The sequence below is a fragment of the Cutibacterium sp. LaCa_255 genome (assembly GCF_057458005.1).
This window is the reverse complement of the sequence record NZ_CP190956.1, coordinates 1666993-1724663: the sequence shown is the minus strand read 5'-3', so window position 1 is coordinate 1724663 and position 57671 is coordinate 1666993. Positions and strand designations below refer to the sequence as shown.

Sequence of the window (57671 nt, the reverse complement as noted above, 5' to 3'; positions counted from 1 at the left end):
CGTGGGCGCGGCTCTCTCGCCTGCCAAGGTGGCGTCGGTGACGGTCATTGATCCCAAGGCCAAGGCTGCCAGGGCCATCGTCCCGGACTACCAGCTCTCCCTGGCCATTGGACGTGAAGGTCAGAACGCCCGTCTGGCAGCTCGCCTCACGGGGTGGCGTATTGACATCCGTCCTGACAACCAGGTCTGAGACCGCTTGAAGTAGCCGACGACGCCCGACCTTCCCCGTGAAGGTTGGGTGTCGTGCTTTTGTTTCTCCATCTGGCCTAGGGTTGACGGGTGACCAGACGACCCCAACGCACCTGCGTCGGATGCCGACGCGTCGACGATCTAGCCCACATGAGGCGTTATGTGCTGATTGACGGGGTCGTCGTGGCAGACCTGACTGGCAGTGCAGCTGGAAGGGGAGCTCACGTCCATCCTGACGATGAGTGCTGGAAGCGCGCCGTGTCCGGGGGATTCGCGCGATCCTTTCGTCGGCGGGTGACCGTCGACGAGATTGATGGGGGCAAGTGACCAACGCGGTGAATTGGGCTCAACAGGACAGTTTCGGTAAAGTTGTTCCTGCATGTCCGCCGGGAGGTCCGGCGGCCTCACCGAATCGTGTCCCTGGACGGTCGGTCATTCTGGCTCGAAGGGACTGAATAGGAAGTGGGCACAAGCTCATGAACACTCGATGAGTTCGCACCAATGAGGATTCACAACAACTAGGCCCAGGTCCACCGCGGCCGGGCCCGAAGGAGAGTAGTGGCCAAGGTCCGCGTCTATGAGCTCGCGAAGGAGCTCGGACTGTCAAGCAAGCAGCTTCTGGGGAAGCTCAACGACATGGGCGAGTTCGTCCGTTCGGCTTCCTCAACCATTGAGGCACCAGTTGTGCGGCGACTGCGTGACCAGATCGGTTCGGCTGAACCGACTGGCGATGCCAAGCCCGCGAAGCCTGCGGCTCGCAAGTCGCAGGCAGCATCCAAGGGGAAGTCCAAGGAGACTCCGTCGGCCAAGCCGACTCCCGGTCCCAAGCCGGGCCCCGCGCCGAAGCCGGCGCCTGGTCCCCGTCCCGGTTCCAGTGGAGGCCCGAAGCCTGGGCGCAGCTCTGCAGCTCGCACCAGTGCGACTCCGCGTCCGGGTCTCATGAAGTCTTCCGGTGGCTCCAAGAAGCAGGAGACCCCGGCACCGAAGAGCGACGCGAAGCCGGCTCCCAAGCCTGGTCAGAACGCCGCCAAGCCCCATGCACCGACCCCCGGCCCCAAGCCTGGTGGGTCGGCCAAGCCTGCCACCCCGAAGCCGGGTGCCCGTCCGGGCCCGCGCCCGGGGGGATCCGGCGGGCTGCCGTCGGGTGCTCGCCCCGGTCCGCGTCCGGGTGCTGGTCGTCGTACCGGAACCCCGCGTCCCGGGAACAACCCGTTCGCCTCCAGCCAGGGAATGGGCCAGTCCCGTCATCGCCCTGAGGGTGGACGGCGCTCCGGTGGAGCTCCTCGTCCAGGTCAGGGTGAGCGTATGCCGCGTCCGGGCGGCAGCCAGGGATCGCGTGGCGGTGCCGGTATGCCTCGTCCGAACCCGGCCATGATGCCGAAGCACCAGTCCTCTCAGATTGGTCAGGCAAGTACTGGTCGTGGTGGACGCGGCGGTGGCCGCGGCCGCGGTGGATCCCGTGGCGGCGGTTTCGGTGGTGGCTTCGGCGGAGGACCTCGCGGTCCCGTCGGCGGTGGTCGCGGTGGTCGCGGTGGTCGCGGCACCCAGGGTGCCTTTGGCCGTGGTGGTTCCCGTCGTGGTCGCAAGTCCCGCAAGCAGCGCAGGCAAGAGTTCGACGAGATGCAGGCACCGCTGGTCGGCGGTGTGCGCGTCCGCAAGGGCAATGGTGAGACCATCCGACTGCGTCGTGGTGCCTCGCTGACCGATCTCGCCGAGAAGGTCAATGCCGAGCCGGCGCAGCTCGTGCAGGTGCTGTTCAACCTTGGCGAGATGGTGACTGCCACCCAGTCGGTGTCCGACGACACCCTGGAGATCCTGGGCGGCGAGCTCAACTATGACATTCAGGTCGTGTCCCCGGAGGACGAGGATCGCGAGCTGCTGGAGTCCTTCGACCTTGAGTTCGGCGAGAACGAGGGCGATGAGGAGGATCTCGTCGCACGTCCACCGGTCGTCACCGTCATGGGCCACGTCGACCACGGCAAGACGAAGCTGCTGGACGCCCTGCGTCACACTCATGTGGTGGAGGGCGAGGCCGGTGGAATCACCCAGGCCATCGGTGCTTACCAGGTCGAAACCGAGGTCGACGACGTCGAGCGCGCCATCACCTTCATCGACACCCCGGGTCACGAGGCCTTCACGGCCATGCGTGCTCGTGGCGCCAAGTCCACCGACATCGCGGTGTTGGTTGTCGCTGCTGATGACGGCGTCATGCCGCAGACCGTCGAGGCGTTGAACCACGCCAAAGCTGCCGATGTGCCGATCGTCGTGGCCGTCAACAAGATCGACAAGCCGGAATCCGATCCGGACAAGGTGCGCGGACAGCTCACCGAGTACGGTCTGATTCCTGAGGAGTACGGCGGTGACACGATGTTCGTCAACGTCTCCGCTCGTACCCACGAGGGTCTTGACGACCTCCTCGAGGCCATCGTCCTGACCGCTGACGCGGCGCTGGACCTGCGTGCTAACCCGGACATGGCTGCTCAGGGTGTTGCCATCGAGGCCCACCTTGACAAGGGTCGTGGCCCGGTGGCCACCGCCCTCATCCAGCGCGGAACCTTGCACATCGGCGATTCCATCGTCGCCGGGTCTGCCTACGGACGTGTGCGCGCCATGATCAATGATCAGGGCGAGAGCGTCGACGAGGCTGCGCCGGCCGCCCCGGTGCAGGTGCTCGGCCTCACCTCGGTGCCGGGCGCCGGCGATAACTTCCTGGTCGTCGACGATGACCGGATGGCTCGCCAGATCGCCGAGAAGCGCGAGGCCCGGATGCGTGCTGCCCAGCAGGCCAAGTCGTCGCGTCGCAAGACCCTCGATCAGCTGTTTGAGCAGCTCGAGAAGGGCGAGGCCGAGGAGCTGCTGCTCATCCTCAAGGGTGACGGCGCCGGCTCGGTCGAGGCCTTGGAGGACGCCCTGGCCAAGATCGACGTGGGCGACGAGGTCGACCTGCGCGTCATCGACCGTGGTGTCGGTGCCATCACCGAGACCAACGTCTCGCTGGCTGCCGCCTCCAACGCCGTCATCGTGGGCTTCAACGTTCGCCCGACCGCTCATGCCCAGCGCATGGCCGACGAGGAGAACGTCGACATTCGGTACTACTCGGTCATCTACGACGCCATCGATGAGATCGAGGCCGCCCTGCGAGGCATGCTCAAGCCGATCTACGAGGAGAAGGCAATGGGCACCGCGGAGATCCGCCAGATCTTCCGCTCCTCGAAGGTTGGAACGATTGCGGGCTGCATGATCACCGACGGCATCATCCGTCGTCATGCCAAGGCCCGTCTCGTCCGCGACGGCGTGGTGATCCAGGAGACCGAGATCAACACGCTGCAGCGCGAGAAGGACGCCGTCACCGAGGTGCGCGAGGGTTACGAGTGTGGTCTGACTCTGACCAACTACTCCGACATTCGTGTCGGCGACGAGGTCCAGTGTTACGAGATGGTGGAGAAGCCTCGCGACTGAGGCCAGTGACCACGACGGGGCCGTCCGATCCGAGGATCGGACGGCCCCGTTGGTGCGCTTATCTCAGGCGGGGGATTGTGGTGAATTGGGCCCGATAGTCCGCATGTGCAACCGTCCGTATCAGGAATTTGGCTAGGTACGAGCTTGACGGGGCGGTCGCATGGTTCGAGGTCGGTAGCTTCTCGGAATACCCACGCTTGTCTTCACGGGCGACGCGCTTGCGCTGAGTGGCACCCTAACCCGGGGCCGCTCTCCTCCGGCGGTGATCGGTGGCGGCGAATGGAAGGCGACACGGCTCGCGTCGGCGTACAGGTCCAGTCGTGATCCGTATCATCTCTTTCTCGGAGGGCAGCCCGCGACGGTTACGTCTCGTTTTGGCATTGCCACATGACCACGAGATGTCCGGCTGTTGGGGGTCCAATTCCCAGAGTCGGAGGTGTGTTGGGATAGGTAGAGGAGGCCATGTAGCGGGACCGTCGGCATCTCGTCTGCTTGCCAGCGCATAAACCCCTACGAGGACGCTCGCGCCGCTATTGATGAGGTGGGATGGTGTACCTAGGTGACGCCGTTGGACGCTGGGCAGATACCGTCGCTGACTCTGCCACCTGTATTGGTGCGGCTACGGTCGAATATCATCGGTCCCACGTATGGCTTCTCTCAGCAGTGTCGGCGGGGGCACCGCAACGTCAACTTGACTAGGTGTTTGGTGGCTTTGGGGCCGGGATTGGAACTATGACGGCGGCTTCCGTTTAGCGGGATGGAATGACAACGTTGCTGCGCCAGCATACTGTGAACCTCTCTCGCATATCGTGTGAACCACGGGGCAGTGGAATTGGCCCGTAAGAGTATCGATACGAAACGTGTTGATGATCGGAAGGGGTTGACACCATGTCTTCTGCGAAGATTGCACAGAGCGTCGGCGTAGCGGCACTCGCAGGTCTCGCCATCGGTGTTGGGGTCGCTGTGCCAGGCGTCGCCGACACGGTACGGCCCACTCCCATGACAGGCTGGAGTAATGTCAGCGTGTCATGGGAGGGTATTGCTGGTGGTGCTGGTAAGACTCAAGGTCAAAAGAAAGCATACATGACATCCGATGAGAATTGGCATTCAAAGGCTAATTATAATTACCGCGTGACTAAGCATGCCGACGGTAAGGATCGCGGTATTTATGGAAGGATCGATGCGAGTTCTTTGATCTATAAGTGTCAGCCGATGCCCGGAGGTAACTGTGTTCCGGGCGTGGCACGGGCTAGCGCAAAAGGCGAGACGAGCAGGATGGTTCATGGGTCTGATAGGAAGAGTGCTGACGCGGTAATTTCAAATATGGGTCGTAATGAGAGGGGTGGATGGAAGAGGTCTTCTTCGTTGTGTGTTGATAAGCGATTTCGGCCGGATTCGTGTGGCAATAAGGTAAATTGGTAATCTGAGGAGATCCGCTGTGGGCACCGATTCAATGTATTTGGATAAGGTAACCGCGGGTTACCGAAGCGGGTGGCGCCTCGGGCCGGTGACGACGGCCTTTAATCGTGGTGTAACCGCCCTTATCGGTCCCAACGGTGCCGGTAAGACGACGTTGATGCGTGTGCTCACCGGAACCCTTCGCCCCAGGTCAGGCGTTGTCATGCGTGACGGCGATGCCCTCCACCGGCGGTCGCAGTGGTCCCGTCACCGCGCCACACTGGGATACGTGCCCCAGGAGTGCAGGTGGACACAATCCTGGCGGGTGGGGGAATTCGTCGAGTTCTGCGCAGCCATGTACCGCGTCCCCAGGGCCGAGATCACCGCGCGGAGCGAGAAGGCCCTGGCCGCCGTTGGCGCTGACGAACTGCTCGGCTCCCGGCTCGGTGCCCTCTCGGGTGGTCAACGCCAGCGCGTCTTCCTGGCAGCGGCCCTGGTGCACGATCCCGAGGTGCTCGTCCTCGACGAGCCGACGGTCGGTCTGGATCCGGGGGAGCGTATCTCCTTTCGAGAGCATCTGGTCGGGCAGTCGGAGTCCCGAGCGGTCATCCTGTCGACCCATCTCATGGACGACGTCGCCCTGGCTGCCGACGAGGTCAAGCTGCTCGCGACGGGCCGGATCGTCTGGCACGGATCGGTTGACGAACTCGTCGCCGCGGGGGAGGGCAGCGGGTCTCGCAACCATCTGTCGGCAGCCGAGCGGGGGTACCTCAACCTGACTGGCTACACCATCGGGGGCGATCGGTCATGAGGGCGATGCGACCGGTCCTTAGGCAGTCCTTGGTGTGGAGTGCGGTGCTTGTCGTCGCGTGGATCGTGGCGACCTGCGACACCTTCGTCGAGGTCGATCAGTCGTGGAGATCCTTCGCGCTGAGCGCCGGGAACATGTCGTCGGTGATCATCATCCTGACGCCGCTGGCGTGCGCGGCCGGATGCGCGTTTGGGGCTCACCTCAAGCGCTCCGGCGCGATCCGGATGTCGTCGGCCTGGCCCCACCGGACAGCGGCAACGATCGTCACGTGGTGGATTGTTGGAGCCGGTGTGGTCCTGCTGGCAACCGCCTTGCTGGCCGACGCGATCCTTGCCTGGACGTGCCTGGCCGGGGGTTGTCACCCCGATCCGCGGTTAGCTGCCGGGCCGGTGGTGACGGCCATGGCGACGACGGCGAGTCTTGCGGTGGGTGCCCTCGTCGGTGTGGCCACCGGTTCGTACCTGTGCGCGGCCGTCGCGGGGATCGGGCTCTACGTCGTGGCGTGCGAGTGGCCGCCCTTCGAGACCGTAATGATGGGGTGGTACGGCCCGGTGGCCCTCGACGGATCCGCCAACCACCCGAGCTTGCAGACGTACCTGGTGTACGGAGTTCTTCAGCTGGTCGTCATCGCGGCGGTTCTCGTGGTCATTGCCCTGCTGACCGCGACCAGGGGCGACCGACCGTGGTGGATGTGGGCGACCGCAGCCCTCCTGGTCGGAGCCATCGTCGGTGGGGTCACGGCCACCCTCCGACTGGACCCGGCGTGGGAACCGACCGACAGGTGGGACTGCCGAACGGTCGGAGATCGCGGCTCCATGGCATGCGTGCCGCTGGACGTCGAGTGGCGGGCCGACGAGTACGTCGAGGCCACCGACCGGGCCGACAGGTTCCTGGAGGACATGGGGGTTCAGGAACCGATCCTCTACTCGGGGCCCGACGCCCCTGGGTATGCGTCAGCTCATCGTCATTACGTGTTCGTCGGAGCAGTCTCGACCGACGCTCCCAGGAGCCAGTGGGCGGATTCCCTTGCTGGTGCATTGCTCAATGGCGAGGTTGTTCTCCCGAAGGATCCGCACCATCAGAAGCCCACCGAACAGTGGTGTGTCGATAATTTCCTGACCTCCCATCATCTCTTCGAGGCAGTGATGGACGGGACTCCTCCCGACCCCGCGGAGACCCTCACCTTCCTCACCATGGACAAGCAGTGCCTGCAATGACGACATGGCGATTCCTCCGCAGTCGCGGGCCGGTTGCCGTGGTGATCTACGTCGTCTGCGGCATCGTGTGCGCGAAGTTCACCAGCACGGACCTCATGATGGTGCCGCTGGCGGTCGACCGCGCCGTCGTCGGTCTGCTGGGGCCTTCGTGTCTGTGCGGAATCATGGCGTCGGTACTATTCGGTTCGCCCGACCCAGACCGAGAAGGGGCCTGGCCCGACCATCCGATCCGAGACCTGCGACTGGGCTGGGCGGTGGTGGTGACCCTCTGGCCGGTGCTGTGGGCTGTCATCCTCACCCAGGGATCTCCCGACGCGATCCTGTCGGTGCTGTGGTTTGCGCGCAATCACCTGTTGCTCACCGGGATGTCCATGATCGCGGCGGTGCTATGGTCCGCGTCGTGGGCATGGCTCCCCGGGACGGTGCTGGCCCTGTTGTGCTGGTTCATCGGCACGGCCGATGGTGTCGCGACCCCACGTTGGTGGGCGCTGCTGGACTACAGCCCGCTTGCTCCCGGCGCCGCTTTGGTGACGCTCGTCCTCGTGGTGGTCGGGTTGGTCATGCAGTGGAAGGCACCGGGGGAGTCGCGGTGATGATGGCCTATCATGACGGGGCAGTCCCGACCGATCCGCATGATAGGAACCAACCATGAGACTGACGATCAACCCATGGCCCGTCCGAGAACCGGATGCGCACGAGGTTCCGGCTGCCTTCCTGCCCGCTGCTGCTCTGGTCATGGAGGGGACGGAGTCGATCCTGGCGCCTGCCCACCGGGGACCGATGACGATTTCCCAGCATCTGTGGTGGTGTGGGGGGACGCGACACCTTGCGGCTCGGCTATCGCTGGCGTGCCGTTGATGCGCCTGACGTTACGGTGAACCTCTGGATGGAGGGTGACGCACGGATGGTGTCGGTCATCGTGGACCACTGGGTCGACGGCGATTGTGACACCGAGTTAATGGCCGAGGCACGGATCACTCGCGACGGCACCATGGCATGGATAAAGCGGGCCGATCCCGGACAGCCCATCGGCCAGTTCTCCGATGAGCTCATGGATGCGCTGGCCCGGCCGGCGACGTCGCCGGGATTCGACGGGAGCAACGCCGTCGTCGTCGGAGGGGAGTTCCCGTCACTGCATCTCGATCTCGGCGAGACGGTGCTGCGGATGTGGGAGATGACTCCCTCCGTGGATGAGGACGGACAGTTGGTGTGTCGCCAGGCGTGGGTCTGCAGCGACGAGAATTGGATCCCGATCGTTTCCCCACGGAATCATGGGGAAGGTGTGCTGGTCCGGGGACCTCGGGGACCGGATCCTCTTCACTCCGTGGCACAACACGAGGGAGTGCCTACGGTTCGCCATGGACTTCGAGAAGTACCGGGACATTCCGCGCTTCCTGTCATCGTTGTGAGGAGTGTCGGCCGGAGACAGGCGATGCCGGGTCGTCGGGTGGTGCCTCTTGATGGTTGGCATTCGCCGCATGTGTGGCAGGATGGACAGGCCGTTCGTCCCGATGCGGTTGTTGAGGAGAGATCATGAACACACCGAATCCACGTGTCGCCAAGCTGGCTGATCAGATCCGGGTTGTCGTTGCCGAGACCCTCGAGCGCCGCGTCAAGGACCCCCGGCTGGGCTTCGTGACGATCACTGATGCGCGTCTGACCGGGGACTCCCGCGACGCCACCCTGTTCTGGACCGCGATGGGCACCGACAAGGAGATCGCCGGCACGGCTGCCGCTCTCGAGTCGGCCAAGGGCATGCTGCGCACCACCGTCGGCAAGAGACTCAAGCTGCGCTACGCTCCGACGCTGACCTTCGTACGCGACGCCACCCCCGAGACCGCCAAGTCGATCGAGGATGCCTTGGCACGAGCTGCCGCTTCTGATGCCGAGATCGCGCGTCGTTCCCAAGGAGTCACGCCTGCCGGTGAGGCTGACCCCTACCGTCGTCGCGACGAGGACGAGGCCGAGTGACGACCGTGCTTTCGGCGCGTCTTGAGGTTGGCCGATGAAGGGAAATCCTGACGTTCCCTCTGGCGTCCTCGTCGTTGACAAACCCGCCGGCGTCACCTCGCACCAGGTCGTCGGCCGGGTGCGTCGACTCATGGGCACCCGTAAGGTCGGGCATGCCGGAACCCTGGACCCCATGGCCACCGGGGTTCTCGTGGTCGGCGTCAACCGGGCGACGAGGCTGCTCGGCCATCTGTCCCTGCACGACAAGGACTACACCGCCACGATGAGGTTGGGGGTGAGCACCGTCACCGACGACGCCGAGGGCGATGTCACTGCCATCACCGACGCATCTGGGATCGATGACGACGCCATCCTCGCCGCGACGGCACGCCAGACCGGTGAGATCCTGCAGGTTCCCACCGCAGTCAGCGCGATCAAGATCAACGGTCAGCGCGCCTACGCCAAGGTGCGAGCCGGGGAGGACGTCGTCCTCCAGCCACGCGCGGTGACCGTCTCTCGATTCGACATCACCGACATTCGTCGCCATGACGAGGTGATCGACGTCGACGTCGAGGTCACCTGTTCTTCTGGAACCTACGTGAGGGCCCTGGCACGAGATGTCGGCGCGGGCCTCGGAGTGGGCGGCCACCTCACGGCACTCCGGCGTACCCGAATCGGACCCTTCGACCTCAACGCTGCTGGCCCTGACATTTTCGCCGATGACGCCGTCGCTCCGACCCCGATGACGATGGCGGAGGCTGCCAGACTGAGCTTCCCCGTCGTCGAGGTCACCGAAGACCAGGAAGTTGCCATCCGAGTCGGACGGCGTCTGAGCGTGACCGGCCCCTCAGACGTGACCGCGATGGTTTCAAGAAGTGGCGAATTGTTGGCCCTCTATCGGCCAGATGACGAAAAAGAGGGGCAGAGTCGCGCAATCTGCGTGCTGGTCTGACCACAGCTCAGGCGGAGGCGTTTGAGCGCTTCAGGCTGCGGTGAAGCTGTCAGTGTCGTGCGACGTGACGTAACCCACATGGGTTTACATTATCTTAGCAGTCTGCTTACCACGCGCCTCAATTCCGAGTATTCATAGAAATTGATTTGGTGACGGTGATAATGCCTGCTATTTGCAGACGTAAATATGACGTGATAGTTTCGGGTGGTTGTTTTGCGCTGGTCTAGGCGTGATCTTTCGGCGGTTCGCTGCCCCGTGACGCGAAGTCGTGGCGCGCTCGCGATCCGCATGATGTGTATCCAAACTGCCCATTCGAAAGGTGCCGTACGACGTGGATTTGGTTCGAGCATCCCATCTGTACAAGGTTTTCGGTAAACACGAACGAGAAGTGATCGAAAGACTCAAAGCAGGGGAGTCTCGAGAAGATCTTGCCTCTCTCGGTACGGCGGCTGTCATCGACGTCAGCTTGGAGGTCGCCAAGGGAGAGACTTTCGTCGTCATGGGCCTCTCAGGGTCCGGAAAGTCCACCCTCATCCGGATGATCAACGGGTTGTGGGCGCCCTCCGAGGGTACCGTCGAGGTGGCCGGAAAAGTTGTCTCTGACATGAACGACTCCCAATTGCGGGAGCTTCGTCGCGACCATGTGTCGATGGTGTTCCAGCATTTCGCCCTTCTTCCTCACCTGACTGTTCGCGAGAACGCGGCCTACGGGCTGAAGTTGCAGGGCAAGCTCAAGCCGAAGGACCGTTTGGAGAAAGCCAACGAGTGGCTGCACACCGTGGGGCTCAAGGGATGGGGAGACAAGTATCCCCACCAGCTGTCCGGCGGTATGCAGCAGCGCGTCGGTTTGGCTCGGGCTCTCGCTGCGGAGACTGACATCCTGCTCATGGACGAGGCCTTCTCCGCTCTTGACCCACTGATCCGTCGTGAGATGCAGGACCAGCTCCTCGAGCTGCAGGGCACCCTCAACAAGACGATCATCTTCATCACCCACGACCTCAACGAGGCCATGTACCTCGGCGATCACATCGCGGTCATGCGCAATGGCCGTGTTGCTCAGATCGGTACCTCTGACGAGATCCTCACCCGGCCGGCCGACGACTACGTCGCTGACTTCGTCCAGGATGTCGACCGCAGCCGAGTGCTCACGGCATCGGCGGTCATGCGCCCGACAGAGGCCATCGTCTCCAAGTCGGCAGATCCTCGCCAGGTCCAGCGCATCATGGACCAACACGACTGGGCGGGCGTCTTCGTCGTTGACGAGCACCGCCGTCTGCTCGGCATGGTCGGGGACCAAGAGGTCATCGAGGCTGCTCGTCGTGGCGATCGCAGCATTGCTGGAGTCGTCGAGACCGGCGGCATCCTTACCGTTCGCACGGACACCCCATTGTCCGATCTTTTCGCCCCGTCCAAGGACGCACGAGTGCCCCTGGCCGTCGTCGACGAGGACTTCCATCTCATGGGCGTCATTTCCCGAGTCGCTCTGCTTGACTCCATGTCGAGGTCCCAGGACAAGGTGTCCGAGGGATCCGTGATGTCCCTGGAGGACACCGGGAAGCTACCCGTCATCAAGGGCGTCGGAGACCCCGTTGGTCTTCCACCTGCTGACCAGACGACGACCGCGACGGTCGCATCCGCCCCGACCACCGAGAAGGAGGCCTGATCGAGATGGGCTTCAATTTCGTCAACCCCCGTATTCCGTTGGGAAGCTGGATCGAGACCTTCTTCGACTGGTTCCAGCACGCCTTTGACTGGCTCATCACCTTCACCAACGTCGTCATCGGCGGTATGTACGACGGGCTCAACCTCGTCCTGTCCAAGCCGCTGTATCTGGTCATGCTGGTCGTCTTCGCCGCCATCGGCTGGGCCTGTGCGAACTGGAAGGTGGCAGTGTTCGCCCTCATTGGGTTCTACCTGGTCCGGGCCATGGATCAGTGGAACAACACCATGCAGACCCTGGCGCTGGTGGTTGTGGCCGTCATCCTGGCCCTCATCCTGGCGATCCCGTTGGGTATCTGGGCTGCCAAGTCGAAGAGATTCTCGGCCATCATCAAGCCGATTCTCGACTTCATGCAGACGATGCCGTCGCTGGCATACTTGGTTCCGGTCATCGTCCTCTTCGGTATCGGTCAGGTTCCTGGGGCCATCGCGACGATCATCTTCGCCCTGCCGCCTGGCGTGCGCTTCACCGAGTTGGGTATTCGCGGCGTCGACACCGAGACGGTGGAGGCCGGCGCAGCCTTCGGTGCCAGTCCGCGTCACATCCTGTGGCGTATCCAGATGCCGTTGGCCATGCCGACGGTGATGGCCGGCGTCAACCAGGTCATCATGCTGGCCCTGTCCATGGTCGTGCTGTCGGGCATGGTTGGTGCCGGTGGTCTTGGCGGTGACGTCGTCGCAGCCCTGTCCCAGGTCGACATCGGTCTGGGCATGGAGGCTGGACTGGCAGTGGTGATCGTGGCCGTCTACCTGGACCGCATCACCAATGGACTGGCCAATCGCACCTCGCTCGCCCGGGCACAGCGCGCCAACTGATCACAACAGGGCAGCTGAACCCAATAGGACGACTGAGTCCCATGCAGAACATGAACACGAGGTAACAATGAGGAGTACAAGTATGGTTCGACGCAAGTTCATCGCCGTGGCCTCCACCCTGACGATTGGGGCTCTGGCTCTGTCCGGATGCGATGCCTCCAACAGCGGAAACGGAGAGTCCGGCAGCTCTGACACGGGCTCCGACAACGTCAACACGAAGTGGGCCGACTGCACCCCGGGTACCGGATCCAAAGACACCACGTCCATGAAGGCCGATGGCAAGAAGGACATCACGATTGGCGCCTTCAATGGCTGGGATGAGTCCTTCGCCACCGCCGGGATCATCAAGAACGTCCTGGAGAAGGACGGTTACAAGGTGGCGATCAAGGGCTTTGACGCCGGTCCAGGCTATGCCGGACTTGTCGCCGGGGACATCGACCTCATCACCGACGGTTGGCTTCCCCTGACTCATGCCGACTACGTCAAGCGCTACGGAGACAAGATGGAGAACCTTGGCTGTTGGTACGACAACGCCAAACTCACCATCGCCGTCAACAAGGATTCCAAGGCGAAGACCATCGGCGATTTGAAGTCGATGGGTGATGAGTACGGCAACACCCTTTATGGCATCGAGGCAGGCGCAGGACTGACGAAGGCCACCAAGGATTCGGCCATCCCGAAGTACGGTTTGAAGAACATCAACTTCAAGATCTCGTCAACGCCGGCGATGTTGTCCCAATTGAAGAAGGCCACTGCCGCCAAACGTGACATCGCGGTGACGCTGTGGCGTCCGCACTGGGCCTACGGCGCGTTCCCGATCCGCGACCTCAAGGATCCCAAGAACGCCCTGGGCGATGCTGAGGTGATTTACAGCTTCGCTCGTCCGGGCTTCGAGAAGGACTTCCCGAAGGCCGCTCAGTTGATGCGCAACATGGCTTTCGACGACAAGACGCTTTCCGATCTTGAGGACACCATGTTCTCCGCGGACAAGTACGGTGGCAAGAACCAGGAGAAGGCCGTGGCGGAGTGGACCTCGCACAACAAGGCGTGGGTCGACAAGCTCAAGTCCGGCGAACTCGCCGAGAGCTGATAGGCAGGACGGGCCGCCCAGGTGGGCGGCCCGGTTCGTATCCTGACGCGGTGGGACGCCTGCCAATTCCGCGATGACGACGCCCAGTGATGATTTTCGGATTCGGGCCATGGGCGGTTGTCCCCATAGACTGCCGGGCGTGTCTGTTCCCGAGGAATCGTCAACCGTCGTCATCGGAAACTTCGATGGTGTGCACCGTGGCCACCAGGCCCTTGTCCGGCAGGCCAAGAGGCTTGACCCGGACGGTTACGTCGTCGTCGTCACCTTCTGGCCTCATCCGCTGACCGTCCTGGCCCCTGACCAGGCCCCGGCCCTGCTGTGCCCGCTGGAGCGACGCATTGACTGGTTGAAGGAGGCCGGTGCCAGCGAGGTGCGCGTGGTCAATTTCACTCCGGAGATCGCGAATTGGTCCCCAGCGGCCTTTGTCGAGCGAATGATCAGCCCTCTGCAACCCGAGCATGTCTTGGTGGGCCAGAACTTCCGCTTCGGACGTCACGCCGTGGGCACTCCGCAGGCCCTGTCGGAGATTGGCTGTGGTCGCTTTGAGGTTCATGCCATGGATCTCGTCGCCATTTCCGGTGTCACGGTGTCGTCGACCCGGGCTCGCGAGGTGGTGGCAGCCGGCGATGTCGCCGAGGCCGCCGAGTTGCTCGGACGCCCCTTCGAGGTCGGTGGGGTCGTCGTCATGGGGGACCAGCGCGGACGCGAGCTGGGATTCCCGACGGCCAACCTCGTCCTGCCGGAAGGGCGTGCCGTTCCGGCTGACGGGGTGTATGCCGGATGGTTGGAGCCTGGTAGCGGTCCGGACGCCGGTCGCCGACTTCCCTCTGCGATCTCGGTGGGGACCAACCCGACCTTCGACGGTGTCGAGCGTCGAGTCGAGACCTACGTCATCGATCGCGATGATCTCGAGCTCTATGGAGTCGACGTCAAGGTCACCTTTGCCGAGCGACTGCGTGGGCAGATCAAGTTCGACGGTATCGAGCCGCTGATCTCGCAGATGACCGACGACGTCGACGCGGCACGGCAAATCCTGGCCTGAGGCTGGCAATCACGTCCGGCAGTTCGGGGGCGGTGCGGTGTGAACGCCGCGGGAATACCCGGTAGGTCATGTTGCCGCTGACCATGTATCGAAAGGTAGTTCAGGCGTGGCCAGTTGCCGATCCCTGGTCGCGAGTCATCCCCGCGTCACCGCTGTCGTTGTTGCCGCTCTCGGTATCCTGTCCCTGTGCCTCAGTGGAGTTGTGACGGGCCACCTCGCCTCGTTCACTCCCCATGGCTGTCGGTGGGTACAGCGTCATGACCATCAGTGCCGCGATCTTCGAGGAGGTGCTGTGCCGCGGAACCTTCGCCAGGTCGGATATACCTTCTGCATGGGGGTGCCCGGCTGCTGTCCGGCACATGCGAATTCGCACTCGACGGGGAAGAGCTGATATTCTCACCCAGTTGCCGTCAGATCGGCCGCGGCCTTGGAAGAGTCCCCTGCAGTAAGAGCGTCGGGGACGCCGCGCAGCGGACAGGAAGGAACCCACCGAGATGGATGCTGCCGAGAAGAAGAAGATCATCGAAGAGTACGCGACCCACCCCGGAGACACCGGTTCCCCGGACGTCCAGGTCGCCATCCTCACCAAGCGCATCGCTGAGCTCACCGAGCACCTGAAGGTCCACAAGGGTGACCACCACTCCCGTCGTGGCCTGATGCTCATGGTTGGCCAGCGCCGTCGTCTTCTCAACTACATCGCGAAGAACGACATCGAGCACTACCGCGAGCTCATCGCTCGTCTCGGCCTGCGTCGCTGAGCGTCGCGGATCACACGAATTGACGGGGTGTCCCTTCGGGGCGCCCCGTTTTCATGTCCGGAGTCATACGGTCATGCCGTGAAGCGGGTACCCACGTCCTGAACGCCTGGAAACCAGGATTCGTGGGATTGACCACAGATGCCCTAAACTGAAAGCCACAATCAGAATTACTGTAACCGTCGACTGCCTCCCCATGACACATGGGTCCTCGGTAGTGGTCACCGGGGCACGGTCCCGGCGGCTTCGATCGAAGACCGGTGTGGTTTTACAAGAGGCGCCTTCTGGAGCGCCAGCGGGCGGCGGTCGGCCCTGCGAAAGGACATCCCTGTGGAGGGACCCGGACTCGAATTCACCGAGGCCATCATCGACAATGGAAAATTTGGCAAGCACGTCGTCCGCTTCGAGGCGGGACTGCTGGCTCAGCAGGCGGATGGATCCGCCGCCGTCTACCTCGATGGTGACACCATGCTGCTGTCGGCCACCACGGCTGCCAAGACTCCCCGCGATTCCATCGACTTCTTTCCGCTGACGGTTGACGTCGAGGAGCGCATGTACGCTGCCGGACGTATCCCCGGCTCCTTCTTCCGTCGTGAGGGACGCCCGTCTGAGGGCGCCATCCTCGCCTGCCGTCTCATCGACCGCCCGCTACGCCCCTCCTTCGTCAAGGGTCTGCGCAACGAGGTCCAGGTCGTCGTGACCGTCATGGCCCTCAATCCGGCCGTTTACTACGACGTCGTCGCCATCAATGCCGCCTCGATGTCCACCCAGCTCGCTGGTCTGCCGTTCTCTGGCCCGATCGGTGGCGTCCGGATGGCTCTCATCGACGACCAGTGGGTGTGCTTCCCATCCGTCGAGCAGCGCAAGGAGTCGGCCTTCGACATGGTCGTCGCCGGCCGAGTGCTCGCCGACGGTGACGTCGCCATCATGATGGTCGAGGCCGAGTCCACCCCGGCCACCTGGGACCTCGTCCGTGGCGGACGCACGGCTCCGACCGAGGAGGTCGTCGCCACCGGTCTGGAGGCCGCCAAGCCCTTCATCAAGGTGCTGTGCGACGCCCAGGTCGCCCTGGCTGCCAAGCTGCCCAAGGAAACCTACGACTTCCCGGTCTTCAAGGACTACGAGGACGACGTCTACGCCGCCGTCGAGGAGAAGGCTGCCGACGAGCTCTCCCGCATCGAGCAGATCGCTGCCAAGCTGGAGCGTCAGGAGGCTGAGTCCGAGCTCAAGACCCGCATCAAGGCCGAGCTCGCCGAGACCTTCCCGGAGCGGGAGGCCGAGATCTCCGGCGCCTTCAAGGCCGTCATGAAGAAGATCGTCCGCAAGCGCGTCCTCGACGAGAGTGTGCGTATCGACGGTCGCGGGCCCCGTGATATCCGTGCCCTATCGGCCGAGGTCGGCGTCATCCCGCGTGTTCACGGTTCTGCCCTCTTCCAGCGCGGCGAGACCCAGATCCTCGGTGTGTCGACCCTCAACATGCTCGACATGGAGCAGAAGCTCGACACCCTCTCCCCGGAGACCACGCGTCGCTACATGCACAACTACAACATGCCGCCGTACTCCACCGGTGAGACCGGTCGTGTTGGCTCCCCGAAGCGCCGCGAGATCGGCCACGGCAACCTCGCCGAGCGCGCCCTCATCCCGGTCCTGCCGACCCGTGAGGAGTTCCCCTACGCCATCCGCGAGGTGTCCGAGGCCATCGGGTCGAACGGTTCCACCTCGATGGGTTCGGTCTGCGCCTCGACCCTCGCCCTGCTCAACGCCGGTGTGCCGTTGCGCGCCTCGGTCGCTGGCATCGCTATGGGCCTCATGAGCGAGACCGACGAGGGCGGCAAGACCAAGTACCTCGCCCTCACCGACATCCTGGGTGCTGAGGACGCTCTTGGCGACATGGACTTCAAGGTCGCCGGTACCAGCGAGTTCGTCACCGCCCTGCAGCTGGACACCAAGCTCGACGGCATCCCCGCCGACGTGCTGGCCGGTGCCCTCAAACAGGCCAAGGAGGCTCGCACCGCCATCCTCGAGGTCATGAACGACGCCATCGACTCTCCTGACGAGATGGCTCCGACCGCGCCTCGCATCATCACCGTGCACATCCCGGTCGACAAGATCGGTGAGGTCATCGGCCCCAAGGGCAAGATGATCAACCAGATCCAGGATGACACCGGTGCCAATATCTCCATCGAGGACGACGGCACCATCTTCATCGGTGCCGACAACGGCAATTCCGCCGACGCTGCCCGCACGATGATCAACTCCATCGCCAACCCGCAGATGCCAGAGGTCGGTGAGCGTTACCTGGGCACCGTGGTCAAGACGACGAGCTTCGGTGCCTTCGTCTCCCTGCTGCCTGGCAAGGACGGCCTGCTGCACATCTCCAAGATGCGTGACCTCAACGAGGGTAAGCGCGTCGAGGCCGTCGAGGACGTGCTGTCGGTCGGTCAGAAGATCGAGGTTGAGATCGCTGAGGTCGACGACCGGGGCAAGTTCTCCCTGGTCCTGGCCTCCCACGAGGAGGACGACGACACCGAGGAGTGAGTCATCAATCCTGGAGTCGTTGATCCTGTGAGGGACTGACATCAGCGGGATGTCCTGGCACTTTCGCCAGGGCATCCCGTTCGTTGTGCGCGGATGGATCATTCCTCGGGAACGTCAGAGCATCTGGGTAATCTGGATGCGGCGCCGGGCAGGTGCCGTCGTCAGGAAGGAAGGTCCAGATGATCAAGGTTGCCGTATTCGGAGCCAAGGGACGTATGGGAGCTTCGGTGTGCCAGGCCGTCGAGGAAGCCGAGGACACCGAGCTCGTGGCCGCCATCGACAGTGGCGATGACCGTTCAGCCGCTGAGGGAGCCGACGTCGTCGTCGATTTCACCACCCCCGACGCCGTCATGGACAACCTCGCCTGGGCCATCGACCACGAGATCAACACCGTCGTCGGCACTACGGGTTTTGACGAAGACCGCTACCAGACCTTGCGCGACCAGCTCGCCGACCATCCCAACACCGGCTGCCTGGTCGCCCCGAATTTCTCCATCGGTGCCGTGCTCATGATGCACTTCGCCGAGGAGGCTGCGAAGTTCTACGAGTCGGTCGAGGTCATCGAGCTGCACCACCCCAACAAGGTCGATGCCCCTTCCGGCACCGCCCGCACGACCGCCGGCAAGATCGCGGCTGCCCGGCAGAAGGTCGGCATGGGAGAGGTTCCGGACGCCACTCAGAGCCAGCTCGACGGGGCTCGCGGAGCCGTCGTTGACGGGGTCCACGTCCACGGTGTCCGCCTGCGCGGCCTCGTCGCCCATCAGGAAGTGCTCTTCGGAGCCGAGGGGGAGACCCTGACCATCCGCCATGACTCGATGGACCGCGTCTCCTTCATGTCGGGCGTTCTCACCGGCGTGCGCGGTGTCCTTGATCGTCCGGGTCTGACCATCGGCATCGAAGGGTTGCTCGGACTTGAATGAGCGTCCTGATTTCTCGATGACGCCATCTGAGCCGACTCAGGTGCTACCGCCCAGGCCTCAGATTGGTACCGGGGCGGTGGTGACGGTGGAACGTGATCGTCGTCACCACCGCCTCATCAAGTGGCTCGTCGCCGTCGTCATCATTGCCTTGGTCGCGGTCGCGGCGGTGATCACCGATCAAACCTTCCGGGCGAGAAGTGAGAAGGCCATCGCGGCCAATATTGCGGAGTCAGTCGGGGCGGACGAGTCGAGCGTCGGTGTCACGATCCGCAATCGCCCCTTCCTTGGAGTCTTGCTGACCGACGAGCTCCAGGGACTTGACGCGACCATACCAACGGCGACCGTCGCTCGAGACGAGACGACGGTGACCTTCCATGACGTGAACATCCACGCCAATGGGATCCGTCATGCCCGTGAGGAATCCCAGACGGTCGCCGAGACGATGTCTGCAACTGGCCGGGTCGACTGGCCCGAGCTGTCTCGGCTGGCAGGCGGCAAGATCACGTACAACGATGACGCCGGTGCGAACGGCAAGGTGACCATTGTGCGCGACATGTCGGTTCTGGGAGCCCGAGTGGGTGTCAGTATCTCAGCCGTTCCTGGCGTCGAGACCACATCGCGGCGGGTGACGTTGACGAGCCCATCGGCGAGCTTGGACGGCATTCCGATTCCGGACATCCTGCTCAAGTCCGTTCTGGAAGGCATCACAGATCGATTCACCCTCCCCGATTTGGGTAATCTGAATTACGAATCCCTCAAGGCGACGCCGAAGGGATTGGAGTTTTCCCTTGTCGGGACCGAGGTGAAACTATCCGACCTCACCGGAAAGTGATCAGCTTGGCGCGAATGATGAGGTGAGGCTAGGCCAATAAGTCGTATTCTGGTCGGTGGCCGCTCGGCCGCTCACCACATGTCGTCAGTTCCGTGGAGGTCCCTTTCATGAATGTTGCCGAACAGCTCGTCCAACAGCTCCTCGATGCGGGGGTGCGGCGGATCTACGGCATCGTCGGTGACTCCCTGAACCCCGTCGTTGACGCAGTTCGCAAGACCGGCGGTTCTGCCAAGGGCGGTATCGACTGGGTCCACGTTCGTCATGAGGAGGCCGCGGCCTTCGCCGCTGCTGCCGAGGCAACTCTGACCGGCGAGCTGGCTGTCTGCGCAGGTTCCTGTGGTCCGGGCAACCTGCACCTCATCAATGGTCTGTTCGACGCATACCGTTCCCAGGTCCCGGTTCTGGCCATCGCCTCCCACATCCCCAGCGTCCAGATCGGCATGAGCTACTTCCAGGAGACCCACCCGGATCGCCTCTTCGTGGAATGCTCTGACTACTGCGAGCTGGTCTCGACCCCCGAGCAGGCACCTCGCGTCGTCAACTCGGCCATTCGCCATGCTGTCGCGGGCAGCACCGTCTCGGTCGTGACCCTCCCGGGCGACATCACCGACAAGAAGGCTGCCGCTCCGTCGCCGGTCTTCGTCCCGAGCCGTCGTCCCTCCACCGAGCCGAACCCGGAGGATGTCCGTCAGCTCGTCAAGCTTCTCAATGACGTCAAGAAGGTCGCCATCTTCGCCGGTGCCGGCGTCGAGGGTGCTCATGACGAGGTCTTGGCCCTGGCTGACAAGCTCAAGGCCCCGATCGGTCACTCCCTGCGCGGCAAGGACTTCATCCAGTACGACAACCCCTTCGACGTCGGGATGACCGGTCTGCTGGGTTACGGTGCGGCAGCCGAGGGCATGAACGATGCCGACGTGCTGATCCTGTTGGGAACCGATTTCCCCTACAACCAGTTCCTACCTGGCACCCTCACGGTTCAGGTTGAGAACCGCCCGGAGAAGTTGGGCCGTCGTACCGACGTCTCCTTCCCGATCCACGCCGACGTCAAGGCCCTGTGCAATGCTGTCACCCCGCTGCTCAAGCAGCATGATGACAAGTTCCTCAAGGCCACCATCAAGCGTCACGCCAAGATTATGAAGGCTCCGGTCGGCTCGTACACCCGCAATGTCGAGCACATGAAGCCGATCCACCCTGAGTACGTCGCTCACCTGCTCAACGAGCTGGCTGACCGCGACGCGATTTTCACTGCTGACACCGGCATGTGCAATGTGTGGACGGCTCGTTACATCGATCCGTTGGGTACCCGTCGTCTCATCGGATCCTTCCTGCACGGATCGATGGCCAACGCTCTGCCGCATGCCATCGGCGCCCAGACATCTCACCCTGGCCGACAGGTCATTTCAGTGTCCGGCGACGGCGGCCTCTCGATGCTCCTTGGCGAGCTCGTCACGGCCCGCATGCTCAACCTGCCGATCAAGGTGGTTGTCTTCAACAACTCCACCCTCGGCATGGTCAAGCTGGAGATGCTGGTCAATGGGTTGCCCGACTTCGGGACTGACGTCCACGACGTGAACTATGCCGGGGTTGCCAAGGCGATCGGGTATCACTCCGAGCGGGTTGATGATCCGCGCAATATTCGTCGTGCTCTTCGTGATGCCCTCGACTTCGACGGGCCGGCCCTCGTCGAGGTGCTCACTGATCCCAACGCCCTGTCCCTGCCGCCGGAGATCAAGGGTGAGCAGATGATTGGGTTCGCCACCGCCATGAGCAAGATCGTGCTAAACCGTGGTGCCGGTGAGGCCGTCTCGATGGCCACCTCGAACATGCGTAACATCCCAAGATTCTGAGAGATCACGTTTTGGGGTCCGTCCGACGAGGACGGGCCCCACAGGCATTTTCGGACCAGGATCACGGGACCGAGGTTGGATGGCGTCAATGCAGGCAATGAACAGCGGTGGTGCTGCCGCATGAAGATCCTTCTTGTGGTCGACGTCCTCCAACCAGGAAATGGGACGACGGCCTCGACCCTTCGTTTTTCCCACGCATTGCGTGACCAGGGTCACGAGGTGCGTTTACTCAGCGTCGAGTCGACCCCGGTGCCCAGCACTCGCGGGATCCCCGTGGTCAGCGTGCCCGTCCTCTACCTGCCGCTCATCACCCACCTGGCTGACCTTCAGAACGTCGATCTCGCGCGCCCAGTCAGGGCCATTGTCTCCTCAGCGGTGGCCGAGGCTGACCTCGTGCATGTCGTCATGCCGTCGCTATTGGGGGCTTGTGCCAAACACGTGGCGCAGCATGCCGGTGTTCCCGTCACCGCGGGTTTCCACATCCAGCCTGAGAACATCACCTACAACGTGCACCTGGCCAACGCTCGACGCCTTGCCGACCGCATTTATCGCATGTTGTGGCTGGCGTTCTACCACGATGTGTCCCACATCCATGCCCCCAGTGAATTCATCGCCGAGCAGTTGCGCAGACACGGTTACGACCAGCACCTTCACGTCATCTCGAATGGGGTGCCGCCAGAGTTTCGGCCCGGCCCGCCACGAGAGACGTGGGCTCTGGATAGCTCTGGCCCTGCCACCGTCATGACTGTCGGCAGGCTCTCACCGGAGAAGAGGATCGAGGTCCTCGTCGACGCCATTGCCCGGTCTCGACATCGCGATCGGATCCGTCTGGTGGTCGCCGGTCGAGGGCCGCAGCGAGAATGGTTGCAGAGGCGAGCCGAACGCACTGGGGTTGGCGCCTGCTTCGTCAGCCACGACCGTCCGGAGGACCTCATCGCTGAACTGCGAGCCGCCGACCTTTACGTTCACCCCGCAGACGTCGAGATCGAGTCCTTGGCTGCCCTGGAGGCGTCCTCGGTCGGGTTACCCTGCCTCATCGTCGACAGCCCGCTGTCGGCCACTAGCCAGTTCTGTCGTGTCCCCGAGCACGGTCTGTGCCCGCCGCGCGATCCGGAGAGGATGGCGGCTGACATCGATTGGTGGCTGGAGCACCCGAAGGAGCGTGAGACCGCGGGCAAGGCCCAGGCACACTGTGGCCAGGAGTACGCCCTGGACAGATCGGCTCGGTTGCTGGTCGAGATGTTTGACGCCGCCATCTCGGGGTCGACCGGATGAAGAAGCTGCGGCGACTGGCCTATCTGACGATTGTCGGCCCAGCTGCGGTGATTCTCACCGGGATGACCTTCGCTTTTCGCCGGCGAGGACACCACCATCTGGAGCCAGGGACGATAGTCGTCAGCAACCACGTCCACGATTTCGACTGTCTGGCCCTGGTGCGGGTGTTCTGGCCGACCGGTCTGAGGTTCAACTCGCAACCTTCCAACTTCGACATCCCGGTGGCAGGGCTCATCCTGCGAGCCTTCGGAACGATTCCGGTTGACGTTTCTGACGTACGAGGTTTCTTCTCGGCCAATGCGCAGGCGCTGGCTGACGGTGACTGCGTCGTCATCTATCCAGAGGGAGACATCACCTGTTACGAGACCTCCGCAGGGACCTTCCGTCCAGGGGCCTTTGCCCTCGCGGTGCGCACCGGTGCCCCGGTGGTGCCAGTGGCACTGGTGCGGTCCGGGCGGAAGCTCGGAGTCAAGTGGCGGCGTCCGCAGCTGGAGGCCAAGGTGGGGCCGCCGATGTATGCCGATGAGACCCTGCCACGACGCCAGGCCAGGGAGGAATTGCGCCAACGAGCTGAGAACTTCGTCTCTCAGGCCCTTGATGAAGCGGTCAGGACACATCGGGGCGAAGCTGTCGGAGTTTCCCGATAGGCTTCACGCCGTGGCTAGTACTGGATTGACGACACCCCCGGACCTGCAACCGGACGTTCTGCGCATCATTCCCCTCGGCGGCCTGGGAGATGTCGGACGCAACATGTCGTGCTACGAAATCAATGGGGAGATCCTTCTCATTGACTGTGGGGTGCTCTTCCCCGAGGACGACCATCCGGGAGTTGACCTGCTCCTGCCGCACCTGGACTACCTCGATGACGACAAACTGTCGCGGGTCACGGCCCTGTTGCTGACCCACGGCCACGAGGACCACATCGGTGCGGTGCCGTTCCTGCTCAAGCGTCGTCCGGACATCCCGGTCTACGGATCCAAGCTCACCCTTGCCCTGGTGGAGGCCAAGCTCAAGGAGCACCGCATCCGCAACTACGACCTGCGCGTGGTGCGTGAGGGCGACACCGCCGAGATCGGCGAGGAGTTCGACGTCGAGTTCGTCGCCGTCAACCACTCCATCCCCGACGCGCTGGCCGTCTACGTCAAGACCGACGCCGGGTCGATCCTCAACACCGGCGACTTCAAGATGGACCAGCTGCCCATCGACGGGCGGATCACCGACCTGCGGGCCTTCGCCCGGCTCGGTGAGGAGGGTGTCGACGTCTTCATGGTCGACTCCACCAACGCCGAGGTGCCCGGGTTCGTGCGTTCCGAGCGCGACCTCGCCCCGGCCATCGAGCAGACCTTCGACCAGGCCACCCAGAAACTCATCGTTGCCACCTTCGCCTCACACGTCCACCGCGTCCAGCAGGCGGTCGACGCCGCCGTGCGGCACGGTCGCAAGATCTGCTACGTCGGGCGTTCCATGGTGCGCAACATGGCGATCGCCCGCGACCTGGGCTACCTCAAGGTGCCCGACGACTCACTCATCGAATTGCGTGATCTCGACAAGTACCCCGACGACAAGGTCGCCATCATCTGCACCGGTTCCCAGGGCGAGCCGCTGTCGGCCCTGGCCCGCATCGCCCACGGCGAGCACCGGGACATCTCGGTGGGGGAGGGTGACGTCGTGCTCATGGCGAGCTCGCTCATCCCCGGTAACGAGAACGCCGTCACCCGCGTCATCAATGGTCTCATGAGCTGCGGTGCCACGGTGGTGCACAAGGGCAATGCGCTGGTTCACGTCTCCGGGCACGCTGCCCAGGGCGAGCTGCTCTACGCCTACAATGTCGTGCGACCGCGCGCCGTCATGCCGATCCACGGCGAGTACCGGCATCTCACGGCGAATTCCCGTATCGCGGTGTCCACCGGTGTGCAGCCCGAGGACGCCATCGTCGTCACCGATGGCGGCGTCGTCGACCTGGACGATGGCCGGGCCAGCGTCGTCGGCAAGGTGGATGCCTCCTACATTCTCGTCGAGGGAACCGGGGTGAGCGAACTCACCCCCGATGCCCTGGCCGATCGCAAGATTCTCGGTGAGGAGGGCTTCATCTCGGTGTCGGCCGCCATCAACCCCAAGAGCGCGAGCATCGTGTCGGGGCCAGACATCAAGGCCAAGGGATTCGCCGAGGACGATCGTGCCTACGACGAGATCCGCGACCGACTCGTGAGCGAGTTGGAGTCGGCGATGCGCGGCGGCATGAGCGACCAGCACAAACTCCAGCAGGTTGCCCGACGCACCATCGGGCGCTGGGTGGCGCAGACCTACCGACGTCGCCCCATGATCGTGCCGACCATCATCGTCGTGTGAGGGTAATTTGGACTCTTGGGTGAACCGAACGGTGGTCCCGGACAGTGGTGCACTAGGCTGACAACGCCTCACCCAGGTGAGGCGTCCCACTCCAAGGAGAATCGTGGCCAAGCGCACCAGCATCCATGACGTCATCGAACGATTCCGCGCGGAACCATCCTCGACCGAGCGCGGAACCCAGTTCGAGGAACTCATGGTGTCGTACTTCGAGACCGACCCCACGCTGGCCTCCGAGTACGACGAGGTGACGACCTGGCCTCGGTGGGAGCACAACGAGCACACCCACGACTCGGGCATCGACTTGGTGGCCCACAACCGACACACCGGACGCTGGACCGCGATCCAGTGCAAGTTCTACGACCGCGGGCACTACCTGCAGAAACAGGACATCGACTCGTTCTTCACGGCGTCGGGCAGGGCCTGGGACCAGATCTGGTTCGACAATCGCATCATCATCTCGACCACCGATCACTGGTCGAGGAATGCCGAGAAGGCGCTGGAGCATCAGTCCCTGCCCGTGCAGCGCATTGGCCTGGCCGAGATCGCCGAGTCGCCGATTGACTGGATGTTCACGCCGGAGTCGCTCTCCTACGAGCCGCGCAAGGCCGTCCGCTATGGGTTGCGTCCGCACCAGAAGGAGGCACTGGAGAAGATCCAGGAGGGGTTCCAGAACCATGACCGAGGCAAGTGGATCTCGGCGTGCGGGACGGGCAAGACGTTCACCTCGCTCAAGCTCGCCGAGCGGCGGTGCGCCGACAATGACGGCCACCTCAAGGTGCTCTTCCTGGCTCCCAGCATCGCATTGGTGAGTCAGACCCTGCGGGAGTGGATGGCACAGTCCCAGACGAGGATCCGCCCGATGGTCGTGTGCTCCGACACCAAGGCGTCCCGCAAGACCGAGGACATCACGACCTACGACATCCCGCTGCCGACGACCGATGCCGCCCGGCTTGCCGAGCAGATGAAGGCGTCGGGTCGGCGCGGCAAGCAGATGACCGTCGTCTTCTCCACCTACCAGTCCATTGACGTCGTCGCTCGGGCCCAGCGGGAGTCCAGGGAGCAGTTCGACCTCATCCTGTGTGACGAGGCGCATCGCACCACCGGCGTCACACTTCCCGGCGGTGCCGACGAGTCGGCCTTCGTCAAGGTGCACGACAACGACTACCTGCCTGCCACCAAACGGTTGTACATGACGGCGACACCGCGCATCTACGGCGAGGAGTCCAAGCGCAAGGCAGCCGACCACTCGGCAGTCGTCGCGTCGATGGACGACGAGACGGTGTACGGCCCGCAGTTTCACCGGCTGGGGTTCGGTGAGGCCGTCGAGCGCAACCTGCTCACCGACTACAAGGTCATGATCCTGTGCGTCGACAACGAGTCGGTCTCCGGCGGGTTGCAGTCGGCGCTGGCCGACGAGGACCATGAGCTCTCCCTCGATGACGCTGCCAAGATCGTGGGCTGCTGGAATGGTCTGGCCAAACGCACCGCAGACATGGATTTCGGCCCGGACCCGGTGCCAATGAGACGGGCGGTGGCCTTCGCGCAGAACATTAAGGCGTCCAAGGCCTTCGCCCAGACCTTTCCGGCGGTCGTCGAAGATCTTCACACCGATCCGGACATGCCCGATCTCGAGGTCGCGGTGCATCACGTCGACGGCACGATGAATGCGCTCACCCGTGAGGACGAACTGTCCTGGCTCAAGTCACCGGGTGTCGAGGAGAGCGAGTGCCGCATCCTGTCCAACGCGCGCTGCCTGTCGGAGGGTGTGGACGTGCCGGCCCTCGATGCAGTGCTCTTCCTGTCGCCGCGCAACTCGCTGGTCGACGTCGTGCAGTCGGTGGGCCGGGTGATGCGCAAGGCTCCGGGCAAGGAGTTCGGCTACATCATCTTGCCGGTGGCGATCGATGCGAGCGAGTCACCCGATGAGGCCATGCGCAACAACAAGCGCTTCAAGGTGGTCTGGGACGTGCTCAATGCCTTGCGCTCCCACGACGACCGGTTCAAGGCGATGGTCAACTCGATCGATCTGGACAAGTCGACCAAGGGTCGGATCGGGATCGAGGTCTTCGGTAGCGACGGTGCCTCCGAGGAGCGCTCCGAGAAGGCGCAGCAAGCCCTGGGACAGCAGTTCCCGTTGTTCAGCACGCAGCTCAAGGACGCGATCCTGGCGCGCATCGTCAAGAAGGTGGGCGAGCGTGAGTACTGGGAGAACTGGGCCGACGACGTCGTGCACATCCACGCCAATCAGGTGACCCGCATCACGAGTCTGTTGACGCGTGCTCGAGCCGAGGACGACGAACTTGCCGACGCCTTCCGCGCCTTTCACGAGGGATTGCGCGCCAACATCAATGAGTCGATCAGCGAGGCCGACGCGATCGACATGCTGAGTCAACACCTCATCACCCAACCAGTGTTCGAGGCGTTGTTCCCCACCGGTTCGTTCGCCCGGAACAATCCGGTCTCGGCCACCATGCAGACCATGATTGGCCTGCTGGAGGATGCCGGCTTGCAGGCGGAGACCGCCGCCCTGGAATCCTTCTATGCCTCGGTACGCCGCAGCGCCCAAGGGGTGACGACCACAGCCGGTCGACAGACCGTCATCCACCGGCTCTACGAGCAGTTCTTCCGGAAGGCCTTCCCCAAGCAGTCCAGTTCCCTGGGGGTGGTCTACACGCCGGTGGAGATCGTCGACTTCATCCTGCGCAGCGCCGACGATGTGTGCCGCGCGCAGTTCGGCTATGGCCTCACCGACACCGACGTGCACGTGCAGGATCCGTTCACCGGCACCGGGACGTTCATCGTGCGGCTGCTCGAATCGGGGATCATCCGGCCCGAGGACCTGGGGCGCAAGTATGACCGGGAGCTGTGGGCCAACGAGATCATGCTGCTGGCCTACTACATTGCGTGCGTCAACATCGAGACGACGTACCAGACTCTCACCCAGGCCCAGATGGACGAGATCGTGGACCAGCAGTTCGCCTCGCGCCCAGCGGCTGAAACCGGGCCGGGAGGTGAGATCCCCAGCACCGAGGGCGAGCAGTCCGAGGGGCGGGCTTCGCAGGAGGCTCCGAGCGCCCGGTACACGCCCTTCCCGGGTGCCACGCTCACCGACACCTTCCAGATCACCGAGAAGGGGGATCGGGCCGACACCTCGTTGATCCCGGCGAACAATGAGCGCATCGAGCGGCAGTTGGCGGCCCCGATCCAGGTGATCGTCGGCAACCCGCCGTACTCGGCCGGCCAGTCCAGCGCCAATGACGACAACGCGAACCTGCACTATCCGACCCTGGACGCCCGGATCGGGCAGACCTATGCCGCCCGTTCCACGGCCACGAACAAGAACAGCCTCTACGACTCCTACATTCGCGCCTTCCGGTGGGCGAGTGATCGGATCGGCGAGCAGGGAGTGGTGGCCTTCGTCTCTAACAATGGTTGGGTGGACGGCAACACCGCCGACGGCATCCGCCAGACCCTGGTGGACGAGTTCACCCAGATCTGGGTGTACAACCTGCGCGGCAATCAGCGTACGGCAGGGGAGACGTCTCGTCGGGAGGGCGGCAAGGTCTTCGGATCTGGTGCCCGGACCGGGGTGGCGGTCCTCATCGCCGCCAAACAGCCCGGTGTCGCGGGATGCCAGCTGCACTACCACGGCGTGCCCGACTACCAGTCCCGCGAGGAGAAGCTCGCCGACATTGACGAGGCCACCTTGGCGTCGGTGCCGTGGCGCTCGATCACCCCGAACGAGGCCGGCGACTGGATCAACCAGCGCAATCCCATCTTCGACACATTCCCTGCACTGGGGATCAAGGGCAAGAGCGAGACCACGTGCCCGATCTTCCAACTGTTCTCGGCAGGGTTGAAGACCAACCGCGATGCCTGGTGCTACAACTTCAGTCGTGCATCGGTCAACGGGAACATGAGCCGGATGGTCGAGAACTACAATGCACAGGCGGTGGGTGCCGACATCGACAACGATCCGACCAAGATCAGTTGGAGTAGTGACCTTCTCGCCGATGCTCGCAAGGGGCGCACCCACGAATTCAGGAAGCACCGTATCTACCTCGGGTCGTACCGCCCATTCACCAAGCAGTACGCCTACTTCGACCGACCTCTCAACGAGAGGGTGTACCAGCTGGAGAAGATTTTCCCGACGCCGCAGCATGGGAATGTGGGGTTTGGGGTTATCGAATCTGGTGCTCGATCGCCATTCAGCGTCTTGATGCAAAATGCGTTGCCCGACAGCAAAACCTATGTAGACGCTGCCCAGTTCTTCCCTCGCTGGACCTACGAGAAGGTCTCTGCAGACGATGGGCTCTTTGCGGCCTCGTCCGGGGAGGTTGACGAGTACGGCTATCGTCGCCTCGACAACATCACCGATGAGATCCTCGCTGTCTACCGGGAGAAGTTCGGGCCGCAGGTGAGCAAGGACGACATCTTCCACTACGTCTACGGGGTGCTGCACTCCCAGCAGTACCGGGAGGTGTTCGCCGCCGATCTCAAACGGATGCTGCCGCGCATCCCGCTGGCTGCCTCGTCGGCTGGCTTCCAGACGTTCGTCGATGCCGGCCGCGCACTTGCCGATCTGCACGTCAACTACGAGACGGTCGATCCCTACCCGCTCCACGAGTCCACGCATCCGCTCGATGTCGACGAGTGGGAGCTGTATCGCGTCACCAAGATGCGGTGGGAGGACAAGACCACTCGGAAGGCCATCATCTACAACGGCTACCTCACGCTGAGTGACATTCCCGCTGCCGTGCACGAGTATCGGCTCGGCTCCCGCTCCGGTCTCGAATGGCTCATCGACCGCTACCAGGTGAAAACCGACAAGGCCTCCGGCATCGTCAACGACCCCAACGACTGGTGCCGTGAGCACGACGATCCCCGCTACATCGTCGACCTCGTCAAGCGGGTCACCCGGGTGTCGGTCGAGACGATGGACATCGTCCGGTCGCTGCCGGAGCTGCCCATCTAATCGGATCGTGGTACCTCATTGCCGGGTCCCCAGATACCGGTAGGCCTATGGTTACACCGTCGGCCGGGGGACGTGGGCGATGTCGTCGGCCTTGTTGCTCAGCTTGTCCTGGATGTTGTATAGTTGGCACCAACATGACCGGTTCCGCTGCCCGCTTCGGTGGGAGTCCAGGGCCGGTCCTCATTTTTCGGAAAGGCAATCCCGCGGGTGGCTCAGGCCAAGCAGTTCAAAACCTACACAGAGCAGGTCGAGCTGTTGCGTGGGCGCGGGATGCGCATCGATGATCAGGATCGAGCCGAGCACCTCTTGGCACGGCTCAACTACTACCGATTGTCGGGGTATTGGTATCCGATGCGCCGCTTCACCGATGACAAGGGTGCAGTCGGTGATGAATTCGTAGCTGGTGCATCGTTGGACTTGGTGGTTGATCTCTACAAGTTTGATGAACGATTACGTCACAGCGTGTTCATTGAGCTGGACCGGGTGGAGACGGCTGTTCGCGCCATGCTTGGCTACGAGCTGGGACGTATCGACCCATTGATCTACTTGGATCCGAAACGCCTGGGTGTGCAGGCCAGACGTCGTAGAAGAGATGGTTGCGGCGAACACGAAGCTTGGTTGAGGAAGTACCGGGCTGCCTTCAGAGCCTCCAGGGAGGACTTTGTCGCTCATCACAAGAAGAAGTACGGCAAGGCAATGCCTGTTTGGACCGCAGTTGAGATCATGGATTGGGGTATGCTTTCCCGCCTGTACAGAATGCCGCCCAACATCGTTCGTAACCGCATTGCTCGCCAGTGTGCACTGAGTGCCCCGCAGCTGGAATCATGGTTGAAATCGTTGAACATCGTGCGTAACTATGCAGCTCATCATGCTCGAATGTTCAACCGTGTCTATGACATCAAACCCAAATTAAATGATGATCAGCGGTTGGCTCCAGTTGCTGGGAAAATGAATCGTGCTTTCGGCCAACTCACGCTGATCCAATATCTGCATCGTCAACTCGATCTTTCCCGAGGGGAGCGTTTGCCGACTCTTTTTGAGAGCTATCCAGACAACGATATCGTTCCATTGTTTCGCACGGGTGCACCCGAGGATTGGGCGGGTCTCGATCTGTGGACATGCTAGCCCCGGCCGTGCATGGCAGGCGTACCTGTGGTCATCAGTACCCAGCGTTGCTCCAAGTGTCAATCATGCATGATGGACATCGTCCGGTCGCTGCCGGAGTTGCCCATCTCATCGGATTTGGGTTCTGGCCGCTCGACCATATAGGCTTGTCCAGTTCCCAAGGGAACCCCTTGAGTTCCCCAGGAACCCTCGAACCCATCGATTGTGTGGGCGTCCGCGTGACGCCGACCCCGAACAAGGAGATCTCCCAGTGGCTGCTGTCTGTGACGTCTGCGCCAAGCGCCCCGGTTTCGGACACAACGTCCCCTGGTCGAAGAAGAAGACCAATCGCCGGTGGAGCCCGAACATCCAGCGCGTCCGTGTCGTCGAGAACGGCACGCACAAGCGCATGAACGTGTGCACGTCGTGCCTCAAGGCTGGCCGAGTCAGCCGCTGAGCACTGCGTTCGACGTTGGAACCCGCCGTAAGGTGGGTTCTTTGTCGTTGTGGGTGTCATTGCCTGTCGGTACGGTGACACTGTGAATGCAGTGACCAGGTGGCACACCCGCACCCAGCAGGAACTTCACCGCCCTCTGGCAGAGGCGGTGGGGGCCAAGACGGCCAAAGCATTCGCCGCGATGCACGTCGAGACCGTCGGCGAGGCCCTCGGTCACCTTCCACGTCGCTACCTCACTGGTACCGAAACCACGGATGTGTCCCACCTCGTCGCTGACACTGAAGTCGCCTTGGTGGCCGACGTCGTCGGAGTCGAGGTTCACACCAACAAGACTGTGACAGGTCGAGAGAGGCGACCGCGTCAACGTCTGGAAGTCATGCTGTCCGACGGCAACGCACGCCTGCCGGTGACCTTCTTCGGCAAACCCCACATCGTGTCCTACTGGCAACGCATTTTTTCTGCCCACACTCACGGCATCTTCGTCGGCAAGGTGGGGGAATTCCGGGGTAACCCGCAGCTCGTTCACCCCGACTTCGTCATGATCGACCGCAACGGCAAGGTCGTGGCGGGCCGTGAGGAGGGCAAGGTGATGGCTGCGCAGGTGCAGCGTCACGGTTTGCTCGGTCTCTACCCGCAGACCTCGAAGTTGCGCACCTGGGAGATTGCCTCGGTGGAGTCGATGCTGCTCGAGTCCACCCCCGAACTTGAGGACACTCTGCCCGAATGGCTGCGTCAGGAGGCTGATCTGCCGACCCTGTGGCAGGCCTACCACGCCATCCATCACCCGCATTCGGTGGAGGAAGCCACTCGCGGTGCCGAGCGACTGGTGTGGGAGGAGGCCATCGCCACCCAGGTGACGATGGCGGTGCGTCGACGTAATGCCGACAGTCATGACGCGCCGGTGTGTCGACGTCGTGATGACGGCCTGCTGGCAGCCTTTGAGTCGAGGCTTCCGTTCGCCCCGACGGCAGGCCAGGACGACATTAGCCGGGCCATCGACGCTGACCTGTCTTCCGATCACCCCATGCACCGACTGCTGCAGGGGGAGGTGGGTTCCGGTAAGACCTTCGTGGCCTTGAGAGCGATGCTCCAAGTCGTTGACGCTGGGTACCAAGCCGTCCTGCTGGCACCCACCGAGGTTCTCGCCCAGCAACATTACGCCACGATCACCGGGATGATGGACGAGTTGGCCGCGGGCGGTGGCCTCGACGCTCCAGAGAACTCCACCGGAGTTGCGCTGCTCACCGGTTCGATGAGGACGGCTGGAACTCGAACCGCCTTGGCCGACATCGCCTCGGGAGCGGCCGGAATTGTCATCGGAACCCATGCCCTGTTGTCGGGCAAGGTCATCTACAACAACATCGGTCTGGTCGTCGTTGACGAGCAGCACCGCTTCGGCGTCGAGCAGCGCAGTGTCTTGACGACTGGTGATGGTGCTCGACCTCACGAGCTCGTTCTCACTGCAACGCCGATTCCTCGCACGGTTGCCATGACGGTCTTCGGTGATCTCGAGGTGTCGACCTTGCGAGAACTGCCGTCAGGACGTGCCGACATCCAAACCACTGTGGTTGATCTGCCAGCCCACCGCTCGTGGCTCACCCGCGCCTGGGAGCGCATCCGAGAGGAGTGCGAGGCCGGGCATCAGGTCTTCGTGGTGTGTCCTCGTATCAGCAGCGATGACGCTGACGACGTCGAGGGTGGTCGCCCGCCGACGGCTGCGGTCGAGGAGATCGCTCCTCAGCTGGCCTCCGGTCCGCTCGCAGGACTGCGCATCGACGTCCTCCATTCTCGGCTGGACGCCGATGAGAAGAAGGCCGTCATGGATCGTTTCGCTGACGGCGAGTCCCAGGTCCTCATCTCCACCACGGTCATCGAGGTCGGCGTCGACGTCCCCAACGCCACCATGATGGTCATCATGGATGCCGATCACTTCGGCGTCTCCCAGTTGCACCAGTTGCGCGGACGTATCGGGCGAGGAAAGCTGCCGGGCCTGTGCCTTCTGGTGACGACGGCCCTGCCCGGATCGACGGCCCGTGAGCGGCTTGCCGCAGTGGCATCGTCCCGTGACGGCTTTGAGCTGGCCGAATTGGACCTGGCCCAGCGTCACGAGGGCAATGTGCTCGGATCCTCCCAGTCGGGGTATTCCTCGCCACTGCGGTTGTTGCGGGTGCTCGACCACGCCGAGATCGTCACTGCGTCCAAGGATCTCGCCGAACAGTGGGTGCGAGAGGAGCCCGAGGATCCCCGGCTGCTCGACGTTGTCACCGCGACGGAGATGCTGGCTGAGGGCGATCTCATGGAACAGGGATGAGCTGACCAGGCGTGACGAAGGTCCGGAACGTTGACGACGATCCGGACCTTCATGAGTGGTCTGTCAGTTGTCCTTGGGCTCCGGACCGAAGGCGAAGGTACGGCCGGTGATCTGATCGGCCTGGACACGCACGTAATTGCGCTTCACGGTCGGCACCCACGGCAGCAGGGGCATCTTGTCGCACAGCGCGAGCTCGGCCTCGTCGGTGATGACCTCGGCGCTGCCGCGCACGACGACCGACCAGCCGGTCTCCTCGGTCCAACCGTCGGCCTCGAAGGCCACACGGTTGTTGGTGACGATGTCCTCAAGCTTGCTTCCAGCGGCGGTGCGGAAGACGATGCTCTGCCCGTCGACGACATAGTTGACGGGGAATACCTCGGGCTGGTCATTGACGCTGGTGGCCAGGCGGCCGACCTCAGCCGTGTCAAGGTAGCCCCAGCAGCTGTCCTCCGGGACCTCGGTGATCGGGTTCTCCTCATTGATCATGGGGCCATTCTTCCTGAACACGGCCCATTTCGGGAGCCGACCGGCACAAAGTTGCCGATGTTGGTGAGGATGGCTCGCCACATGACCATGTCGAGGGGTTTAGGAGTGGATGCAATGGGTACGGCGACGATGCGGGCGTGATCGGGCGAAACCGCTAGCCTGGAGGGGTGAGCAGGATTATCTCGGGTCGTGCTGGCGGACAGCGTCTGACCACTCCGTCAGGGCGGCTCACACGTCCTACGACCGATCGGGTGCGCGAGGCTGTCTTCTCTGCGTTGGCAGCCTGGAACGGAACATCTGATGAGGCTCCCGAGGACCAGCTGGCCGGGCAAGCCTTCTGCGACCTGTTCGCTGGGTCCGGAGCAGTTGCCCTCGAGGCTGCCAGTCGCGGTGCATCGACGGTCGTTGCCGTCGACCGGGACCGCTCGGCGTGTCATGTCATGAAGGAGAACGCCCGGACCACGCGCTTGCGGATTCAGGTGGTCGCCCAGACGGTATCGACATTTCTCTCCGACAACCGGCAGATCTTTGACGTCGTCTGGTTCGACCCGCCCTACGACTTGGCCGACGACGTCATGGATGGCCTCATCGACGCCACCATTCAGAACGCCCTGGCCCATGACGGACTGATCGTGGTGGAGAGGTCGCGCCGCAGCCGACCGCCTCACGTCCCGGAAGGGTTTGAGTCGTGGAACTCTCGTTACGGTGAAACCGTCGTCTACTATGCCCAGCGCAACCACGAGCCCATGGAGCAGCAGTGAAAGCAGTTTTTTCAGGATCCTTTGACCCCATCACCCTCGGCCACGTCGACATCGTGACGCGAGCCGCCGAGCTTGTTGACGAGGTCGTCGTCGGGGTGGCGGTCAACTCGGCCAAGAATGGCATTTTCTCCATGGAGGAGCGGGTGGCCTTCGTCAGGGATGCCGTCGCTGACATCCCGGGTGTCGAGGTCGCCCTCGTCGACGGGTTGCTCGTCGACTTCTGCACCGAGCAAGGGGCTGACGCGATCATTCGTGGCCTGCGCTTTGGTGGGGATTTTGACTACGAGCTCCAGATGGCCCACCTCAACAAGGCCATGAGCGGGATCGAGACAATCCTGCTGCCGGCTGGGCGCGAATTCGGGACGATCAGCTCCTCCATGATTCGTTCGGCGGCATGCAATGGGGGCAATGTCTCAGAGTTCGTGCCAGCTATCGTCGATGCCGCGCTGCGAGAGAGGTTCCCGCGCTCCTGACGACCGGGGATCCTTGGGCCATGGTCCAGGCCTCCGAGTGTCGAGCATGAGGTCGCAGTCGCACAGGTCAGCGGGCTAGAGCACCGGCGAGGGCCTCTCGGCCTGTGAGCGCATGGGTGGGATGAAAGACGAGCCTGGGTGCTCGTCCGGTCTGTATGGCTTCATCAACCCATCGGGCGAAGAGATCGCCCATGGGGAAAGACACCGACCGTCCCGCCCCGGTGGCCCAGTCCGCGCTGAATTCCAGCGGCTCATCGGCCTGTTCCTGGGGCTGAGCGTTATGCAAATCGGGCAGCACGTCCGAGATGGCCAGGGCTTCCGGCTTTGGCTTGCCGTCGTTGGTGAACAGGCCGAGCGAATACTCCAGCTTCGGGAAATCCAACAGCTGGTCTGACACGTCGTGGGAGCACCACCATGTCACCGCCTCCAGACTCGGGGTGGTGGCCACCGAGGCCAGGGACGACGTGACGAAGTCCGCTGCCCGGTCGTCGGGAACATGGCTGCGAGGCGCACCAATTTCCTGCAGCCAGAGTGGACGGTGGGGATCGGGACTCCAGGCCCGGGCCAGTTCGAGCAGATAGCGTGGGAACCACGTGAGGGCGGGATGTCCCTCCCCGAAGTGCGGTCCGACCTGCGCGAACACCCAGGAATGGATGGTCGTCGATGAGCCCAGGGTGACGGCGTGACGCGGGGTGAAGGGATGATCGTCAACGAACCAGAGGTCGTCGTCGAACCCGAACCAGAACCGTCCGTCCGGCCACTGGTCCCGCATGGTCCCGAGCATCGTCTCCAGCCACGTCTGGGCCTCATCGACGGTGCACCCGCTGCGCGTCGGATGATGGTGCCCCGGGGCCAGAGCAGCGTACTGCGGGAACTCGTTGCCCACCGTCATACCGGTGACGTTCGGCTCTTCCCGCAGGCGTGTTGCCAGTTGGCTGATGAGTTCGGTCTGGCCAGCCTTGACGAGCGGATCGGTGAAGAGATTTGACTCGTGCCATGTGACCACCCAGGAGGGCAGGAAGTCATAACTCGACAGATGGCCGTTGAGGGCGTCGACGGTGACCTCAAGGTCGAATTCGCCAGCTGCGCGCACGACGGAGACGACGTCATCGAGGGCGCGGGGACGCACCAGACCGCGATTGGGCTGCAACAACGGCCACAGTGGGAAGATTCGTACGTGATCGAGGCCCAGTCGTGCAATTGCTTCGAAATCGCGTCGTGCCGCATCGATATCGAGGTCAAGCCAGCTGTGGAACCATCCCTGTGACGGTGTGTGATTGACGCCAATCCTCATCGGTTGCGTCCCAACCTCAAGGTCGCAACCTGGAAGGGGCGCATGGACAGACCGATGGTGTCGTCAGCAAGGCCAGCGGTGATGACTGACGGACCGACCTGGGCGTGCGGGTTGTCCTCAAGGGGGTCCTCGAGCAGGTCGGACTCAACGGCGGACGTGGCATCAAAGCCCACCGTCATCGTGGTGTGAACATGACGCCCGTAGGGCTCGTATAGCCGGACGATGACGTCACCAGAGCCATCCTCAGCCAATTTGACGGCCTCTACCGCAATGCCTTCGACGCTGACCAGCGGATCGACCGGCGATCCCTGACGACGACGCACGCACAGGTTGGCGGCATACCCGTCACGCACGGCATCGGTGAGATCGGCTCCGACGTGCAAAGTGTGGAAGAAGTCATGCTCTCCCTCGTCGGCGCGCGGGTCGGGGTATCGGGCTCCCTTGAGAAGGGAGGCGCGGGCCACCGACCATGTGCCGCCGTTGTCCTTGGGATGGCGGGACACATTCCACCCATAGGTGCCGGAATTGGCGATGGCGACGCCGAATCCGGGCTCGGAGATGTACACCCAGCGATGGGCATGAACCTCGAAGCGGAAGGCATCCCACGAGGTGTTGGTGTGGGTGGGACGGGTGATGTGACCCATCTCGATCTCGTAGTCGGCGTGATCGGTGTGGACGTCCACCGGCCAGGACAGTTTGAGCAGACTGTCTCGTTCGTGCCAGTCGACATGGGTGCGCACCTTGACGCGCGGATCTCCCGGATTCACGGTCAGCGACTGGGTAGCGCGGGAATCCCCGAACGTCCTTGTGACGCTGATGGTCACGGAATCACCGTTGCGGGACATGGTGGCCCTGCCATCATCCAGGTCGGTGACGTTGTTGGCGTAGAAGGGATCGATGTCCCACGCGTCCCACATGTTCGGGAAGTCAGGGTGAATCTGAAGAAGATTGCCACGCTGACCAGCCGGGATGGCATCGCGACCGGAAGCAGGGTCGACGAGGTGGGTGATGAGGCCGTGCTCGTCAACGGTAAGACGCAGCAGGCCATTGTCGACGACGAATCCGTCAGCCGCATCCTCAGCCTGAACCCCGTGGGCAATTGTCGGAGCAACTCCGGCCCCCATGGCCACGGTGGAAGCCCACGGACGAGTCATCGGAGAAGAATCGAAGACGACCTGCTCGTCACCCTCTCCGGCTAGCAGCTCCTGGGCATGGTGAATGAGCTCGGTGAGTTCGTCAGAGATGCGCCGGTGATCGGCGACGACCTCGCGATACACCCACGCGATCGCCGATCCAGGCAGGATGTCGTGGAACTGGTAGAGACAGATGGTCCGCCAGATCTCGGCCAACCGCTCACCGGGGTAGTCCATCAGGCCGCGTACGGCTGCGGTGGCGCACCACAGCTCGGCGTCGCGCAGCAGGTGCTCATTGCGACGGTTGCCCTTCTTGACCTCGTACTGGCTGGTGAATGTGCCGCGGTGCAGCTCGAGATAGAGCTCCCCAACCCAGGCGCCCGGATCCTCGTGTTCGGCCTCGGCGCGGCTGAAGAACGTGGCCGGAGGCTCGATGGCCAGCTTGGGGGATCCGTCAAGATCGGCGACACGACGGGCCTGGGCGAGCATCTCGCGAGTGGGACCACCGCCGCCATCTCCATAGCCGAAGGGCACCAAGGAGGAATTGGCGCGGCCCTTGTCCTGGAAGTTGGACCGGGCGTGTTCGAGGTCACGAGCCGAGAGGTCAGAACCGTAGGTGTCAGCCGGCGGGAAATGGGTGAAGATGCGGGTGCCGTCGATTCCCTCCCACCAGAAGGAGTGGTGGGGAAACTTGTCGACCTGGTTCCACGAGATCTTCTGGGTCAGGAACCACTGGGCGCCAGCCAGTTTGGCCAGCTGCGGTAGGGCTCCCGAGTAACCGAAGGAATCAGGCAGCCACACCTCGGGGCAGTGGTGGCCGAACTTCTCCATGAAGTACCGCTGCCCGTACAGCAGCTGACGGCACATCGCCTCACCACCAGGCAGGTTGGCGTCAGACTCCACCCACATACCTCCAACCGGGATGATCCGGCCGTCGGCGACTGCCTTCTGCAGTCTGGCGAAGAGATCAGGATGGTCCTCCTCCAGCCAGGCCGAGTGTTGAGCAGCAGGGAAGGCGAAGAGATGGGTGGGGTCGTTCTCGATGAGATTGAGCTGGTTGGAGATGGTTCGAGCGACCTTGCGTCGGGTCTCGCGCAGCGGCCACAACCAGGCGGAGTCAATGTGGGCATGGCCGATGGCCGTCATCGTCTGGGCAGAGTCGTGGGCAGGACGAGCGAGGACTGGGGCCAACTCGGCGCGAGCAGCTGATGCTGTGGAGGCAACGTCGAAGAGATCGATTCTGTCCATGGAACGATCCAGAGCACGACGGATCTCCCACCGGCGCTCAGAATCCTCCGGTAGCTGGGCAGCCAAACCGGACAAGGTCATGATGTCAGCGATGAGTTCGCGGATCTCGTCGTGGACGACGACGAGATCAGCTTGCTTGAGGGTGTAGTAGGCGTCAGTCGAGGCAGTGAGTTTATCCCCATCCTCGGTTGGCTGGAAAGGAGGCTGGGCCAACAGGATCGGGTTGGAGGCAGCCTCGACGTAGATGTCGATGTGACCTTCCGTGTCGATCTCGACGGGAATCCACGTGTTTCGCGGATTGAGAGCCTTGATGACCGACCCGTCCGGACGCACCACGAGGCCCTCGGACTGGAACCCTGGGGAGTCCCAGACGCCCCCGAGGTCGACGATCATCTCGAGATGATCGTCGCGATGCTCCGGCGGAACGGTGGCCATGAGATGGAGCCAGGTCGTTCCCCATGGCGGGCCCCACTTGTCTCCCACCCGGAACGGCTCATAGCTCAGCGACAGCCCCTCGCTGATCGAGATGGGCTCTCCCTGGCCGCGGACTCCGGGGCGACTGTTCGGTCCCTCGGTGGTGTCAGTGACGGGAGCCCACTCGACGTCGAGTGGGCACACCGTGGTGGTCTCGGCGGGGCGAATCTTCTCAGCGAGATGACGGCGCACCCGACCGTCAAGAATGGGGGCGTGATCATGCATGGGGAGTCCCTGGCGGTTGCGACATTGACAACGGATAATTTCAGAATTGAAGTGTAGTTACTAATACGGTTTAGTCAACTCGCTCGGAAGGGAGTGCCCAGACGATCTCCAACAGGGCGTTGCGAAGAGGTTCGGACGCATCCTCGGCCAGCAGCATTGCGGTGAGCTCGAGGGGAGGACGGCCGCTTCGCAACAGGTCTGCCAAGCGAGTTTTTGTGGTGAATTCGATCTGAGCATCATCGATGAGCGTGATGGCTCTCGTCATGAGGTCATCGGCGCAGTCTGACGAGACCGAGATGGTGGTTTCGACGACCTCGTCCAGACGATGCTGCCCGAGATCAATCGTGACGGGACGCCCTCCTGCGTGGACGCTCACGCGCCATCGTCGCATCACAGCTGTGCGTGGACCTTCGCATGGACCGATTCGCAGCCGTCCATCGGAGTCGAGGTCGAGAGGAGTCGTCCGCAGGCTGTCGTCGTCCTCAAGCAAGTCAAAGTGGCCGGCAGCGCCCGGGACGACGACCAAGGTGAGATCGGTCGTCACATCTCCCCTGGCCAGCGGGTCGGTGGCAGTCGGAATGATGGTTCCAGGCTTGGCAAGGACAGGAACCTCGTCGATAGTGCGAGACATGGTGACGAAACGCTGTGGCGAGTAGGTGAGCCCAGTGAGGAGGTCGACCCACCGAAGACCATCACTGAGAGGGGGTAACCAAGTACGCGTGGTCGCGAGTCCCGTGACGGGGTCGCGTTTGCTGGTGACCGGCCGCACCAAGAGCTGGCTGCCGAACCAGTACTCATTGCGATCGACATAGGACTCCTCCCACTCCGGGTGAGTCCAGTAGGTAGGTCGGATGAGAGGGCACAGGTCGCGATGGCCCGACAAATTCTCGCTGTGCAGATACGGGATGAGACGGTGACGCATTCGTAGGCACTGCGTCATGACCATTTCGGTTTCTGCGCAGTAGTGCCACGGTTCCTTGGACCCGAACTCGTTCTTGGTCGAGTGCAGTCGATTGATGGGGGAGAGCACCCCGAATTGCGCCCATCGAGCCATGAGCTCGTCATCGCGGGCCCCGAAGATGTGCCCACCGATGTCATGGCTCCACCAGCCGTAACCGATATTGGAGGCGGTGGCCGTGAACTCGGGCTGGAAGTCCAGAGTCTCCCAGGAGATGACGGAATCGCCCGAGAAACCAATGGGGTAACGGTGAGACCCAGGTCCCGCGTAACGCGAGAAGGTCAGCGGGCTGCGACGGCCATCCGGGCGGGGGCGTCCCGAGTCGATGTGGTGAACGTGGTTGAGCATCCACAGTGGGTCCAGTCCGGGTACCGAGCAGGTCTGTCCTTGCTGCCAGTCCACCCACCACAGATCGACTCCCTCGTCCTCCATGGGATGAAGGACGTCATCGACGTACACCGTGGCAAAGTGTGGATCGGCAATGTCAAAGGGGACGGGATCGCCCGAGTCCGGATCGACTCCCATGTCAGTGGCGACCTGTCGGTAACACTCTTCATGGCGACGGATGCCATCGGCCGGGTGCAGATTGAGGCAGGTCCGTAATCCCCGCTGGTGAAGACCGGCAAGGAAGGCACGAGGGTCGGGGAAGAGTTCTCGATTCCATGTGTATCCAGTCCAGCCATGTCCCAGAACTGGGTCGATGTCGGTGAGGTGCCAGTCCATGTCAATGACGGCCACCGACAGCGGGATTCCGTCCGCCTCGAATCGATCCATGAGGGCCTCGTACTCGTCGGCGCTGTAGGCGTGGTAGCGAGACCACCAGTTGCCCAGGGCCCATCGCGGAATAACCGGTTGCGGTCCGGTGATGCGGTAGAAATCGGCGGCTGCAGCAGCGTAGTCATGGCCGTGGAGGAAGAGATAGACATCCTTGCCACCGGAATCAGCTGGGTTGTACCGACGTACCGGTTGAGGCCATCGGGTGGATCCATCATCTTCCAGTGCGAGTGAATGAGAATCATCGAGGACGGCCCATCCCTGCGCACTCGCCACACCTGCGCCCATGTCACAACGGCCGTCGATGCAGTCGAGAGTGCGAGCGGTCCCGCCCAAATTGGTGGGGATTCCGAATGGGGTTTGCGAGAGTGGGTCATCGCCCCAGTGCCACACGGCGTGGTAATTGCCGACGCTCGTTATCGAGGCGTGCAGCCCTTCCGGGGAAAACTCCATGCCGTCGTAGCGAAGCTCGTAATACCGGTTTCGAATGACGATATGGCCATTCTCCTCATCAATGGTGTTGGTGACCTCGTGGGGCGTGCGGTCCGCGACCACCTGTGTCGGTCGGTCCTCGAAGGGCTCCGTAGGGTCGTCGCGCCACTCACAGCGAATGAGTCGATCGGTGATGAGGGTTATGCGGTAGTGATCTGTGGCAAGACAGGTTGTCTGAGGCATGGCGTCTCCCAGCGTTGGGGACTCCCACCCTAATAGCTAATGAACCGCTCTGGAGGTCATCGTGAAGGTATCGCTGAAACGTTTTACCTATTCTCCGGTTTGGCCCTAGGATGATGCTGCGCGGGTGAAGGCCATGTGCTCCCGGGCGAGGATGCCTTGTGACCTGCGCCCATCAGGGCATTCATGCTTCCGGAAGGGACCGTGGCTTCATGGGCAGGACGACGATCAAGGACATCGCCAGAGTCGCCGGTGTGTCGCCGGGCGCGGTGTCCTTTGCCCTCAATGACAAGCCTGGAGTTTCTGAGGCCACCCGAGCTCGTATCAAGGCTGTGGCCAAGGACATGGGATGGCGTCCGAACGTCGCCGCGAAGGCGTTGTCGGTCAACCGAGCCGGTGCCGTCGGTCTCGTTATCGCCCGTGACGATCGCAGTTTCGCCGGGGAAAGGTTCTTCCTGCACCTCATCGCGGGGATAGAGGAGGTTCTCACTCCTGCTCGAACCGCCCTGGTGTTGCAGCTGGTGGGCTCTCCTGAGGAGGAGTGTGAGGTCCATCGACAGTGGTGGGCTCAGCATCGTGTCGACGGTGTCGTCCTGGTCGACCCGGCCCGCAATGACCCGCGGTGGTCCCTCATGTCGGAGATCAACATGCCGTGCACCGTCGTCGGAGCCACGGAGGACACCCCGTTGCCCGGCATCCATATCGATGACGCCACTGCTGCGCGGAGCATTGTCAACCATTTGGCCGACCAAGGGCATCGTCGCATTGCCTATATCGGCGGTGACCCGACCCTCGAGCACAGCATGGTCCGACGCCAGGTCTTCGCCCAGGAGGCGGAGAGTCGCGGAGTGGTCGTCATCGAGGCAGCGGCCAGCGACTACTCCGAGCAGTCCGGAATTCAGGAGACCAGCGCTCTTCTTTCCAGGCCTGACCGTCCCACCGCCATCGTCTATGACAATGAAGTACTGACTCTGGGAGGCATCACCTCCCTGACGCAGCACCGGTTACGGATCTCTGCGGACGTCTCCGTCGTGTCCTTCGAGGATTCCCCGACATGTCGAGTGATACCGCCCGGAATCACCGCTCTGCGTCGTGATCCGTCAATTCTGGGTAGGGACGCCGTCGCGATGTTGATGAGCATCATTGATGGCCAGGACGTGGAGGACATCACCGAGCAGCCGCCTGAACTTGTCGTCCGGGGTTCCACAGGGCAGCTCTGAACGTCTGGCTGCCCCGGGAGATTGGAATGGGCCAACGACAAGACGGTCGGAACCCTTCTGGTCCTGACCGTCTCCTGAATTGGGTGTAGGTCGCTCAGCCTTTCACGCCACCGCTCTCCACGCCACGGAAGAAGACCTTCTGCATCGAGGCGAAGACGACGATGATCGGTATGAGGGCGATGATCGTTCCGGCTGCGACCTCACGCGGGTCGGTCGACATCGTTGAACTGAGGTACTGCATGCCGACGGTCAGGGTGTACTTGTCAGGATCGTTGAGGACGACCAATGGCCACAGGAAGTCGTCCCAGGCCCCGATGAAGGAGAACACCGCAACCACCGAGGCCATCCCCTTGATGTTGGGCCAGACCACGTGCCGGATCTTGTCCCATGTGTTGGCTCCGTCAACGGTCGCCGCATCGAGGACCGACGGAGGGACTGCCCGACAGGCGGTGGCCATGAGGAGAACGTTGATGGCACCGACGATACCGGGGATGGCGACGCCGGCCAGGGTGTTCGCCAGGCCCATGCCCTTGATGACGAGGTACTGGCTGGTCAGCGTGACCTCACCGGGAAGTAGGAGGACCGACAGCAGGATGCCCATGACGACCTTCTTGCCGCGGAATTTCATGCAGGTCAGTGCATAACCGGCCAGGGAGGCCAGCACGACGTTGCCGATGACGCAGACAGCGGCGACGATGACCGAATGCCAGGCGTAACTGAAGATCGGGACGACATGGGCAACGCGACGGTAGGCGTCGACGCTGAAGTCTTGGGGGATGAGATGGGGCGGGAAGGAGTAGACGTCCTCGCTGACGCCTTTGAGGGAGGTGGACAGCTGCCACAGGAAGGGGCCGACCGAGATGATGACGACGAAGATCAGCAGGATGTACCGCCCGATGAGTCCGGCAAGGGTAGGGCGGGTCGGGTCGAATGCCCGCCGGCTACGCCACGGCTTCTGCTTGGCAGGACGAGTTGCGCTGGAGGTGCTCATGCCATCGTCTCCTTCGTGGCGGCCTGGACGGCTGCTGCCCGGCGGGCACGGCGGCCAGCCTGCTTGGGCTTGTGGCCAGACCGCAGGTCCTTGTTGTTCGCCCAACCGATGGTTGCTAGCGGAATGAGGGTGAGGAAGAACAGCACGACTGACAGGGCCGACGCATAGCCGAGCTGTCCGGACAGACCGGTACCGACCTGTTTGATGATCATGACGAGACTGGAGTCCTCACCGCCTGGGCCACCAGTTCCATTCGTGAGGACGTAGAGCTCGGAGAAGATCCTCATCCCGGACACCGCAATGAGAGCGGTGATGAGAACCATGGCCGGCCTGATCCCGGGGATGGTGACGTTGCGGAACCGCTGGAAGCTGCTTGCGCCATCGAGGGCGGCGGCTTCATGGAGGTCATGGTCGACGTTTCCGAGGGCCGCGAGGTAGACGATCATGTAGTACCCGAGGCCCTTCCACACCGTCAGCAGGATCGCGCAGCCCAACAGCTTCCACCGATCGACAAGGAAGGGGATGGAGCTGTTCGCGACACCCATCCACTGCAGGGACTGGTTGATGAGACCACGGGAGTCGAACATCCAGCTCCAGATGAGGGCCACGACAACGACCGAGGCAATCACCGGGAAGTACGCCACAGTACGGAAGAACGAGATCCCGGGGATCTTCTTCTCGACGAGCAAGGCCAACAGCAACGGCAGGATCGTCAACAGTGGGATGCACACGATGACGTAGATGAAGGTTGTCGCCATGGCATTCCAGAACATGTCGTCGTGCCACAGCTCGACGTAGTTGTCGAAGCCGATGAACTCCCCGCCGACGAGGGGCCGGGTGTTCGTGAAGGACAGAATGATCGTGTTGATGAAGGGGTAGAGGGCGAACACGACGGTCCACACGACTGCCGGAGCCACCAACAACCACGGGGTGTACCAGCGGTGGGAGTTCATGGGCGCAGATCCTTGGCGGAGTAGGGGCGTTGTCAGCGGGGAGGTGAGCCGGCCCCGCATGGGGAGCGGGGCCGGCTGAGGATCACTTCGCGATGTGGTCGTTGCAGTACTTGACGGCGTTGTCGAGGGCGTCCTTGGCCTTGATGTCACCACGCATGGCCGAGGAAATCTGCTGGCCGACGTAGGTCTTCATGGCGTCGGTGTAAGCCATCGGCTCGCCGATCTGCGCATCCTTCATTTCCTCCGCGAGGGCCTCGGCAGCCTTCTTCATCTGTGGATCATCGATGACCGAGGTGAAGGACTCCGGGTTCTCGTTGGCCTCCTTGGTGCCGGGCAGGAAGCCCTGGGCCAGCTTGACGAACTCGACCTGGTTCGCGTTGTTGGTGACGTACTTGGCGAAAGCCAGCGCCAAGTTCGGGTTCTTGGAATCGTTCGAGATGCAAATGCCCTGGACGAAAAGAGGTGGAACGCCGATGCGCTTCGTCATCGCGACGTGAGGAGCGAGCTTCGGGGCGTCCTTCTTGAGGTCGATCGGGAAGGAGGCCGAGCCGGTGGTCCAGGCAACCTTGCCCTGGATGAAGAGCTTTGAGTTGCCCAGGTAGTTGTTCTGCAACACCTCCGGCGGCATGGCCTTCTTGGCATAGAGCTCGACGTACTTCTCGATGATCTTGACAGCCTTGTCGGTGTTGAAGGTGAACTTGCCGTCCTTGAAGACCTCGACGTCCTGGGCTGCGAGATCGCCGAGGGTTGGAGCGGTGGAGATGAGGGGCATCTTGCCGCCGGACTTCTCGGCCATGGTGATGGCTTGCTCGTAGAGCTCGTCAAGGGTGGTCGGCAGCTTCTTGGGATCGAGACCGTACTTCTCGAAGGCCTGGGTGTTCCACCAGTTGAGGTCGGTGCCGAGGTACCACGGGTAGCCGTAGACCCCGTCGTGACCATCGAAGGTGTAAGCATCGATGCCGCCCTTGGTGTATGTGTCGATGGTCTTGGTATCGGCCTTCTTGAGGTCCATGACCTTGTTGGCCTTGAGGAGCTGCCATGCGAAGTTCGGGGGCATGTTGACGACGTCGGGCAGTTGACCGGCGGTGGCCTGCTGCTGGACCTTCTCCTCGTAGCCCTCACCCGGCTGGTCAATCCACTTGATGGTCGTGCCGGGATGCTCCTTCTCGAAGGATTTGACGAGCTTCTCGAAGTACGGGGTGAATTTCTCGTTCTTGAGCGACCAGGTCTGGAACTGGATGCTGCCCTCGAGCTTGGCGGAAAAGTCGATGGATGTCTGGCTCGACGGCTTATCTCCCGATCCGTTCATGCCGCATGCGCTGGCAGCTAGGACAGTTGCCAGTGCGGCCGTACCACCGAGAAGTTGACGTCGGCCGATGGTGAGGTTTGCCATGCTCTCTACTTCTTCCTTGAAGGGGGTCCAGCGGGATCCGATTCCAGCGTCGGTGTCGAACCCCAGCGAACTAATACGCTTTAGTTCAGAGTGCCTGAAACGGCGTGCACAGTCAAGCTGACACACAGTTTTGGTCTGGCGTCGATCTCCGTTGTACAGTGGCAAGTCGGTCATGACCTCGTCGTGTTCCACCGGTCGAAGGGATCTTTGCGATGAATACCACCCATCGCCACCCCGACGCACACTCGGATCTCGTCATCGAGACCCATTCGCTGCGTCGGCAGGTGGGTCAGATGACCCGGATTCAACGGACGGTGCCCGCTCCGGCGGATCTCGGTGTCGACATGATCGGCGTTCCCGAGAACTCCCCTCTCGATCTCGACCTTCGGTTGGAATCGGTGGGTGAAGGAGTTCTCGTCACCGGGGCCGTCGAAGCCACCCTGAAGGGGGAGTGCTCTCGCTGTCTGGATCCCATCGAGGAGGATCTCGTCCTTGACATCCAGGAGCTGTACTTCCACCCGGACAAGGAGGCTGAGGAGGACGCCAGTCGGGTCAGTGCCGAGGAAACGATCGACCTTGACCCTGTCGTCCGTGCTGCGGTGGTGCTGAACCTGGCGTTCAGCCCGCTGTGCCGCGACGACTGTGAGGGACTTTGTCCAGACTGCGGCGCCAACCTCAACGATGACCCGGACCATGACCATCCGGATCGGATCGATCCACGCTGGGCGGCTCTGCAAGGGCTTGTCAGCGAGGATGATTCGGATAAGTCCTGAACGTTCCCCAACGGCGTCCGTGTCATACGGATGCCACATCTGAAGCACACCAAGGAGAAGATCGTGGCCGTCCCGAAGCGGAAGATGTCCCGCAGCAACACCCGGCACCGTCGTTCGCAATGGAAGACGGTTGCTACCAATCTCGTCACCTGCGCCAACCCGGCATGCGGTGAGAAGCACCTGCCCCACACCGCATGTCCCGCGTGCGGCGAGTACGGCCCGCGTGGTGATCGCCGCCAGGTTGCCGAGGTCTGAGATCAGCACCGTGAGCGCACGAAAGGACCAGAACGTCAGTTCACCCGAGTACGGGGAGTGGCCTTTCCTGGGTCTTCTCAAGGAGTTGGGGATCAGATGTGACCCCCAACTCCTTGATCTCGCGCTCACGCATCGCTCCTATGCCTTTGAGAACGGTGGGATTCCCACCAACGAGAGGCTGGAGTTCCTCGGTGACGCCGTCCTCGAGGTCGGCGTTACCGATTACCTCTACCGCGCCTTCCCGGACAAACCGGAAGGTCAGCTCGCCAAACTGAGGTCAGCCGTCGTGAGCACGGTGTCCTTGGGACGGTTGGCCCGTCGCCTCGGCATCGGGCCGCGTATCAAGCTGGGCAAGGGCGAGGAACGTACCGGCGGCCACGACAAGACGTCGATCCTGGCCGACACCACCGAGGCCCTGTTGGGTGCCGTCGAGCTGTCCTCGGGGTTGCCGGACGCCCTGCGCCTCGTCCATCATCTCTTCGATCCCCTCGTTGACGAGGCGGATCGATCCGGAGCCGGCACCGACTGGAAGACAGTTCTCCAGGAGTACTGCTCTGAGCAAGGGCTTGAGGCTCCGCGATACGACATCGTCGGATCTGGCCCGGACCACAATCGCCGCTACCGTGCCAGGGCAGAAGTGGGTGGAAAGCTGCACGCTGCCTACACCGGCCACAACAAGAAGGAGGCCGAGCAGGGAGCGGCCCAGCTTGCGGTTGCCGCACTGATCCCTCCCCGCACCGGTGCCTGAGCTTCCTGAGGTCGAGACAGTACGAGCCGGACTCGAGAGTCTCGTCATCCCCTCGGCCGTCGAGCGGGTCGACGTCGTCGATGTCCGCGGGTTGCGCCCAACCGGTGGTTCGGAAGAAGCCAGAGTCTTCGAGGCGACTCTGACTGGTCGCCAGTTCACCGCCATCAATCGCCGGGGCAAGTACCTGTGGTTCGTCCTCGACGACGGCACGGCGATGCTGGCCCACCTGGGGATGAGCGGACAGTTCCGTGTCGTCGACAGGGAAGCCCCACGGCATCGCCATACCCGTGTTGTCATTGGCCTTGGTGACGACCGTGACCTACGTTTTCTGGATCAGCGCACCTTTGGCGGACTTACTCTCGCCCCGCTGATTGACGGTGTGCCCGGGCCGGTCGCCCACATTGCCCCTGATCCCTTCGAGGATTCCTTTGACGTCGATGAGGTTGCGCGACGACTGCGCGCACGCAGGTCGACCGTCAAGCGCAGCCTGCTCGACCAGACACTGGTATCCGGTGTCGGCAACATTTATGTCGACGAAACCCTGTGGCGGGCTCGTCGTCACCCGGAGACCCCGTGCTCGCGCCTCAGCCAGCGCAAGGCTGTGGAGTTGTTGGAGACAGCGCGCGAGGTGATGTCCGAGGCGATTACCCAGGGTGGGACATCCTTTGATGCCCTGTACGTCGATGTCAATGGTGAGTCGGGGTACTTCGACCGCTCGCTGGATGCTTACGGACGGGAGGGGCTCCCGTGCAAGCGTTGCGGGACGCCGATGGTGCGGGAGCACTTCATGAACCGGAGCTCGTTCCGGTGTCCGAGATGCCAGCAGTTGCGTTGACCTCGGTGAGCGCGGGGCGACCGTGTTCTACCCGAGGGTGTGGGCAAGTTGCAGGACGCGTTCAAACTCTGGCTGCGAGGCAACATCAGCGAGTTTCGTCGTTCGCCGGATGTGTGTAGCGAGGACGAGGGACAACTCGGCGATTTCGCCGAGCGCAATGTCTCGGTCGAAGCGCGCTCGGTCGAGAGTTGTTCCCGGCATAGAGCGGATGATCTCGAACTATTGGGTGAGAAACTCTTCGCGAGCGTCTGTCGGCTGAACGTAGTAGCCACCTTCGGGCTTTTGCCAAAAGCAACGAATCGTGCGGGATCGCCGAAGTACGGGCTGATGTCAGCATGACCGAAATCGATGATTGTGGCGTCATGCCCATCCCAGAGCACATTCATCGGAAGCAGAGCGTCCTCGCACAACGTCGATGGTGCGCTCGCCGCGCGATCAGCCAGTTCGGTGAGGGCTAAGGACAGCGAGGGGAGATGTTTTGCGACCAGAGCGAATTTCTCGGCGCTGGTTCCGTTGACGTTCGTGGCGGGGGACTCTGACCAAAACCGTGCATGGAGGCCTGCCAAACTCTTCCCTGCGGCGGTTGTAGCTTCCCTGCGCAGACACTGGAGATCCTCGCCGCCTCGCTCCTCGAACGCATGCCACGTGTGGCCGTCTACAACTGCGGTTCCGAGCAACTGAGGCACAGGCAGATCGGGCTGCCCTTCAAGCCATCGCTCGTAGACGACGCCTTGGCCATCGTTGAGTTTGACCACTAGCCGCGGGTTTCCTGCGGCGAGGTAGACGTTGTACTCTTTCTCAAAGCCCAGATCGATGTACTTTCCCAGCAATTGTCGGTCGCTCAGTTCGAGGGCATTCAGTACTGGCTCCAACTCGCCTTGATCGCAGGATCGTATCGACATCCCTCTTGTCGTCACGATTCAGAGGCTACTGACTTCTGAATCGTGACAACGCTGGATTCCGATGATGTCCGGCACAGATCAGTATGCGTCGACGACCTCAGCGTCACAAAGTCGTGAAGTCGGGTTACTTCGATCGGACCCTTGACGTGTACGGAAGCCAGGGCAAGGAGTGTCGATGTTGCGGCACCGTCATCGTTCGGGAGTCCTTCGCGAACAGGTCGTCGCACCGGTGCTCCCGGTGTCAGCGCTCGCGTCGGTGACCCGGTCATGTCCGTTCCCAGACCTCGACAGGTCTTGGTACGACGACGAACAGTGGGCGAGGTCGCGGCGCGTCGAGGTGGGGAGGCCACGCCGGTGATCTGGCGGTGACCTTGGCACGAAGGTGCTCCATCTCGTAATCGAGCTGTTCAGAGGTTACGGTGAGTGACCTTCATGGCGCTGGATCGGATGTGATCCTCGTACGGCCAAAGCAGTAGCCGCGCTCAGTGACTTCGTCGGTCAGGCCTGTCAGGATCAAGCCTCCACAATCGCACGTGTTGTCTTCGCTTTCGGGTGTTGCTGATGGGCACACCCATTTCTTGGCCCCTCCTTGTCGGGCATATCATGTCGCGGGTGATCATTGACCCATCTGTACCTGCGAGACGACGCATCAAGAAGCGTCACTTCATCGAGTTCTTGAAATTCGGAATCGTGGGTGGCTCCGGATTCGTGGTCAATATCGTCGTTGCCATCATCATGAACAAGTTGAATGGTGGCACCGAGCATGCCCAGGACATCCTGTTTAACTTGGCGGGTACACGATGGAACTTCCGTTTCACCAGCCTCGTCTGGTTGGTGGGTTTTGTGGTCGCAAACGTCACGAACTTCCAGCTCAACCGATCCTGGACCTTCAAGCGGGAGCGCCGCCGCGGCTGGTGGCGCGAGTTCTGGCCCTTCTTCGCCGTGGGGTCCGTGGCAGCGATCATCGGCATGTTCATCAAGATTCTGTTCACCAATCCAACCTCCCCGATCTACCTCCCCGAGCCGTGGTTCCACGAGAGCAAGGGATTCCACTCTCGTGAGTACTGGTCGCAGATCTTCGCCATCAGCGTGACCATGCCCATCAATTTCGTCGTCAACAAGTTGTGGACGTTCCGCGCAGTCAAGCACTCTGGTGAGGTTCCCATGGTGGGTCCCACTGTTTCTCCGGAGAATCTTGACGCGGACGACTCGTCCGAGGCGCGTCAGCACGTCTGAGAGACGCCTCGCATCAGGTACCCTGAATTTTCGGTACCCCGTTGACGGAAAGGTCGTGCTCGGATGGTCGTTTTCATCATCGCGATGATTCTTATCCTGGCGGTCGCGCTGGGCGTCTGTGCCGTGGTGATGTTTGGGTTGCGCCATCCTGGTGACGATCCCGATGCGAGTTTCTGGCGTCATGCTGCCACCCGGGTCGGGGAGGATCTCAGTGGTGTCCGACGCCGTTGAGGCGTTGCGAATCCTTGGTGCCGTGATGTGAGCGGCTAGTATCGGCGGACGTGGACCTGACTTACCTGATTTGGATCATTCTCGGCATCCTCGTCCTCGTGACGGTGGTTGCCGCCGTCACCGCTGGGATCTCACGACGTAAGGCGCTTCGCGAGGGTTCCAAGCCTGCGGAGGTTGAGCCGACCCCGACCAAGGAACCCGAGGCCACTGGTGAGGAGAAGCCTGAGGCTGGTGCGACCGCGGCCCCTGCTCCTGCGACCGAGCCTGAGGCGCCGTCCGAACCCAGGGTTGAGACTCCGGAGGCTGCGGGCTCGCGGATGGCACGACTCCGTCGCCGTCTGGCCAACAGCAACAACGCCTTGGCCCGTGGTCTGGCAGAGCTCCTGAGCGCCGACAAGCTCGACGACGACACCTGGGATGACTTCGAAACCACCCTCATCACCTCTGATCTTGGCGTGGGCCCGACCACGGAACTGGTCGAGAAGCTGCGCTCGGAACTGGCGATTGACGGCGTTTCCGACCCGGCCCGGGCCCGCGGGATCTTGCACCACGAGCTGGTCGAACTTGTCGGACGAGACATGGATCGGTCCATCAACCTCGATCATGCGGAGGGTAAGCCGGCAGTCGTCCTCATGGTGGGAGTCAATGGCACGGGCAAGACGACGACCTGCGGCAAGTTGGCCCGCGTCCTGGTCGCAGAGGGCAAGACGGTCCTCCTCGGTGCCGCAGACACCTTCCGCGCCGCAGCTGGGGAGCAACTGGAAACCTGGGGGGAGCGCGTCGGCGTGCGCACCGTCCGCAAGGACGAAGGGGCTGATCCCGCCTCGGTCGCCTACGAAGCTGTTCAGGCCGGTATCGACGAAGACGTTGACGTCGTGCTCGTCGACACTGCTGGCCGTCTTCACACCAAGGCCGGTCTCATGGACGAGCTGGGCAAGGTCAAGCGCGTCATCGAGAAGCTCGCCCCCGTCAGCGAGGTCCTACTCGTTCTCGATGCGACCACCGGCCAGAACGGTCTCACCCAGGCTCGTATCTTCTCCGAGGTCGTCGACGTCTCCGGCATCGTGCTGTCCAAGCTCGATGGCTCTGCTAAGGGCGGCATCGTCGTACAGGTGCAGCGCGAGCTGGGCGTTCCGGTCAAGCTCATCGGACTAGGCGAGGGCCCTGACGACCTGGCCCCCTTTGATGCCGAGGACTTCGTCACCGGTCTCATGGGCGATGAGCCTGCTGGCCATTGACGAGAAATCCTCTGGTGACCGGTGCGTTGTTGTCGTCTGTTGCCGCATGATGGTCAGTATTCTCAGCCCTGAGCTGTGCGCTGTTGTCCTCATCGCGGCCTTCGCGCTACCGCTGGCCTTCGCCACATGGCATGCTGTGCGGGGCACGGGCAGTTGGTGGCGCAAAGCCTTGCGTGGGCTGGGTCATTTCGTGGTGATCCTGGTGGCCCAGGCGCTGTTGATCGTGGGGTCTTTCCTCCACATCAATCGTGAATACGGGTTCTTCACCAGTTGGTCAGACCTGCTCGGCGAGGCCGAGCCGGCAGGTCCGGTCCACGATCTTGTCCCGATCCGCCGTACCAAGGTCAAGGACATCCCTGTCAGCAAGGACAATCCGCATCCCAACGGGCAGCTGGTGGGGTTGACGATGCCTGGCACGGACCCTCAGTACTCTCACGTCCCGGTGTGGTTGCCACCGCAGTACTTCGAGAAGTCGGAGCAGGGCACCCGTTTTCCGGTGCTGTATTACAACGGGGGAGTCAACGACACTGGTGACCATGGCAATGTCTCCATGGACCTCATCACACCCGCTCGGGAATTGGTCAAGAGACAGAAAATCAATCCGTTCGTCATCGTCTTCCTGCCCGGTCGAATTCGTAATGGCATTGACAGCGAGTGCGTTGACGTCGGCCCGGTCTACCACGAGTCGTGGATCATGAAGACCGTCATGCCCCAAATCGAGTCGCATTACCGTGTGGGTCACGAGCGGGGATCCCGTTTCATCAGTGGGTGGAGCTCCGGCGGATACTGCTCGGCTAACCTCACCACTAAGTACCCGAAGACTTTCAATGCTGGATTCGGAATCGGCGGGTACTATCACCCCACTTTCGAAGGGGCGATTCTCAACAGCGTCACTCAGCCGCTAATTGACGATAACTCAGTGGTGCGTAGGGTGAAGGAGAAGAAGGTCGACCGCAGCGTGCGATTCCTGTCTGTTCTCAATCGCAGCGACGTGCAGAGTTGGGGTCCGGGGCGAGAACCCGCGATCATTGACGGCCAGGTTGGACCTGACGGTGGACAGTTCCATCGACTCGCCAAGGGTCACCAGCAGTTCACCTTCATCGTGCTGCACGGAGGAGGGCACCGCAACATCGTGTACATGCCCTACGTCCAGCAGTGTCTGGAATGGCTGGGCCAGTTTGGTCTGTGACCTCGCTCTGAATCATCATGTCAGACCGGGACGGTAAACTGTCCCGGTAAGGAACTAGCGCGCTGAAGGACAACCGTGTTCGACACTCTCCAGGACCGCCTCGCATCCACCTTCAAAGGACTGCGTGGCAAGGGGCGTCTCACCGATGCCGACATCGACGCCACGACTCGCCAGATCCGCATCGCCCTCCTCGAGGCCGACGTCAACCTGACGGTCGTCAAGGAATTCGTTGCGGCGGTCAAGGAACGCTGTCACGATGAGGAATTGTCGAAGGCGCTCAACCCTACTCAGCAGATCGTCAAGATCGTCAATGAGGAGCTCGTCGAGATCCTTGGCGGTCAGACCCGCACCGTCCGGTTCGCGAAGACCCCGCCCACCGTCGTCATGCTTGCTGGACTTCAGGGTGCCGGTAAGACGACCCTGGCGGGCAAGCTTGCTCGGTGGTTCAAGGAAGAGGGGCACTCGCCGCTGCTGGCCGCCTGTGACCTGCAGCGTCCCAACGCGGTCACCCAGTTGCAGGTCGTCGGTGAGCGGGCTGGTGTGCATGTCTTCGCTCCTGAGCCCGGCAACGGTGTCGGCGATCCCATCCAGGTGGCCCGTGACGCCGTCGTCGAGGCCCAACGCAAGCTCTATGACGTCGTCATCATCGACACCGCCGGACGTCTGGGCGTCGATGCCGAGATGATGGCCCAGGCTGCCGACATCAAGACGGCCACCAATCCTGACGAGACGCTGTTCGTCGTCGACGCCATGATCGGTCAGGACGCGGTCAACACCGCGGTGGCCTTCCAGGAAGGGGTCGGCTTCGACGGGGTCGTCCTCACCAAGCTCGACGGCGACGCCCGTGGCGGTGCCGCCCTGTCCATCGCCCGGGTCGTCGGCAAGCCGATCATGTTCGCCTCCTCCGGTGAGGGGCTCAAGGACTTCGACGTCTTCCATCCCGACCGGATGGCCTCACGCATCCTCGACATGGGAGACATGCTCACCCTCATCGAGCAGGCTGAGAAGGCCTTCGACCAGGAACAGTCTCAAGCCGCTGCGGCCAAACTCATGGCCGGCAAGGGGGAATTCGGCCTCGACGACTTCCTCGGGCTCATGCGCCAGATGCGTCGTATGGGGCCGATGTCCAAGATCATGGGCATGTTGCCTGGCGTCGGTCAGATGAAGGATCAGATCGAGAACATTGACGAGCGGGAGATCGACCGTATCGAGGCCATCATTTGTGCCATGACCCCGGCAGAGCGTGCCGACGTCTCGATCCTCAACGGTTCGCGTCGCGCCCGTATCGCGAAGGGCTCCGGCGTCGAGGTCCGCGACGTCAACAACCTCGTCAACCGCTTCGTCGATGCCCGCAAGATGATGAGCCAGATGGGCCAGATGATGGGTCCGGGCGCTGGCCGCATGATGGGGTCGATGGCCAAACGCGGCTCCAAGCAGTCCAAGAAGAAGCAGAAGAACCGCAAGGGTTCTGGTAACCCAGCGAAGCGCGCGGCCCAGGCCCGTCAGGCAGCCGAGAAGCCGCATCACAACAGCGGCGAGGCATTCGGCGTTCCCGGTCAGCAGCAGCCGAGCCAGGAAGATCTGCAGAAGGCGATGAGCGAGTTCAAGATGCCGCCGTCGATGCAGCAGATGTTCAACCAGACCAACAAGGGTCCGCGCTGATCTGACGTTGGCAATGCCTCACGAGGTCGTGGGTTTGACGTTTCGTCTTCTGCAGCCTCGTGCCACGATGAGGGCATGGATGAAGACACCCAGCCGCTGTTCCACACTCATACCCATGACGGGTGGACGCACACGCACGTAGCTCCTGAGGCCCAGACTGCTCCTGCCGAGGATCTGCGGATCCGGGGAGTTGTGCTGCCCGACGTGGAGGAGCGTGAGCTATGGGTTCACGACGGCGTTCTTGTCGAGGGTCCACTGCCAGGTGCTCGCACCCTCGCCGACGGTTGTTGGATCATCCCGGGCTTGGTTGACGCTCACAACCACATCGGGCTGGACGGCCATGGTGCCGTCGACAAGGAGACTGCTGAGGAACAGGCTCGCACCGAGACGAGGACCGGCACCCTCCTCATTCGCGACGCTGGGTCCCCGAGTGACACCCATTGGATTGATGATCGCGACGACCTGCCTCGAGTCATCCGCGCCGGACGTCACATCGCTCGTCCCAAGCGCTACATCCGCAACTACGCAGCCGAGGTCGACCCGGAAGACCTCGTCGCCGAGGTAGATCGTCAGGCTCGCACAGGTGACGGCTGGGTCAAGCTCGTCGGTGACTGGATCGACCGTGCTGAGGGGGACCTGGCGCCGCTGTGGCCGGCTGACATCGCGAAGGAAGCAATCGATCGTGCTCATGAACTCGGTGCCCGTGTCACGGCCCACTGCTTCTCCGAGGAGGCTCCGGCCCAGCTCGTCGACGCAGGCATCGACTGCATCGAGCACGGCACCGGCCTGACTGACGAGACCATCGCCACCATGGCCGAGCGCGGGGTCGGACTCGTCCCGACCCTGGTCAACATCGAGACCTTCCCGTCCATCGCAGCCCAGGCCGACGCCAAGTTCCCTACCTACGCAGCCCACATGCGTCATCTGCATGCTCACCGGATGGAAACCATCGGCAAGGCCGTCGATGCCGGGGTTCCGATCTACGCAGGTACTGACGCCGGCGGCACCATCGAACACGGTCTGATCGCCTCGGAGGTGCGGTTGTTGGCCGCAGTTGGAGGAGCGGAGATGGCATTGGGGGCAGCATCCTGGCGAGCTCGGGCCTGGTTGGGCGGCGAGCAACTGGGGATTGGGGACTCCGCCGACCTTCTCGTCCTCGATCGCGACCCGAGGGTGGACGTCAGAGTCCTGGAGTCTCCCATGCACATCCTGCTGAGGGGGCGAGTCGTCATTCGGTGACGGGTAGCCGGAGGAGGGGCTCGGACTCGCGTCGACGCTCTGGATGTGGCACAATACCGAGAGCTTCTGTCCGTTCGGTGCCCTCTCTAGCCGGCGGACGGTTCCATCCGAGTTCGGTTACGGTGTCCCCACATCGCAATCCGCGCTCACCCGTAACTTCCCGGGTTTCATCCCGGGCGTCTCACTACAGGAGATACCACACACGTGGCTACCAAGATTCGTCTGAAGCGTCTCGGCAAGATCCGCACCCCGCACTACCGTGTCGTCGTCATGGACTCGCGCACCAAGCGCGACGGTCGTGC

50 protein-coding genes and 1 pseudogene (2 of these 51 only partly in view) are annotated in these 57671 nt (G+C 62.6%); 42 read left to right on the top strand and 9 right to left on the bottom strand.

The genetic code is table 11. The features are described from left to right. From nusA to ACP8ML_RS07740, 14 genes are all read left to right on the top strand, one after another. On the top strand, positions 1–190 hold the final stretch of the coding sequence (nusA, locus tag ACP8ML_RS07805) for a transcription termination factor NusA (protein WP_016665729.1). Its footprint begins 782 nt before the window's first position; 190 of the gene's 972 nt are visible here — the last part of the coding sequence; its start codon lies off the left edge, out of view; the stop codon is at positions 188–190. Positions 191–279: 89 nt separating this feature from the next. Next, complete coding sequence (locus tag ACP8ML_RS07800) at positions 280–516, top strand: YlxR family protein (RefSeq protein WP_065674221.1); 237 nt, start codon at positions 280–282, stop codon at positions 514–516. Positions 517–747: 231 nt separating this feature from the next. Continuing rightward, on the top strand, positions 748–3648 hold the full coding sequence (infB, locus tag ACP8ML_RS07795; RefSeq protein WP_065674220.1) for a translation initiation factor IF-2: 2901 nt from the start codon (positions 748–750) through the stop codon (positions 3646–3648). Positions 3649–5101: 1453 nt separating this feature from the next. Then, positions 5102–5857, top strand: coding sequence for an ATP-binding cassette domain-containing protein (locus ACP8ML_RS07790; RefSeq protein ID WP_081302740.1), 756 nt, complete (start codon positions 5102–5104; stop codon positions 5855–5857). Positions 5858–5862: 5 nt separating this feature from the next. Then, positions 5863–7074: a conjugal transfer protein TraL gene (locus ACP8ML_RS07785; RefSeq protein WP_138774601.1), complete on the top strand. Its 1212-nt coding sequence runs from the start codon at positions 5863–5865 to the stop codon at positions 7072–7074. Continuing rightward, positions 7071–7667, top strand: coding sequence for a hypothetical protein (locus ACP8ML_RS07780; RefSeq protein WP_016665725.1), 597 nt, complete (start codon positions 7071–7073; stop codon positions 7665–7667). The genes ACP8ML_RS07785 and ACP8ML_RS07780 overlap by 4 nt, the downstream gene beginning before the upstream one ends. Before the next feature lie 55 nt (positions 7668–7722). Further along, entirely contained in the window at positions 7723–7932 is a 210-nt protein-coding gene (locus tag ACP8ML_RS07775; RefSeq protein ID WP_138774600.1) for a hypothetical protein, read from the top strand. Between the two features lie 28 nt (positions 7933–7960). After that, positions 7961–8611 (top strand): hypothetical protein, encoded by a 651-nt coding sequence (locus tag ACP8ML_RS07770; RefSeq protein ID WP_143046550.1) that lies wholly within the window; start codon positions 7961–7963, stop codon positions 8609–8611. After that, a complete protein-coding gene (rbfA, locus tag ACP8ML_RS07765) occupies positions 8608–9045 on the top strand; it encodes a 30S ribosome-binding factor RbfA (RefSeq protein WP_065674218.1) in 438 nt (145 codons plus the stop codon). Before ACP8ML_RS07770 ends, rbfA begins: the two co-directional genes overlap by 4 nt. A gap of 34 nt (positions 9046–9079) precedes the next feature. After that, complete coding sequence (gene truB, locus ACP8ML_RS07760) at positions 9080–9976, top strand: tRNA pseudouridine(55) synthase TruB (protein ID WP_065674217.1); 897 nt, start codon at positions 9080–9082, stop codon at positions 9974–9976. A 319-nt stretch (positions 9977–10295) separates the two neighbouring features. After that, entirely contained in the window at positions 10296–11639 is a 1344-nt protein-coding gene (locus ACP8ML_RS07755; protein ID WP_117188538.1) for a quaternary amine ABC transporter ATP-binding protein, read from the top strand. A 5-nt stretch (positions 11640–11644) separates the two neighbouring features. After that, positions 11645–12511, top strand: a complete 867-nt coding sequence (locus ACP8ML_RS07750; RefSeq protein ID WP_069102739.1) for an ABC transporter permease — start codon at positions 11645–11647, stop codon at positions 12509–12511. Between the two features lie 82 nt (positions 12512–12593). After that, on the top strand, positions 12594–13601 hold the full coding sequence (locus tag ACP8ML_RS07745) for a glycine betaine ABC transporter substrate-binding protein (protein ID WP_117188536.1): 1008 nt from the start codon (positions 12594–12596) through the stop codon (positions 13599–13601). 73 nt (positions 13602–13674) lie between these two features. Continuing rightward, entirely contained in the window at positions 13675–14643 is a 969-nt protein-coding gene (locus tag ACP8ML_RS07740) for a bifunctional riboflavin kinase/FAD synthetase (RefSeq protein ID WP_371258438.1), read from the top strand. Positions 14644–14743: 100 nt separating this feature from the next. On the opposite strand, the gene ACP8ML_RS07735 is transcribed toward ACP8ML_RS07740, so the two are convergent. Further along, positions 14744–14902: a hypothetical protein gene (locus ACP8ML_RS07735; protein ID WP_179856613.1), complete on the bottom strand. Its 159-nt coding sequence runs from the start codon at positions 14900–14902 to the stop codon at positions 14744–14746. A gap of 235 nt (positions 14903–15137) precedes the next feature. Here ACP8ML_RS07735 and rpsO point away from each other — a divergent pair, with 235 nt between their 5' ends. The 12 genes from rpsO to ACP8ML_RS07675 all read left to right on the top strand — a co-directional run bounded on the left by rpsO (position 15138) and on the right by ACP8ML_RS07675 (position 34006). Beyond that, positions 15138–15401, top strand: a complete 264-nt coding sequence (gene rpsO, locus ACP8ML_RS07730; protein WP_002514283.1) for a 30S ribosomal protein S15 — start codon at positions 15138–15140, stop codon at positions 15399–15401. A gap of 327 nt (positions 15402–15728) precedes the next feature. Continuing rightward, positions 15729–17936 carry a polyribonucleotide nucleotidyltransferase gene (locus ACP8ML_RS07725; protein WP_117188534.1) on the top strand — a complete coding sequence of 736 codons (2208 nt, stop codon included), beginning with the start codon at positions 15729–15731 and terminating at the stop codon, positions 17934–17936. A gap of 179 nt (positions 17937–18115) precedes the next feature. After that, entirely contained in the window at positions 18116–18856 is a 741-nt protein-coding gene (dapB, locus tag ACP8ML_RS07720) for a 4-hydroxy-tetrahydrodipicolinate reductase (protein ID WP_004808670.1), read from the top strand. Between the two features lie 16 nt (positions 18857–18872). Beyond that, a complete protein-coding gene (locus ACP8ML_RS07715; protein ID WP_117188532.1) occupies positions 18873–19688 on the top strand; it encodes a DUF2993 domain-containing protein in 816 nt (271 codons plus the stop codon). Between the two features lie 107 nt (positions 19689–19795). Next, the gene (locus ACP8ML_RS07710) at positions 19796–21535 is read left to right on the top strand and encodes a pyruvate dehydrogenase (RefSeq protein WP_117188530.1); all 1740 of its coding nucleotides are present in this window, start codon (positions 19796–19798) and stop codon (positions 21533–21535) included. Positions 21536–21655: 120 nt separating this feature from the next. After that, positions 21656–22810, top strand: coding sequence for a glycosyltransferase (locus tag ACP8ML_RS07705; RefSeq protein ID WP_117188528.1), 1155 nt, complete (start codon positions 21656–21658; stop codon positions 22808–22810). Next, on the top strand, positions 22807–23457 hold the full coding sequence (locus tag ACP8ML_RS07700; RefSeq protein WP_065674210.1) for a lysophospholipid acyltransferase family protein: 651 nt from the start codon (positions 22807–22809) through the stop codon (positions 23455–23457). Before ACP8ML_RS07705 ends, ACP8ML_RS07700 begins: the two co-directional genes overlap by 4 nt. A 10-nt stretch (positions 23458–23467) precedes the next feature. Beyond that, positions 23468–25159: a ribonuclease J gene (locus ACP8ML_RS07695; RefSeq protein ID WP_117188526.1), complete on the top strand. Its 1692-nt coding sequence runs from the start codon at positions 23468–23470 to the stop codon at positions 25157–25159. A gap of 103 nt (positions 25160–25262) precedes the next feature. Beyond that, positions 25263–30134 carry a DEAD/DEAH box helicase gene (locus ACP8ML_RS07690; RefSeq protein WP_117188524.1) on the top strand — a complete coding sequence of 1624 codons (4872 nt, stop codon included), beginning with the start codon at positions 25263–25265 and terminating at the stop codon, positions 30132–30134. Between the two features lie 207 nt (positions 30135–30341). Then, positions 30342–31259 (top strand): Abi family protein, encoded by a 918-nt coding sequence (locus ACP8ML_RS07685; RefSeq protein ID WP_117188522.1) that lies wholly within the window; start codon positions 30342–30344, stop codon positions 31257–31259. Positions 31260–31509: 250 nt separating this feature from the next. Further along, positions 31510–31695 carry a 50S ribosomal protein L28 gene (gene rpmB / locus ACP8ML_RS07680; RefSeq protein WP_016665706.1) on the top strand — a complete coding sequence of 62 codons (186 nt, stop codon included), beginning with the start codon at positions 31510–31512 and terminating at the stop codon, positions 31693–31695. A gap of 91 nt (positions 31696–31786) precedes the next feature. After that, complete coding sequence (locus tag ACP8ML_RS07675; RefSeq protein WP_249361196.1) at positions 31787–34006, top strand: ATP-dependent DNA helicase RecG; 2220 nt, start codon at positions 31787–31789, stop codon at positions 34004–34006. A gap of 63 nt (positions 34007–34069) precedes the next feature. On the opposite strand, the gene ACP8ML_RS07670 is transcribed toward ACP8ML_RS07675, so the two are convergent. After that, positions 34070–34492, bottom strand: coding sequence for a pyridoxamine 5'-phosphate oxidase family protein (locus tag ACP8ML_RS07670; RefSeq protein ID WP_004808626.1), 423 nt, complete (start codon positions 34490–34492; stop codon positions 34070–34072). Between the two features lie 167 nt (positions 34493–34659). Here ACP8ML_RS07670 and rsmD point away from each other — a divergent pair, with 167 nt between their 5' ends. Further along, the gene (gene rsmD / locus ACP8ML_RS07665) at positions 34660–35253 is read left to right on the top strand and encodes a 16S rRNA (guanine(966)-N(2))-methyltransferase RsmD (RefSeq protein WP_117188520.1); all 594 of its coding nucleotides are present in this window, start codon (positions 34660–34662) and stop codon (positions 35251–35253) included. Then, positions 35250–35726 (top strand): pantetheine-phosphate adenylyltransferase, encoded by a 477-nt coding sequence (gene coaD / locus ACP8ML_RS07660; protein ID WP_065674206.1) that lies wholly within the window; start codon positions 35250–35252, stop codon positions 35724–35726. The genes rsmD and coaD overlap by 4 nt, the downstream gene beginning before the upstream one ends. A 67-nt stretch (positions 35727–35793) precedes the next feature. On the opposite strand, the gene ACP8ML_RS07655 is transcribed toward coaD, so the two are convergent. The 3 genes from ACP8ML_RS07655 to ACP8ML_RS07645 form a co-directional block, all read right to left on the bottom strand. Continuing rightward, a complete protein-coding gene (locus tag ACP8ML_RS07655; protein WP_117188518.1) occupies positions 35794–37020 on the bottom strand; it encodes a glycoside hydrolase 5 family protein in 1227 nt (408 codons plus the stop codon). Next, positions 37017–40100 (bottom strand): alpha-mannosidase, encoded by a 3084-nt coding sequence (locus ACP8ML_RS07650; RefSeq protein ID WP_117188516.1) that lies wholly within the window; start codon positions 40098–40100, stop codon positions 37017–37019. Before ACP8ML_RS07650 ends, ACP8ML_RS07655 begins: the two co-directional genes overlap by 4 nt. 70 nt (positions 40101–40170) lie before the next feature. Beyond that, the gene (locus ACP8ML_RS07645; RefSeq protein ID WP_117188514.1) at positions 40171–42507 is read right to left on the bottom strand and encodes a TIM-barrel domain-containing protein; all 2337 of its coding nucleotides are present in this window, start codon (positions 42505–42507) and stop codon (positions 40171–40173) included. 209 nt (positions 42508–42716) lie between these two features. Between ACP8ML_RS07645 and ACP8ML_RS07640 the strand changes: the two genes are divergently transcribed. Continuing rightward, a complete protein-coding gene (locus tag ACP8ML_RS07640) occupies positions 42717–43724 on the top strand; it encodes a LacI family DNA-binding transcriptional regulator (protein WP_065674229.1) in 1008 nt (335 codons plus the stop codon). Positions 43725–43818: 94 nt separating this feature from the next. Here the strand turns inward: ACP8ML_RS07640 and ACP8ML_RS07635 are convergent, their stop codons facing one another. The 3 genes from ACP8ML_RS07635 to ACP8ML_RS07625 form a co-directional block, all read right to left on the bottom strand. Further along, positions 43819–44715: a carbohydrate ABC transporter permease gene (locus tag ACP8ML_RS07635; RefSeq protein WP_065674202.1), complete on the bottom strand. Its 897-nt coding sequence runs from the start codon at positions 44713–44715 to the stop codon at positions 43819–43821. Then, positions 44712–45668 (bottom strand): carbohydrate ABC transporter permease, encoded by a 957-nt coding sequence (locus tag ACP8ML_RS07630; RefSeq protein WP_117188512.1) that lies wholly within the window; start codon positions 45666–45668, stop codon positions 44712–44714. Before ACP8ML_RS07630 ends, ACP8ML_RS07635 begins: the two co-directional genes overlap by 4 nt. A gap of 82 nt (positions 45669–45750) precedes the next feature. Beyond that, positions 45751–47061, bottom strand: a complete 1311-nt coding sequence (locus tag ACP8ML_RS07625) for an ABC transporter substrate-binding protein (RefSeq protein WP_117188699.1) — start codon at positions 47059–47061, stop codon at positions 45751–45753. A gap of 212 nt (positions 47062–47273) precedes the next feature. Between ACP8ML_RS07625 and ACP8ML_RS07620 the strand changes: the two genes are divergently transcribed. From ACP8ML_RS07620 to ACP8ML_RS07600, 5 genes are all read left to right on the top strand, one after another. Continuing rightward, a complete protein-coding gene (locus ACP8ML_RS07620) occupies positions 47274–47834 on the top strand; it encodes a YceD family protein (RefSeq protein ID WP_117188509.1) in 561 nt (186 codons plus the stop codon). Between the two features lie 63 nt (positions 47835–47897). Beyond that, entirely contained in the window at positions 47898–48089 is a 192-nt protein-coding gene (rpmF, locus tag ACP8ML_RS07615) for a 50S ribosomal protein L32 (RefSeq protein WP_015582493.1), read from the top strand. Between the two features lie 10 nt (positions 48090–48099). Then, positions 48100–48837: a ribonuclease III gene (gene rnc / locus ACP8ML_RS07610; RefSeq protein ID WP_171048532.1), complete on the top strand. Its 738-nt coding sequence runs from the start codon at positions 48100–48102 to the stop codon at positions 48835–48837. Next, positions 48830–49672, top strand: coding sequence for a bifunctional DNA-formamidopyrimidine glycosylase/DNA-(apurinic or apyrimidinic site) lyase (gene mutM / locus ACP8ML_RS07605; RefSeq protein ID WP_063279604.1), 843 nt, complete (start codon positions 48830–48832; stop codon positions 49670–49672). Before rnc ends, mutM begins: the two co-directional genes overlap by 8 nt. A 39-nt stretch (positions 49673–49711) precedes the next feature. Continuing rightward, complete coding sequence (locus ACP8ML_RS07600) at positions 49712–50011, top strand: hypothetical protein (protein WP_249361180.1); 300 nt, start codon at positions 49712–49714, stop codon at positions 50009–50011. Here ACP8ML_RS07600 and ACP8ML_RS07595 read toward each other — a convergent pair. Next, positions 50011–50574, bottom strand: a pseudogene (locus ACP8ML_RS07595) (aminoglycoside phosphotransferase family protein); the annotation flags it as partial. The gene ACP8ML_RS07600 and the pseudogene ACP8ML_RS07595 overlap by 1 nt on opposite strands. 83 nt (positions 50575–50657) lie before the next feature. Between ACP8ML_RS07595 and ACP8ML_RS07590 the strand changes: the two are divergent. The 8 genes from ACP8ML_RS07590 to rpsP form a co-directional block, all read left to right on the top strand. Beyond that, entirely contained in the window at positions 50658–50834 is a 177-nt protein-coding gene (locus ACP8ML_RS07590; protein WP_171048531.1) for a zinc finger domain-containing protein, read from the top strand. A 343-nt stretch (positions 50835–51177) separates the two neighbouring features. Beyond that, the gene (locus tag ACP8ML_RS07585) at positions 51178–51810 is read left to right on the top strand and encodes a GtrA family protein (RefSeq protein ID WP_486702905.1); all 633 of its coding nucleotides are present in this window, start codon (positions 51178–51180) and stop codon (positions 51808–51810) included. Between the two features lie 63 nt (positions 51811–51873). Then, on the top strand, positions 51874–52041 hold the full coding sequence (locus tag ACP8ML_RS07580; RefSeq protein WP_016665673.1) for a hypothetical protein: 168 nt from the start codon (positions 51874–51876) through the stop codon (positions 52039–52041). Between the two features lie 50 nt (positions 52042–52091). Then, entirely contained in the window at positions 52092–53279 is a 1188-nt protein-coding gene (gene ftsY / locus ACP8ML_RS07575; RefSeq protein ID WP_117188501.1) for a signal recognition particle-docking protein FtsY, read from the top strand. Positions 53280–53325: 46 nt separating this feature from the next. Next, complete coding sequence (locus tag ACP8ML_RS07570; RefSeq protein ID WP_065674227.1) at positions 53326–54468, top strand: alpha/beta hydrolase; 1143 nt, start codon at positions 53326–53328, stop codon at positions 54466–54468. A gap of 75 nt (positions 54469–54543) precedes the next feature. Continuing rightward, positions 54544–56130 carry a signal recognition particle protein gene (gene ffh, locus ACP8ML_RS07565; protein ID WP_065674195.1) on the top strand — a complete coding sequence of 529 codons (1587 nt, stop codon included), beginning with the start codon at positions 54544–54546 and terminating at the stop codon, positions 56128–56130. A gap of 75 nt (positions 56131–56205) precedes the next feature. Next, positions 56206–57369, top strand: a complete 1164-nt coding sequence (locus ACP8ML_RS07560) for an amidohydrolase family protein (RefSeq protein ID WP_016665669.1) — start codon at positions 56206–56208, stop codon at positions 57367–57369. 204 nt (positions 57370–57573) lie between these two features. Continuing rightward, positions 57574–57671, top strand: the 5' portion of a protein-coding gene (rpsP, locus tag ACP8ML_RS07555) for a 30S ribosomal protein S16 (protein ID WP_016665668.1). 346 nt of this gene lie beyond the right edge of the window; 98 of the gene's 444 nt are visible here — the first part of the coding sequence; the start codon lies at positions 57574–57576; its stop codon lies beyond the right edge, outside the window.

Excerpts from the sequence above, each read along its gene's own strand:
- ACP8ML_RS07790 (WP_081302740.1), top strand. The coding sequence starts at position 5,102 with ATGTATTTGGATAAGGTAACCGCGGGTTACCGAAGCGGGTGGCGCCTC.
- ACP8ML_RS07785 (WP_138774601.1), top strand. The coding sequence starts at position 5,863 with ATGCGACCGGTCCTTAGGCAGTCCTTGGTGTGGAGTGCGGTGCTTGTC.
- ACP8ML_RS07780 (WP_016665725.1), top strand. The coding sequence starts at position 7,071 with ATGACGACATGGCGATTCCTCCGCAGTCGCGGGCCGGTTGCCGTGGTG.
- ACP8ML_RS07775 (WP_138774600.1), top strand. The coding sequence starts at position 7,723 with ATGAGACTGACGATCAACCCATGGCCCGTCCGAGAACCGGATGCGCAC.
- ACP8ML_RS07770 (WP_143046550.1), top strand. The coding sequence starts at position 7,961 with ATGGAGGGTGACGCACGGATGGTGTCGGTCATCGTGGACCACTGGGTC.
- rbfA (WP_065674218.1), top strand. The coding sequence starts at position 8,608 with ATGAACACACCGAATCCACGTGTCGCCAAGCTGGCTGATCAGATCCGG.
- truB (WP_065674217.1), top strand. The coding sequence starts at position 9,080 with ATGAAGGGAAATCCTGACGTTCCCTCTGGCGTCCTCGTCGTTGACAAA.
- ACP8ML_RS07750 (WP_069102739.1), top strand. The coding sequence starts at position 11,645 with ATGGGCTTCAATTTCGTCAACCCCCGTATTCCGTTGGGAAGCTGGATC.
- ACP8ML_RS07745 (WP_117188536.1), top strand. The coding sequence starts at position 12,594 with ATGGTTCGACGCAAGTTCATCGCCGTGGCCTCCACCCTGACGATTGGG.
- ACP8ML_RS07740 (WP_371258438.1), top strand. The coding sequence starts at position 13,675 with ATGACGACGCCCAGTGATGATTTTCGGATTCGGGCCATGGGCGGTTGT.
- ACP8ML_RS07735 (WP_179856613.1), bottom strand. The coding sequence starts at position 14,902 with ATGACGCTGTACCCACCGACAGCCATGGGGAGTGAACGAGGCGAGGTG.
- rpsO (WP_002514283.1), top strand. The coding sequence starts at position 15,138 with ATGGATGCTGCCGAGAAGAAGAAGATCATCGAAGAGTACGCGACCCAC.
- dapB (WP_004808670.1), top strand. The coding sequence starts at position 18,116 with ATGATCAAGGTTGCCGTATTCGGAGCCAAGGGACGTATGGGAGCTTCG.
- ACP8ML_RS07715 (WP_117188532.1), top strand. The coding sequence starts at position 18,873 with ATGACGCCATCTGAGCCGACTCAGGTGCTACCGCCCAGGCCTCAGATT.
- ACP8ML_RS07710 (WP_117188530.1), top strand. The coding sequence starts at position 19,796 with ATGAATGTTGCCGAACAGCTCGTCCAACAGCTCCTCGATGCGGGGGTG.
- ACP8ML_RS07705 (WP_117188528.1), top strand. The coding sequence starts at position 21,656 with ATGAAGATCCTTCTTGTGGTCGACGTCCTCCAACCAGGAAATGGGACG.
- ACP8ML_RS07700 (WP_065674210.1), top strand. The coding sequence starts at position 22,807 with ATGAAGAAGCTGCGGCGACTGGCCTATCTGACGATTGTCGGCCCAGCT.
- ACP8ML_RS07670 (WP_004808626.1), bottom strand. The coding sequence starts at position 34,492 with ATGATCAATGAGGAGAACCCGATCACCGAGGTCCCGGAGGACAGCTGC.
- ACP8ML_RS07655 (WP_117188518.1), bottom strand. The coding sequence starts at position 37,020 with ATGAGGATTGGCGTCAATCACACACCGTCACAGGGATGGTTCCACAGC.
- ACP8ML_RS07650 (WP_117188516.1), bottom strand. The coding sequence starts at position 40,100 with ATGCATGATCACGCCCCCATTCTTGACGGTCGGGTGCGCCGTCATCTC.
- ACP8ML_RS07645 (WP_117188514.1), bottom strand. The coding sequence starts at position 42,507 with ATGCCTCAGACAACCTGTCTTGCCACAGATCACTACCGCATAACCCTC.
- ACP8ML_RS07640 (WP_065674229.1), top strand. The coding sequence starts at position 42,717 with ATGGGCAGGACGACGATCAAGGACATCGCCAGAGTCGCCGGTGTGTCG.
- ACP8ML_RS07635 (WP_065674202.1), bottom strand. The coding sequence starts at position 44,715 with ATGAGCACCTCCAGCGCAACTCGTCCTGCCAAGCAGAAGCCGTGGCGT.
- ACP8ML_RS07630 (WP_117188512.1), bottom strand. The coding sequence starts at position 45,668 with ATGAACTCCCACCGCTGGTACACCCCGTGGTTGTTGGTGGCTCCGGCA.
- ACP8ML_RS07625 (WP_117188699.1), bottom strand. The coding sequence starts at position 47,061 with ATGGCAAACCTCACCATCGGCCGACGTCAACTTCTCGGTGGTACGGCC.
- ACP8ML_RS07620 (WP_117188509.1), top strand. The coding sequence starts at position 47,274 with ATGAATACCACCCATCGCCACCCCGACGCACACTCGGATCTCGTCATC.
- ACP8ML_RS07590 (WP_171048531.1), top strand. The coding sequence starts at position 50,658 with ATGCGTCGACGACCTCAGCGTCACAAAGTCGTGAAGTCGGGTTACTTC.
- ACP8ML_RS07585 (WP_486702905.1), top strand. The coding sequence starts at position 51,178 with ATGTCGCGGGTGATCATTGACCCATCTGTACCTGCGAGACGACGCATC.
- ACP8ML_RS07580 (WP_016665673.1), top strand. The coding sequence starts at position 51,874 with ATGGTCGTTTTCATCATCGCGATGATTCTTATCCTGGCGGTCGCGCTG.
- ACP8ML_RS07570 (WP_065674227.1), top strand. The coding sequence starts at position 53,326 with ATGATGGTCAGTATTCTCAGCCCTGAGCTGTGCGCTGTTGTCCTCATC.
- ACP8ML_RS07560 (WP_016665669.1), top strand. The coding sequence starts at position 56,206 with ATGGATGAAGACACCCAGCCGCTGTTCCACACTCATACCCATGACGGG.